The organism is Citrobacter sp. CK198 (assembly GCF_030333295.1).
GTDB classification, from domain to species: domain Bacteria; phylum Pseudomonadota; class Gammaproteobacteria; order Enterobacterales; family Enterobacteriaceae; genus Citrobacter_B; species Citrobacter_B koseri.
Genome location: NZ_JAOWGE010000026.1, coordinates 1 through 51,163, shown reverse-complemented (window position 1 = coordinate 51,163; position 51,163 = coordinate 1). Strand labels below are relative to the sequence as shown.

The window sequence follows — 51,163 nt, the reverse complement described above, 5'->3', positions numbered from 1 at the left end:
CTGTCACCTGCCACTCCCGGTTCAGTGTGGATGAAGGGTGGCCGGTGAGGGTGAAACGTTTTCCGGGCCACAGTTTCGGGGAGTTGCTCACACAGGCTGCGGTTTCAGCATCATGCCGGTGGCCTTCAGCCTGGTAGCGGGCGAAAGCCTGACCGTGCTGCTCGTCCTTGAAGCGTCCCGGCCAGTCGAAGATTTCATACTGCGTGCGCTGGCCGTTCAGGTTCGTGGCCTGGTGGCTGAACCAGCCGGGCCATCCGGGTGTTTTAAAGGTGTAATCCTGGTTTTCCACCGATGAAGGACGCACCTGCGCCCGGTAGTGGAACTCGCTGATGCATTCCGTGGAGATTTCGCGGGTATTCGGGTTAAAGGGCAGGGAGCCGAGGGTGGAGACACCGGCGACGTCATCACAGAGCACCAGTTTTTGTTCCGGCCCCACAGGGTGGAACCAGTCAAAGAAGAAAATGCCCTCTTCAGCCCACAGCCGGGTGAGAAAGCCGAGGTCGGTTTCCCCATACTGAACGCAGAACTCCCGCGCCGGGTGAGGCTCATAAAAGGAAGGCACCCATCCGGTGACGCCGTTTTCAGTGAGCAGGGTGGCGGAAATGGCCTGAATATCCTGCTGCTGAAAGATGCGGAAGTTCTGGCGCAGGCCACAGCGCCAGAGCGGGGGAGAAAGGGTCAGGGTGTAATTCATCTGCCAGTTGTTGTTTTCCCCGGTTTCCATGCCCGTAATGATGCCGTGAAGGTGGCGCTGCGGGATATCACCCAGCCAGATGGTCAGGGTGGCGTTTTTTTCGAGGAAACTGACGGCGGTGAGGTCAGGCAGACTGCTGGCAATATCGACACTGAGTAAAAAGGGCGTGGAGAGACTCTGGTGGAGAGTGAAGCTGACGACAGCGGTTGCCGTCTGCGTTAATCCGTCCACATCCAGCGTAAAACGCAGGCCTTTTAGTGACATAAAATTCCCTTCTTATACGTGACAATACTGCCATTGAATACCAGAACAGGAACGGTAGACTAATAAGCAACATGAAATATTAGAGAGGCTTTTTAATCGATATTTTTTGACGAAGATCTCTATTCAAATAAAATGTCGTAAATTAATGTATATTTTTCAATCAATTAATACGTGTGGATAATCGGTCCGCCATCATAAATATAATTTGATAATGTCAAAACCATTATCTTTCCGATTGTCGTCGCCGGGAAACACCAGTTCCAGATGGCCGGAAATTTCGTGTATCTGCTTGAGAATGGCGATAGCCTGTCGGGAAAGCGGCACTATATGTGGAGTACGCATTTTTGCGCCACGACCAGAGAAGCGGACTTTCTCAATCGTTTCCCGTGTGGCGGGGATGGTCCAGACTTTGTGTCTGAAATCTATCTCGTTCCAGCGGGCAAAGCGCAGTTCGCTGGAACGGATAAACAGATGCAGAGTCAGCGCCACCGCCAGTCTCGTAAGCTGCCGTTCCTGCTGATAGTCGCCAATGCGTTCAAACAATTCGGGCAACCGCTCCAGCGGCAGGGCTGGATAATGATTTTTAACCGGCGGCGCGGTAACGCCTTCCAGATGCAGTGCCGGATTGTTTTCAGTCAGTCCCTGCTGAACGGCGTAACGCATGATGTTGCAGAGTTGCTGCCGGGTACGGGACGCGACTTCTAGAAAGCCTTTATCCTCGATAACTTTCAGTAACGCCGTGAAATGCTGCGTTTTCAGCATGGTAACGGGCTGATGACCGATTGCCGGAAAGATATGATTTTTCATACTGGCAAGGATGCGCTCTGCATAGTCAGCCGACCACTTTTTGTTGGTTTTGTGCCATGCCACCGCAACGGCCTCAAAGCATTTTTCCGGTGACGCGGCGGCTTTTTCAGTGTGCGGATTGATATTCTGCGCCAGCAGCTTACGGATACCGTCGCGCTGCTGGCGGGCGTCGGAAAGTGAAACCTGCGGACAGGCACCTAATGCGATACGGGATTCTTTTCGGTTGAAGCAATATTTGAGATACCAGAGGCGTGAACCGCCCGGATTGACAAGCAGATACAGACCGTGTGAATCAGTCAGTTTAAAGGGTTTACCAGAAGGCTTGATACTGCGGATTTTCGCGTCGGACAGGGACATATGGTGGTCACTCCATTATCGAACTGAAATGACCCCAAATCAGACCACCAAATTTTCCCGATGCGGAGAGATAAATAGATATGCATCGAGAAGGATTTCTATACTAACTCTCTGAATCAAAACACTATTGAGACATGCTGAGACGCATAGAAACAAGAATCTGGCTCCTCTGACTGGACTCGAACCAGTGACATACGGATTAACAGTCCGCCGTTCTACCGACTGAACTACAGAGGAATCGTTGTGGAGGCTTATCTTAGCGGCGAAAAATCTTTTGTCAAACCTCATTTCCCTGGTGGCGGTTCAATTGCTGCTTCTCTCAACAGTTTGTTGCAATTGCAGACATTTTACAGGGAAAAAACTTTGCAGCTTTTTGGATTCTCCCTCATTATTTGAAATGAGGTTTCAACTTTCTTCATTAAGGTCCACTTTGAACGTCTCCGCAGCCTTACGCCAGGCCGTCTCCCGTACGCCCTGGTATGCCAAACGTAAGAGTTACAAGGTTCTTTTCTGGCGTGAAATCACCCCGCTTGCCATGCCTATCTTTCTGGAAAATACCTGCGTACTGCTAATGGGGGTGCTGAGCACCTTTCTGGTCAGTTGGTTGGGTAAAGAGGCGATGGCCGGGGTAGGGCTTGCCGATAGCTTCAACATGGTCATTATGGCGTTTTTTGCTGCTATCGATCTGGGGACGACCGTGGTTGTGGCGTTTAGCCTGGGAAAACGCGATCGTCGTCGCGCCAGGGCCGCCGCGAGACAGTCACTGGTGATCATGACGCTTTTTGCCATCGTGCTGGCGGCGGTTATTCACTATTTTGGCGAACAGATTATTGATGTCGTGGCCGGGGAGGCGTCTTCCGAGGTGAAGGCTCTGGCGCTGACATACCTGGAACTGACGGTGATCAGCTATCCCGCTGCGGCCATCGCCCTGATTGGCAGTGGTGCATTGCGTGGAGCCGGAAATACCAAAATTCCGCTGTTGATCAATGGCGGCATGAATATTCTTAACATCATGATCAGCAGCGTCCTGATTTATGGCGTTTTTTCCTGGCAGGGGTTGGGTTTTGTCGGGGCGGGACTCGGGCTGACCATCTCTCGCTATATCGGAGCCGTCGCCATCATCTGGGTGTTGATGATTGGTTTTAACCCGGCATTGCGCATTACGTTGAAGAGCTATTTTAAGCCGCTGAACTTCACCATTATCTGGGAAGTGATGGGGATTGGTATCCCTGCGAGCATCGAATCTGTTTTGTTCAACGGTGGGAAATTGTTAACGCAGATGTTTGTGGCGGGGATGGGGACCAGCGTTATTGCCGGTAACTTCATCGCTTTTTCAATTGCCGCGCTGATCAACCTGCCCGGAAACGCGCTGGGTTCTGCATCGACAATCATCACTGGCCGACGGCTGGGGAATGGTCAGATTTCCCAGGCAGAGATTCAGCTTCGTCATGTGTTCTGGCTATCTACCATTGGACTGACCGCGATTGCATGGTTAAGCGCGCCGTTTGCGGGACTGATGGCCTCGTTTTATACCCACGATCAGGATGTAAAAGATGTTGTCGTGGTTCTGATTTGGCTGAACGCGGCGTTTATGCCGATTTGGTCTGCGTCCTGGGTGTTGCCCTCAGGGTTTAAAGGGGCGCGGGACGCACGTTTTGCAATGTGGGTTTCGATGCTGGGGATGTGGGGCTGCCGTGTGGTTGCGGGTTACACGTTGGGGATCGTGCTTGGCTGGGGCGTTGTCGGGGTCTGGCTGGGGATGTTCTTTGACTGGGCGGTGCGCGCCGCACTGTTTTACTGGCGTATGGTCAGCGGTCGTTGGCTATGGAAATACCCGCGTCCTGAGCGCATAAAATCGCCCGTTCAGCCTGAATCTCCAACGAAATGAAGAATATTTCGGCAAACGAACGTGTTTGTGCATTCAGGCTTTGACAATGCTCGTGGGCGTCGTTAATATGCGCCCCGTTCACACGATTCCTCTGTAGTTCAGTCGGTAGAACGGCGGACTGTTAATCCGTATGTCACTGGTTCGAGTCCAGTCAGAGGAGCCAATTTCCTGCTTTCATACATCCTTGCGAATCCTTATCTAATTTTGATTCAACAGGTTAGCGTGAAAACTCTTCCCGGTGCATTTTGATTTTACCCTCCGCATCGGGAAAAATTGGTGGTCAAATCTGGGGTCAGGTTAGTTCGATAATGGAGTGACCCCCATATGTCCCTTACCGACGCGAAGATTCGCACTCTCAAAGCCATCGATAAACCCTATAAAGTCTCCGATTCCCACGGTCTGTATCTGCTGGTCAAACCTGGCGGTTCCCGGCACTGGTATCTCAAGTACCGTATTAACGGTAAAGAATCCCGCATTGCACTGGGTGCCTATCCTGCCGTCTCACTGTCTGATGCCCGCCAGCAGCGCGAAGGTATCCGTAAGATGCTGGCGCTGAACATCAACCCGGTAAAGCAGCGGGCCGCAGAACGCGGTGCCTGCCCAACTGAGAAGGTGTTTAAAACCGTGGCGCTGGCCTGGCATAAAAGCAATAAAAAATGGTCGCAGAATACCGCTGACCGCCTGCTCGCAAGCCTGAACAATCATGTCTTTCCGGTTATCGGACATCTGTCAGTTACCAAACTTAAACCCCGTCATTTCATTAATTTGCTGAAAGGAATTGAAGAAAAAGGCCTGCTGGAAGTCGCGTCCCGCACGCGGCAGCACGTCAGTAACATCATGCGCCATGCGCTCCACCAGGGATTGATCGATAACAATCCGGCCGCAAACCTTGACGGCGTGACAACACCTCCTTCCAGACGGCATTACCCCGCCCTACCGCTGGAGCGGCTGCCTGAACTGCTCGAACGCATTGAGGCATATCATCAGGGCCGTGAACTGACGCGGCTGGCCGTCCTGCTGACGCTGCATGTGTTCATCCGCTCCAGTGAACTGCGCTTTGCCCGCTGGTCAGAGATTGATTTCAGAAACCGGGTCTGGACAATACCCGCGACGCGAGAACCCATTCCAGATGTGCGTTATTCCGGGCGTGGTGCCAAAATGCGCACTGCTCATATCGTGCCCCTCTCAGAACAGGCCATCGCCATTTTGAAACGGATTAAAGAAATATCCGGGGTTTATGAACTGGTATTCCCCGGCGACCACAACCCGTACAAGCCGATGTGTGAAAACACGGTCAATAAAGCACTGCGCCTGATGGGATTCGACACGAAAAAAGACATCTGCGGTCATGGCTTTCGGGCGATGGCATGCAGTGCCCTGATGGAGTCTGGTCTATGGTCGCAGGATGCAGTGGAACGCCAGATGAGTCACCAGGAGCGCAACACCGTGCGCCTGGCTTACATTCATAAGGCTGAGCATCTGGAAGCTCGCAAGGCGATGATGCAGTGGTGGTCGGATTATCTTGATATATGCCGGGTCGCATACGTACCACCTTTTAACACAGGACGGGATAAAAACAACGAAGCGGCATGACCCATAACAAAAAGCTGTATCAGCATACCCTGGTACGGCTTTGTTCATTTCTAATAGCTTGTCAGCCCCATCATCCCGCCCCGTCGCTGCCTGTATAAAGCTGTTAAGCGATTACTACACGCTATTTCCAATTGCGTTAATAGAACCAATAAAAGTGATTGAGCTCCTAGATTCCGCATTATTCTTACTTTCATATTCAAAACCAATAATCTCTTGGGGAGGTATTTAATCAATAGAATAAATACCCATCTCTTAATTACCTTACCCACCTCACTTTTATATATAAAACAGGGAACTCCGGCGACGAAATTTCCCCATGCGTTGCTCAAAGAATTAGGTACCAGTGATCTTTTTCGAGGTAATTGACCGTCCTGAAGTGGATCACAAAATCAAGATATCGAAATATACTGTCGGCGAAACTCCCAGCATTATGGCTGTGTGCTGATTTCCATTATCCCCTCCTAATTGAAACGCAGATACCATCTGCTGCTTCCCTAAATATTCAACCAGAAGCATTACCCCGGTCTATAGACGAGTTAAAAGCGATGCTAAAATCCAGTGAGCTGCTCAGAAGGAATGACGATAGATGGGTTCCCCCAAATACTCTGCGTAATATGTAGGGGAAAGAATTCAGCCAGTCAGGGAAATGTCACTTCCACGTTAGTTTGGTATTCGACGAACAGGCTTATAACAAGCTGGGTGACTATAATATTTGTATCAGCTTACGACTGTATTGCTGTTCGGATGACGTGCATGATCGTGGCGCATCCGTGATGAACTCATCTTATAGCGCGTCCTCCCGTTCCAGCGAATTCATGGCATCATCAATTTGTGCGATAAAACACCTAGCCCAACCATTTACGCTACTACAAGTAGCGTAAATGGGTTAGTATCGCTACGAAATGACTCTAATAGGAGATCGAGATGGTCGCAGCGACGAAAATGGGCGATGGCCTTGTGCTCAGTTCCATGGGCCTAGGCTGCATGGGCATGAGCGGAACCTATGGGACAGCAAGTTGGGAGCGGTCGATAGCAACGATCCACCGCGCGATAGACTTGGGGATTACGTTGCTTGATACAGCTGATGTCTATGGCATGGGGCACAACGAAGTTCTTGTAGGACGTGCAGTGCATGACCGTAGGGACCGCGTAACGATCGCCACGAAGTTCGGCATCGACCGACACCTTGGCCACGATAATCAAGTTATCCGTGGCGATGCAGCATATGTCAAAGCATGCTGCGATGCGTCGCTGTTACGCCTCGGCATCGACGAGATTGATATCTACTACATCCATCGTCCACCGGAGAATGTGCCGATTGAAGAAACCATCGGCGCCATGTCCGAACTGGTCGCGGCTGGCAAAATTCGTCACCTGGGTGTCTCCGAATTCAGCAGCGAGCAACTGCGTCGTGCGTGTGCGGTACACCCGATCGCTGTGATGGAGAGCGAATATTCTCTGTGGACCCGTGATCCTGAGGCGATCGCGCCGGTCATGGCAGAACTTGGCGTAGGGCTGGTCGCCTTCGCACCTCTTGGTCGCGGCTTTTTGACCGGTACCGTAGATCGCTCGGCTCTGAAACCGGGCGATTTCCGCTTCCGCAATTCACGTTTTGCGGGCGCTGCGGGTGATGCCAATGAGGCTATCGTCCGCACCATCCAGGTGGTTGCGGGTGAATTGGGGCTTAGCCCTGCCACCGTCGCGCTGGCATGGGTGTACGAACAGAGTGAGCGATTGGGCATCCCGATCGTTGTTATCCCGGGAACGACCCGTCCAGAACGTGTGGTAGAGAACGAGGCTGCTACCCACGTGACATTGCCACCTGAGGCCCTGGCGGCGCTGAAGCCGCTCGCAGAACTAGCGCAGGGCGAGCGCTACGGAATCCGATGAGCAGTAAGCGTTTACCAACGATTGCTAACCGATCATCGGGTCGGCCTCGTGACGAGACGCTCGATGTGGCGATCATGAGTGCGGCGATCCATCTCGTTGACGAGCGGGGCTACGCGGCTGTGACGATCGACGCTATCGCCGGACGCGCCAGCACGAGCAAGACCGCGATCTACCGACGATGGCCCGGGAAGGCCGCCATCGTTATGGAAGCCTTTCTCGCTGCAGCAGAACCGCTTATCACGCCTCCTGAAAACCTGCCGTTGCGCGAAACCGTTATCGCTCAGATGACGGCTCTCGCGAAATTCTTCCAGACCACACCCAGCGGCAGGACCATCACCGACCTTATCGCCGAAGCGCAAACTGATGCAATGCTTGCCGACGCCATCCGTGAGAAGTGGCTCCTTCCCCGGCGGAAGGTCGCCAGCGCATATTTCCAGGCTGCGCGAGAGGCGGGAGAACTTCGTGATGACATCAACACCAGTGCTTTGATCGACGCGCTCTACGGCCCGCTCTACTTCCGGCTCTTGCTTGGACACGATGTCATCGACAAGTCGTTCATCGAACGCATCGTCGATATGGCCATGATGGGTATCGCACCAGACCAGGAAAAATCGTCCTAGCCGGTGCGCCTTTCCGTCGTAATAGACATTCGTAATTCAGATTCGCATTCCGCCTGAAACCTCGATCCTTTGTGCGTTCACCCAGCGATGATCTTCTGACAGCAGAGAGGCAATCATCGGCCCGATGTCGTCGGGTTGGCCTGGCCGGCCAAGAGCGGTCATCCCGGCAATAGCCCTGGCGACATCAGGATTATCGCGCACGACACCGCCGCTGAAATCGGTTGCAATAGCGCCGGGGGCGACGCAGTTGACTGCGATGCGTCGCTCGCCCAGCTCGAACGCCATATATTTGGTCATCGTTTCGACAGCAGCCTTCATCGTGGCGTAGGCGGCGCGGTTCGCCATGATGATCCGCGTCAGGCCCGATGAGATATTCACGATGCGACCACCATCCTTGATCAGTGGCGCAAGCTTTTGAGTGAGGAAAAACACGCCCTTCACATGGATTCTGTAGAGAGCATCGAACTCATCCTCCTGCGCATTCAGGAAGCTCATGCCGCTTGAATTACCCGCATTGTTGACGAGTGCATCGATGCTTTCGGCACCTAGTTTGGTCAACGCCGTCCGAAGTGTTTTGATGAAGCTATCGAACGACGCACTGTTGCCTGTATCGAGTTGCAGGGCAATAGCGCGATGACCTGCCGCTTCGATAAGTGAGACCACGTGCCCGGCCTCATCCCTGTTGTTCCGATAGGTTAAGATAACGTCGAACCCGCGCTTAGCCAGGTTTTCGGCAGTGTTGCGGCCAAGGCCGCGGTTGCCGCCCGTGACGAGGGCGATTTTGGTCAGGTCAGTCATGTTGTGCTCCATATGGTCAATTTCGTAGTATTTGTACTATGCTACCTCTAAGATTGATGATGAAGGCATAAAAATGCCAAATTCATGCCTATTCCTACCTGTGTTCCTAGAGCGGAAGATATGACCCTGGACGAAAAGATACGCGATCTGGCTCAGGCTATCGCGGCTTACACTGAAGCCCATACTGGTAGCTCTTTTTGGAAAACGGGGATAGACGGGCTGCTGCTCCTGCGTTCGGATCACGAGAAGCCGCCAAACCCTATCATTTCCCGGCCTGCGCTCTGCGTCGTCGCGCAGGGCGCGAAATGGACCAGCTTTGGTGACGAGCGCCATACCTACCACGCCGGGGAAGCCCTCGTGGTCACCATCGAGATGCCCTCGGTGGGGCGAGTTTTCGAGGCTAGCCCGGATACCCCGTTTCTTGCCGCGGTCGTCGAATTTTCTCCTGTGATGCTACGGGACGTGCTGAAACAATTGACGTTGCCACCCGCGACCAGGAATGAGCCCAGTCATGGAGGTGCGACCGTCATCAAGATGGATCCGCCAATAACGGATTGCGTGTTGCGCATGGTGCAGCTGCTCGATCGGCCCGAAGCCATTCCGATTCTCGCCCCACTGCTGATTCGGGAACTGAGCTATTGGCTGCTTGTCGGCCCTATGGGAGGCCTGATTGTCGGTATGACCCTGGGTCATGATCGCTGGGATCAGATCACACGCACGATAGGCCGGCTGCGCGAGCAATTCACCGAGCCTCTTCGCATCGCCGATCTCGCTGCCGAGGCCGGCCTCAGCCCTTCGGCCTTCCATCGCCAGTTCAGGGCGGTCACATCAATGACCCCCATCCAATATCAGAAGCAACTTCGCTTGCTGGAAGCGCGGCGCATGATCCTGACCCAGCGAACCAGGGTCGAATCTGCCGCATATGCAACGGGCTACGAGAGCCCTTCGCAGTTCAGCCGGGAGTATGCGCGCATGTTTGGGCGGTCGCCGAAGCAGGATGCGAATACCAGGGCTGTGGAGTTGAAATAATGGTGTGGCAAAAGCATGAAGCCAAATAGCTTTCCTACACGCCCCTGGAAAACGAGATTTTCCACTATTCTGGGTAGCGAGCGGAAGCGGACTGGCAGCACTGGCGTGTCATGTCATTTTAGGGAGAGGATCATTCCTGCCGCCCCGGCGATGAGAACCGCATCGATGAGAAACTCGAATGTGTGCACCTGGAGCCGCTGGACAAGATGTTTCGCAACCATCGAACCGGCGAGCAATGCGATGCCGATGGCGAGCCCACGTGTGATGACGGGTGGCGCAAGTATCCCTGATACACCAAACGTACCGAGCTTGCCAGCGTAGAGCAGGATAGCGCTTGCCGCCTCTGATCCCAGAAATACGCCGCCACTCATTCCGTACCCGGTAAATACCGGCACGCTGAGCGGCCCGGTGGACAGCACGAATCCGGTCAGAAACCCGACAATCGCCCCGGCAAAACTCATGTGCCAGAGATTCAAGTGGAGGTTCGATCGTCTGATGAGACGGCGCAGCGGGATCATCGCAAGGAAGAAAGCTGCCAGAAACACATCCACAGTGACAGGAGAGATCGTCAGCAGCGTGTGCGCCCCGAGCATGGCCGCAGGAACACCCGCCAGGGAGTAGGCAAACACCGGCCGCCAATGGATCTCGTGCCACCAGGCAATCACCCGTCCGATGTTGCCGAACAGGGACGCAATCGCCATAACAGGCACTGCAATCCTTGGCCCGTACATGGTTACGAGGACGGGGAGCATGATTAGTGACGAACCAGTGCCGACGACACCGCTGAGCACGCCGGCACCGAGGGCCAGAAAGAAGAGAAGTAATAGCGCGATCATCTGCCTGGGATCAACCTGGGCCATCGCTCGCAGCCGCAAGAAGCGGCACCAGGATGTCGCTGACAGGCGTTGGAATGCTGTGAACCCGGCCGCGACGCGCAATGACACCGTTGCGGATATCCCATTCGAGCGGTCGGCCTGCTTCTCGATCCGTGAGGATGGAAGTGCTCATGTCTGCGGGAGCCGCCCGGAACTTGTCGAGTATCTCCTGCGGCACTTCGTCGCCGAGTTCTGCTCCTTCTGCCCGTGCCACGGACAGACATTCCTGTAAATAAGCCAGCGTAAGCCTGGCGATGTCAGCGCGTGCGAACATGCCCGAGCGGCGGTGCGTGAGCGCCATGAGTCCAGCCACCGCGTTCTGCATCAGTTTGCGCCAGGCCAGGGAGCTGAAGTTTGCGGCCAAATCTACGGAGCACCGCGTGCCTTGTAGCGCTTTTGCCACTAAGAAGGAAGCTGACGTGTCTGGAAGGCTCAAGCGCGCGTCGCCACGCAAGCGTACTGAGCCATCTGACTGCGCCTGTGCGGGAAACCACACGACTGCGGGGACGATCTGTCCGGGCAGAGAGTACGTCGCGAGCCTGTCCAGCTGTTCGACCCCGTTCTGAAGCACGCATACAACCGTCTCCGGGCCGGTCAACGCCCTGAGCCATTCTGCTGCCGCGTCGATTTGTGTGGACTTGACTGCCAGAAAGACAAGATCGGCTGTGCGAGTTATTTGCGCCGGATTCGTCTGTACCGGACCGGGTACGGTGATAAAGCGGTCGCCGTCTTGCAGGATCAGGTGATCGCGGGGAGTACGTCCACACAGCAATGGTGTGCGGCCGACTTCGTGTAACGCCGCCGCGACTGTGGTGCCGATGGCACCCGGACCAACAACAGCGACAACCGTATTGATTTCAGTGTTCATGATGCGGACTCCTTGTAACAGAATCTACTTACGTGATGGTTGTGCCCTTCGCAAAGGGAATGTAATATATTACACATGAAAAAAGAAAATGGTAACAGAGTTTCAGAAAGCGAGCAGCGATTACAGCAATGGCTTGGCAGCATTCACGCCCGAAGCGGCGACCTCGCTGCAAGTGAGGCTAAAGTTGTCGATCTCCTGCTTGTCGATCCTTTGTTTGTCGGTACAAGCACGACAGCACAGGTTGCCACCCGTGCAGGTGTATCACCGCCGACAGTAATACGCGCTGCACGAGCGATCGGGTTCACCGGGTTCACTGAACTTAAGATAGAGATTGCCCGGGCTCGTGGTACTGCCCGGTTCTTTGCACCGCCTGAAGTTCTCACAGCGGATGCGACGTTGGCATCGGTGTTGGAAACATCAGTTCGTGCTGGTGCAGACGCGCTGACTGCGCTCAGCGGTGCTATTGAAATCTCCGCCCTTGATGAGGCGGTCGATTTAATCCAGAGCGCACGCCAGGTATTTGCATTTGGTGCAGGCCCCTCTGCGACGGTTGCCGCTGATGCTGTATTTCGTCTGCGGACAGCTGGTGTGATAACCATTAGTATCCAGGATTATTTATCAGCGATGATTGCTGCTCGCCTACTCGGTCCAGGAGACGTTATCATCGTCGTCAGCTCGACAGGTCGTACATCATCCACACTCGCCGTTGCTGATGCCGCATCCTCGGCCGGAGCATCGCTTATCGCAATAACTAACCAGTACGATACCCCACTGGCGACACTTGCCAACGTTTCGCTCGTTGTTGGCGGAGCGCCACTACCGGCACAGATGGCCGCTGCCGGCAGTCGACTGGCCCAGCTCGTCGTTATTGATACGCTGGTCGCTGCTCTCACTCTGCGGGATAAAGAACAAAGTCGCCGGGCTGAACGGGCGGGTATTGATTTGCCGGATATGTCCTGATGCAGTTCAGCACGGTTGCGATGATTCTTACTGCTTCAGTAGCTCATGCAGTATGGAATATAGCCTCAAAATACAAGAAGGAAGACACACTTGTGTTCGTCTGGGCTTACAGCTGTGCCTCAGCATTGTTGTGGGTTCCGATCAGCCTCATTCTGACAGTTGAGGGACAACAGGAGCTCGACTGGCGACTCGCAGTCGGGGCAGTTATCTCATCTGCGCTTCATATCGCTTATTCTCTAATCTTGCAGGCTGGCTACGAGCGCGCCGAACTTGGTGTTGTTTATCCGATTGCCCGGGGAAGTGGACCGGTTCTGACGATACTGTTTGCAACCCTTCTCATGGGGGAACGGCTTTCAGCAAGTGCTTTACTCGGCGCGCTTCTCGTTATCGCTGGTATTTTCGTTGTCACCGGCAATCCATTCTGGAGCGGAAGCCGGCCACTTAAAGGGATGATATGGGGGGCAGCGACAGGCACCGCCATCGCTGGCTATACCCTCTGGGATGGTTATTCGATAATCTCTCTGCACCTGGATCCAGTGAATTACTACGCCAGCACACTTCTGCTACAGAGTCTTATTCTGACCCCTGGTGCGATGCGACGACGGTATCGAATCCCAACGGCTGTACGTGTGGATATAGTTCCGATCCTTATCATCGCTGTATGTTCTCCACTTGCCTACATCCTTGTGCTGACAGCCATGCAGAGCATGCCACTGGCACTCGTCGCTCCTCTCAGGGAATCTTCCATTATTGTCGGTTCTCTTCTCTCGTACTGGCTGTTTCGTGAAAATCATCTGGCACGCCGCATTGCCGGTGCAGTGGTAGTGCTAGCCGGAATCGCAGTGATTAGCCTTTGATCGCTTTGTTGGATGTCAATACTATAAGTGACAAAGGCTCAGGATTATTATGATCGTTAAAGGCAACAGCGCAGGAGAGTATACCCTCTCAGGAAACACGCTAATCCAATGAAAATACAACGGGGAGCCCATTCAGAGCTGAATAGATGTCAAACTACAATGTCATCTGGTTCTGCAAACATCTCTGGGCAGTTCGAGATCAGCGGCGGCGAAGTTCTTCCGAATATGTGTAAAAGACAAAACTCACCGCTTTAGGACTGGATTGGCCGCTGTCAACGATCCCACCAGATAAAAACACGAGTATCGCATCAATCATTATCATCATTATCGGTCTGGTAGGCGTCGCACCTCCATCGCGGCCAGTTGGAAAAGCCCCCTCAATTAACTTCATCTCCTTCAGAAAGCCCTTATTCCGACATGCCATCGGAAAGATGGAGCGTCGAGCGTTAGTAGCAAACACCTTTTCAAATTGAAATTATTGATTGGCCGGATTAGTTGCATCGGTTGGTTTAATTTGGCTCCGAATCTTAGACTGATGGCTGCTTTCTGTCACAGCAAGGAATTCTGAACATGCATCTCAATAAAACCTATCGTGTCGGCGATGTCACTGTCACCAAGATCGAAGAAGTCCGTCTAAATGGAGCAGCGCCGTCGTTCCTGTATCCGCAATGGGAGCCTGAGGAACTGATTGCCAACCTCCCCTGGCTCACGCCGTCAAACATGGATACCAATACAGGTAGCTTAATTCAGAGTATCCATAGTTGGCTCGTCCTTACGCCGCACCATACCATCCTGATTGACACTGGTACAGGCAACGATAAAGAGCGGCCTCAGTTTCAGGTTTGTCATCAGTTGGATACGCCATATCTGCAACGCCTCGCAGCTGCTGGCGTGCAACCCGAAGATGTCGATTACGTGCTGCACACACATCTGCACGTCGATCATGTTGGCTGGAACACCCGCCTGCTCAATGGTCGCTGGGTACCGACGTTTCCGAATGCGCGCCACGTGTTCTCGAAGGCCGAAGAGAACTATTACGGCAGTCTGGAGAGCCACAACGAAGCCAACGTACCCAGCCTCGGTGTTTTCGAGGATAGTGTGCTGCCGATCATTGAATCCGGGCAAGCTGAACGCCTATCCAACGAGGGTGGCGAATACCTCGATCATTTCAAGTTCCACCTGACGAAGGGCCACAGCATTGGCCACATGTCGATCGAACTGAATTCAAAGGGGTCCTCCGCGATTTTCACGGGTGATGTAATGCATCACCCATTGCAGGTACGTCGTCCAGACTGGAACTCAATATTTTGCGAATGGCAGGACGAGGCCCGGGCATCGCGCCGCTGGGTGCTTGAGGAGGCAGCCGAGCGTAACCATTTGTTATTCACCTCGCATTTTGCAGAGACGTCCGCTGGATACGTCACCCGTCAGGGTGACCGTTTCTCATGGCATTACGAATGACTGACACAGGAGAGACCTTCATGAGCCAAACCTCAGTAGTTAATGGAACCACTATCGTTTTAGATAAACTGCTCGTTAAAACCAATACACCCGGCATAGAACTTTATGTACGTAACAAACGTCCGGCGGGACCTGACAGCTTTGGTCCTGAACGCACGATCGTGATGGTGCATGGGGCAACTTTCTCATCGGGTAGCCTCTACGATGTACCGTTTAACGGAATGTCATTTATCGACTTCCTTGCTGCGGCGGGGTTCGACGTCTATGCGCTCGATGTACGCGGCTACGGCCATTCAACACGACCTCCGGAAATGGAGCAACCGGCAACCGAAAATCAACCACTGATCAACACTGATACCGGAGTACACGATCTCGGCACGGTGGTCGACCATGTGCTCGAGCGGAAGGGACTGGAAAAGGTCTGTGTTTTTGGCATGTCCTGGGGAGGAACAGTTGCCGGAGCGTATACAAGCCGCAACAACGATAAGGTTCATAAACTAGTACTGCTTGCTCCACAATGGTTAAGTGACCGGCCGATCCCGATCGATACCGGTGGTCAGCTTGATGCTTACAGACTCGTTCCGGTACTGGATAGCAAGGCCCGTTGGCTAAGCACAGCACCCGAACATGCGCGCGCGAGTCTCGTACCAAAAGGCTGGTTCGAGCAATGGGCAGATTTCACGCTGGCTGAAGATCCATGGAGTCGCAAACAAGCACCGGATCGGTTGCGGGCAACTAACGGGCCAATTCAGGACATCCGAGACTACTGGAGCGTTGGTCGCCCATACTATTCTCCAGCGGAAATCCGTGTGCCAGTATTGCTTGTCCACGGAGAGTGGGATATCGACGTACCTATCGACCTTGCGCAGGCTCTATTTATCGAACTGAAGAATGCACGCTACCGACAGTGGGTAGAAATTGGCGAGGCGACGCATCTGGTATTACTGGAGAAGAACCGCCTGCTCGCATTCCAGGCTATCCGGGACTTCTACGATCGCGTTTTCGATTCAGAAACGACGACCCCCCAGTAGAAAGTCAAGTTGGCTCGATTCATGTGATCTATACTACTGATTATTGCCTAAAAGCTAGCTCATACAATGTCGTCCATTGATCACTTTAACCTCAGGTCTTTCGATCTGAATCTGCTGGTTGCCTTCGATGCGTTGATGCGGGAGCGCAGCGTCACGAAGGCGGCCACTCGACTGAAAATTCAGCAGTCTGCGATGAGCCACAATCTCGGCACACTACGCATGCTACTGGACGATGAGCTGTTCGTGCGCGTCGGTCATGTAATGAAACCCACTCCGCGCTCTATTGCGCTGTCGGTAACCGTTAGCGAAATTTTAGAACAGGCTCAGCAGGCCATCATGTCACGAGAGACATTTCGCCCGGAAACCGCCCGGAGGGCTTTCTCACTCGGTTTTTCAAGCGAGATGGAGGTGTTATTAATGCCTGGCCTGACGGCGCATATGCAGAAACATGCCCCTGGCATCCAACTGCTCGCACAGCCAGCACAACCGGATCAGGTTCATGGAATGCTTGATGATGGAGTGATTGAGCTCGGTATCGGCTGTTTTACTGTGGGAGTACAACGGCACCGAAGAGAATTACTATTTGAGCAGTCGTTGATGTGCTGCTTTAACCCCAACCTACTTGATCTACCGTTGCCAATCGACCGCAAAGTTTATCTTGAGCAGCGCCATGCACTGATATCACAAAACGCAAGCATTCGCGGTTGCCTGGACAATGCATTGCACGCGGCTGGTGTGGAACTAGATGTCGCAATGGCGGCACCGGAATTCCTCACAGTACTTGCAACTGTAATGCATGCGCCAGTCGTCGCCACATTGCCAGCGCGGATCATTCGTCGATATGCCCCGGCTATGGGTCTGGTATCAAGTCCAATTCCGCTTCAGCTTTCTGTGGCTCCAGTTTCAATGGTATGGGGAGCGCATTCGGATCGGGATCCCGCCTCGGCTTGGCTGCGTGAACAAATACAGCAACTTCTTTTGCTTTTTGAAGAAGAACACCCTTGCAAAAACAATGGAGTAATGGCTCCGTCAGCTTGAAGAAATCCTTATCTCTGGCTTGATAACTGCCTGTGTCAAGGGACCGATACACTGCGCATACAATACTAATAATCACCCAACCAAAAGTTAAGATCTATGGTTTGAATCCAACAGCCACAAACGCATGTCGTGTGATTGCTTCCAGCGTGCTTCTGTTGGGGCGGGTCTTTGCCAGGACATTCAGCCCTTGTGTCGTGCAGACCAGGAATGCGGCAGCTTCGGAAGCATTGACATCCCCCACAAGTTCTCCAGCTCGTTTTGCCCGCTCGACCGCACCGGATAAAGCTGTCTCCAGCCTGGCGAGGTGGAGTTGAAAGACTTCACTGATTTGTGGGTCACTCATTGCAAATTCCACAATGGAATTCGTCACAAGACATCCCCATCGTCGCTTGCCATCAAGCATCGAATCAACGAGCGCTGCGTAGTAATTGGTAATCCCTGCCCGGCCAGAGGGAGTGCTGTTCAGACGCTCGATTGTCTCTCGTGATGCAGCAGTCATATAGCGCTTGAGCGCTTCGATGAACAGCCCGTGTTTGTCGCCAAACGCTGCATAGAGACTGCCGGGGTTGAGTCCAGTCACACGACAGATTTCTTGCATGCCAGCTCCTTCATAGCCCCATTCCCAGAAAGTATCCATCGCATGCTCAAGTACGTTTTCGAGATCAAAACTTCGTATACGCCCCATAAAAATGATGACTCACTAATCAAGAATTTTTCAGTTAGCTCAATCATACATTGCCATGATAGCAACTTGAAGCTATAGTTTTCTTGAATTTGAATTCAAGAAAAAATCCAGTGCCCCAAAGTGAAGCCCATAAAGGCTGAAGCTACTTCGGGGCTTGACTGCCTTTCTTGCAATTCTGTTATCTGCAAAGCTTTCGAGGCTCTTGCCGATATTTTTTCAGAACTCTCAACCTTAAGAAGGTGATGCTATGAATAAGATTATCGAAGATGGCTTTCTAAACATCGCAGGTAGTCGTGTTGCATATTCCCGTTACGGTCATGGAAGTCCTGTTGCTCTGATTCATGGCATCCCAACAAGTCGTCATCTCTGGAGAAATGTCACACCCTTTCTTACTGAATCGGGGCATGAAGTTATTGCTATTGACCTGCTCGGTTATGGCGATTCCGGGAAACCTACAGATGCTGACCTTGGAATCAAGGCTCAATCAGAAATCGTTTTCGAGATGCTTTCAGCTTTGGGATGGGAGTGCGGGACGATCGTTGGTCACGATATTGGCGGGGGCATTGCTCAACTTTTGGCTATCAACCATCCAGGCATGGTGGATCACCTCGTCCTGATTGATTCAATCCTCTACGACTCCTTTCCTGAGCCTGGGATCTCCAGACTCAAAGATCCAATCTGGGATGGAATTCTGGGTGCACCGGATTTCGATCTCAGGACAGGATTCGCTAAAGCTTTTCATCGTGGAATGTTCCACACGGAGCGGATTACTCCCGAATTTATCGACGCCTATGAACGACCTTTCCATGGAATCGAGGGAAGGCACGCATATCTTCGTGCTGCCCGGGCTCTGCGAACAGAAGAACTTTCTTCATGTATGGAGCGTATCGAAAAGCTGGCACTACCAACGCTCATCATCTGGGGCAGAAAGGACACGTACCAGCCGCTACAACTCGGAGAGCGTCTGGCCAGAAAAATGGTTAACGCTCAGATAACCATTATTGAGGAGGCAGGACATTTTCTGCCGGAAGATGCACCAGAAGCGCTTGCCGCGTGCATAACTGAATTTTCAACACATAGAGAGGAGCTGCATTGATGTCTCTTCATTCTAATGCCTCAACACGTTCCCAGGTGGGATTTTTTATTACTCTTGTCGCGTCAACCTTCCTGATGGGGTCCAGTTTTGTTGCAGGGAAAATCCTGCTCCAGCAGGGTTTCACGCCCATGATCCTGATCGGTTGGCGTTTCTTTATTGCGGCTTTAGCGACGATTCCTCTGATTCTGGTTGGTGAGCGAAAATTCGTCGCGGCACTTCTACCAGCCAAAGCAGGCTTTCGCGATTTTATACTAGTAATATTGATAGGTTTGCTCCAGACAGCGGCTGTTATGGGGCTTCTGTTCTGGGCTATGCAGTTTATATCTGCATCAACCGCCGCCATTTTGCTTTTCACTAACCCAATCTGGGTGGCAGTACTGGGGCGTATTTTTCTCGGGGAAAGCCTGCACCGTGCAAGGATCCTGGGTCTTCTTTTAGGTGTTGCTGGTGTTGCTCTTGCTATTGGCATCAAGCCGTCCATGTTTTCTGGTGGTACAACACTAACTGGTGAAATCATCGGTATTGTTTCTGCACTTTGCTGGGCGGCTGCGACACTAATTAACAAACGTGCGGCTCTGCCATTTGGTACGTGGGCATTAAGCTTTTGGCAAATGTTGATAGGAGCTGTCGCTGTCCTGATTATTGCCTATATCAATGGCGAGCACTGGCCTGTTGTCGTAACGCATGAGCAATGGGGCTGGTTTCTCTGGCTTGCTATTCCAGCATCTACGGGGTCTTTTGGCCTTTGGTTTGTTGCTTTGAGAAAAGGAGGTGCAACAAGGACCAGTGGATTCCTATTCCTGGCCCCTTTATTCACCGTCATTCTTGCTTATTTCATTTTGAATGCATCCATTTCCTGGATGCAGGCTATTGGTGGCATTCTTATTGGATTGGCATTGTGGCTCGTTAACCGGGAAATACCTGCAAAGAATCAGCGTGAAAGAATTAACGAGGTACTCGCTGAGGGGGAACAATAATGTACAACTAATTCATTATGAGGTTGGTGAATGCAAGAAACGTTTTAATATGTAATTACGTCATTTGTGTTGCTTTCAGGTTGTTCCTGAAAGGAGCTATTTCACCGGTGTAACGGAACGGCTGCATTTGAGCAGCCGCCATTTTTGCACATATGAAATGAAGATTAAACCTGGCCCCGGCTGTTACTGTAATTACACTTACCGTTTCTGTAGCATTGATATCCAGTTTGGCATGATAGGCTGCGAGGTAAACCAGGCGTCGACACTGTGTAATCAGGACACACGCTTAACCGAGAGCGTAATAGTACAGCAGGTGCCCGTGCATCTACCGGCAAGGCGCAGCAATGACCATTGTTTAATCATCCACGTAAATGAATCAATACATTTATAATTCCCCAGTCTACGCCAAGTATAACAGTTTAGATGTAACAACACCCGGTAATGCTTTTGTTCTGCCAGGGTCACGAACAAAACCAATGTGCAGCTTAATGGCTCAAGCACGCTTAACCTAATTTATTGGTGTTATGTCTGTCACTGTGACTGGACATATGGTTTGGTTTAGAGCGCATTGGTTGGAGGCGAGAAATATTGTTTTAAATACTGGCTCAATACTTATAGCACGGGTTAAAAGTAATGCTATATAGAACTTTTATTATTTTACTCATTTCTGAAAATAACTCTAATCAATCAACGCGTATTTTAACAAATAAACTTTGTGTTTTTTCAATGTCATCATTTTTTGGCCTTTACATTTTAGACTAATGCCTTATCTAACAAATATATAAATTAACGAATAATTAAACTCATTTAATCCCATACAGGGGATGTCACTAAGAACATATCTGATAACTCCATCTGTTTTCATCAATAGTTTCCGAGAAAGGAGATGCGTCATGTCAAAGAACAATAATAATCTTGCTGTCAGAAAAATTATGTCTGAGTGGTTTACTATAAAGGAAGCCATTCAAGTGGCGAAGAGAATGGCAAAAACAGAATTAACAGAAGGTGATATATATAGATATGCATTAAGTAAACATATTTATCTTTCCATTTATTTTCAATCACCAGTACTATTAAGAAAAATAAAAGAGGTTAATCATAAATTAAAAATGAGGCCGTCAGGAGATTCTTTGATACAACAACTTTGCATGCTTGAGTCTAATAGTTTCAGCAAAAGGAGAAATTTGATGATTAGTACCAAAGGAAAATATTTCTTTTCTCCCCAAAGAGTAATTGATACTGATTTGTCGGGACATGAATATGTTCTTGTGCAAAGATTACTTGCTTTATCATTGCGTCTTCCATTACCAGTGACAGGAGCTAATGAAAATAATTTTGGCATTACTGTATATATAGATGGTGAATCATTTCAGATTTTTGAAAAGACGACATGGCACAAAAGGATAGGCCATCAACTTAGCCTTTTGTCTGAACCATTAGCTCAGGATATTATTGAAAAAATATCAGGATATAAAAATCAGCAATACCACCGTGCAGGTTATTTCCCGCTGTATACTTTACCAACTGATGCCTGCTTTGTAATCCGGCACTCTGAACTGGATAAACTTATCGGCTTATATAGAAGGAGCTCGTCAGCATCTTCAACTGTCACACGTATGTCAACGCCATTATCCCGTCTGTTCTGGCTGGCCTGCAAACATAATGAGGCCATTAGTCCGTTAATCCGACACCCCTACAAACTACTGTCTATTTTTGAACAGTGGGCCTCAGATGATGGCATTACTGATCATCTAAGTGGCGATACGTTGAAAAATGCGCTGGAGCGGGGTTCTCCTTCTTCGGCATCCTTGCCCCACTAACTGGATATTTATCCGTCCCAATACATAACCCGTATTAAGGGATTACCCTCCCTTAATACGGGTTCATCAGCTTCCCCTACACCTTCCACTGTGTTTTCTTGTTATCTCCGGGCATCCTCGGATTATTTCCACTACAGGAGGAAACGATGAAAGCACATCAGTTATTGCGTCTGAAACAGGTTGAAGAAAAAACGGGACTTAAACGCTCTCAGATTTACCTGTATATGAAAAATGGCGATTTTCCTCGTTCCATTAAAATTGGTCCTGCTAGTGTAGCGTGGCTGGAATCTGAAATTGATGAATGGATCAACCTTAAATTAACCAACCGCTGAAAATGTTTAAGGGAGGTACAGCATTATGATCCCGACATTGAATTATGAGGTATTAACCGACGTCCTTCATGCTCTGAAAGAAGGCAATATTCGTTACTGTGAGTCCCTCGGATTCACGTTCGACGAAATGAATGCTCTTAATCAGTTATCACTCGATGAACTGTTTGCTGTCAGCCGGGCGGCGGCTCCCTTTGTTTCGGTCAGTGTCCGCCATGATGTTCTGCATCATTTACTGGCGCAGGCCCGACAGGAATACCGACAGCAGCAGCAGATTAACCGGGCTATCCGGCTGGGCGGTTCTATCGCGTTGCTCAACCACTACTTTGGCCTGACGTCTAATGATGTCTGCCTTCACCGACGGTTGCTGGGTGTCAGCGTGCCATATGGACGTACACCTGAGCCGGATGAAGAGACAGATGCCGAGATCTGGCGGCAATGGCAGAAGTGCCGGGTGGAAAACCTTGAATCGCCTGCCGCACTGATCGCCATGATGCAGGTGACGGAAGTCCTGCTACCAAGGTTCCAGGGACTGTCACTCACCATGGTTTGGAGGAGTATCACGATTTGTGAAAAGGAAGTTGCCGCTAACAGGAGGGCACCCCATGCCGGATGAGATCGATCGCGATCAGGAATTTAATGAGCAGCGCCTGGAGGAAATGATTGAACAGAGTCGTTTTAAGCCGGGTTTAACACCATCATTATTTCACTGTCGTGTATGTGGTAAACCCATTCCGGAAAAGCGACGGCAAGCACTGCCGGGTGTAACCACCTGTACGGAATGTCAGGAAAAACTTGAACGTAGCAGCCGCTGACAGGATAAAAAGGACATGCAGAGATATTATATCTCTGCACGTCTTTATTATTCACGGTGAATATTAATACCATTCTGTCTTGCTTTTTAAATTCTCATTATTCTCACTGCATCTTGCATACCCCACTATTTTTCTCTCTTATTTTTGTTTTGAGTTTCTCATTTATATCCCTCGTCAGATATTCGATTCTGAAAACGCCATTACAGCATGGTTGCCCTGATGGACGTTAATTCGTCCGGGCAGGATATTGCTCTTTAACAAAATGGTTCGGGCTGTCACGTAACCAAAATTCAGGGTGCCGCTGAATGTTCTCGCTGTCCCGTTAAAACCGGAATGCAGAACCGGAATGTGATTCGTTTATTTCATCCATTGCTGTTTTATTAAAGGAAATTCCATGAGAAAACCCGTTTATCACGTCTTTGTCACCCAGGAAAGTCAGCCCGACGCTCAGGGCGAAAAAAACACGTACTGGACAAAGGTTGGCGTGGCCTTCGCGCACAACGGCAAGCCCGGTCTGAATATCGTACTGATACCCGGTATTGCCGTCTCCGGCAGGCTGGTGCTACTTGAACCCAAAGAAGATAGTGACATTTCACAGAATACGGCCGCTTAATCCATTTTCTCTTCTTCTCCCCCGGCGGCGTATTTTTCTGTAAGCCGCCGGTCTCCCTGCTACGAGGCCAGCATGCTTTCCACCACTGCCTTTCTGGCACTGGCGGTGCAGTGCGCCGCCAGTATTCACCCGTCCACGTCACTTGATGTCGCACGGGTCGAATCCGGTTTCCACCCTTACGCCATTGCTGAAATTCTGCCAGACAGCCGGGGCGTGATTTCACATTTTCCCACAAGCCTGCCGGAGGCGACCCGCCTCACCAGACAGCTGGCGACACAGGAGCGACGCTATTCGGTCGGCCTGATGCAAATCACCAGCACCAATTTCCGCCATTACGGCGTCACGGCCAGCGACCTGCTTAACCCTTGCATCAATCTGTCGGTATTTGAGCGCATTCTCGCCGACTGTTATCGGAGAGGCGGCACCCTGAAACGAGCACTCAGTTGTTACTACTCCGGCAACTTTGAAACCGGACAGCGACCGGAATCCGCCTTTAACCAGACCAGCTACGTGCAGCGCATTGGCTATGTCGTCCCGTCCACGCGGGAAGACCGGCAGCTTGACCCTGTCCATAGCACGCCGCCGTCTGTCCATTATCCCGCCGTTGTGCTACGCGGCGAGCCTGCCGGTGCCACTGCGCCGGTCCTGACTTCTCTGCATTATCCCGGTGCCGTCATTCGCGGCGTTATCCCTGTTATCCCTGATGAGGAGAAATGATCATGCGTATACGCCGTTACTCCGTTGTTGCTTCCGTGCTGCTGCCTGCCCCGCTGCTGGCGGCGGACAGCGGATTTAACAAGGCCAATGAAACACTGAGCAACACCTCGACCGGCCTGCTGGGACTGGCCGCTGTCACTATCACACTGGCGACCATGTGGGTGGGCTACAAGGTGCTGTTCGACGGCAAGAGCCTGCACGACATGCGTAACGTCATCATCGGCGCGATCCTGATTGTTGGCGCGTCAGGCTTCGGTGCCTACTGGGCATCATAAGGGAGGCAACGAATGGCTACGCTAAATAAAGCACTTACGCGGCCTGCCGCCATTATGGGCATACCTCTTGTACCGTTCGTTCTCGTCAGCGGGGCCATCGTCCTGCTGGCGGTCTATGTCAGCTATTACCTGACACTGTTGCTGATCCCTGCCTGGGCGGAAATGAAAAATAAAACCCGAAAGGACATTCATTATTTCAGTCTGCTCTGGCTGGCGTTTAAAACCCGTGGACGACTTTTCACCAATACCCATTTTGGCGCGAATGCCCTTCTGGCGAACCAGTACGATAACGTTGATGTGTCGGAGTTTATTCAGAAGATGAAATTAAACGAACGTATTACGCTGGATAAATATATTCCGTATTCCTCTCATATTCACCCTCACGTCATCAGAAACCGTCACCGTGATTTTGTTGCCACCTGGGAGCTGGGCGGTACGGTCTTTGAATGTGAAGACGAACATCACCTGACCTTAATGGCGACGCACCTGAATAATATTATTCGTTCGTATGAAGGTCTGCCGGTGACATTCTATATTCACCGGATCCGTGAAAAATACCATGATGCTTTTGAAGCCTGTTCGGGTATTCCCTTTTCCGATGACGTGACCCGGCGGTATTACCAGCCGGTAAAAGAAAAACCGTTCTGGCGGCACCGGCTGTTTTTCACCGTCTGCTACGCACCGTTCTCTCAGATTGAGAAGAAAACCATGAAAGCGCAGTCGCACGGTAAACGCCAGGCAGCACTGGATAACGCGCTCAAAATCATGCTGGAATACCGCGAAGCACTGGGATCTTCATTATCCCGCTATATGGCAACGCCGCTGGGCATATATGAAGAAAACGGGCGGGTATATTCCTCGCAACTGGCGTTCTTCCACCGCCTGATCACCGGACAGTGGCAGAAGGTGGCCGTAACGCGCTCGCCGTTTTATGAAACATTAAGCACGCCGGACGTGTTTTTCACCACCGACACCGGTGAATGCCAGACGGTCAGCGGTTCCCGCTTCTTCCGCAGCCTGGAGATTAAGGATTATTCCCCGGAAACCCATACCGGTATGCTGGACGCACTGTTGTACGCCGAAAGCGAGTATGTTCTGACGCAGTCCTTTACCTGTATGGCACGGGATGAGGCGCAGGATCATATCCGGCTGGCGGAAAAACGGCTTAACTCCACGGACGACGACGCGACTTCCCAGCGCGAAGAGCTGATTGTCCTGCGCGACCTGCTCCAGTCCGGACATGTTTCGTGTGGTAAATTCCACTTTTCCCTGCTGATCTCCTCAGACAGTGCCGGACAGGTTGTGAAGGACACTAACGTTCTGGCACAGCCCTTTGCCGATCTGGGTATTATGACGACGCTCTCCACCCTGTCACTGCCCGCCGCATATCTGGCGCAACTGCCGGGCGTCTATACGCTGCGCCCCCGACTGGTGGCCGTCAGCAGCCAGAATTTCGCTGATATGGCCTGCCTGCATAACTTCCATCCCCACAAGCGCAGCGGTAATCCGTGGAGGGAAGCCATCGCCATCCTCACATCTCCCGGCGGTGGCGGGTATTACCTGAACCTGCACGACAGCCAGGCCGGACGGGATGACACCGGTGAGAAAACGCCGGGGAATACGGCGATTATCGGCAAAACCGGCTCCGGCAAAACCCTGCTGATGACCATCATGCAACAACTGATGCAGAAGTACCGTAACCCGGCGTCGTTTGCGCCTTCTGCCACCATCAAACGGCTGACCACGGTGTATTTCGATAAGGACCGGGCGGCGGAGATGGCGATCCGCCAGGTGGGTGGACGATACTTCCGCATCCGTACCGGCGAGCCCACCGGCTTCAACCCGTTTGCGCTGGAGCCAACCCGCCGGAACATCAGTTTCATCAAACGGCTGGTGCGCATGCTTTGCCGCCGCAACGGTAAACCGCTCGATCCGCGCGATGAGGAGCGGATCAGTGCCGCCGTGGACACCATCATGCTGGACTATCCGCCGGAGTTCCGCCGGTTCGGGATCACCCGGCTGCTGGAAGTGCTGCCGGAGCCGCCGACCACAGACGCCCGCACCAACGGGCTGCGTATTCGCCTGAAGCAGTGGGCGCAGGGGGGTGAGTTCGGCTGGGTGTTTGATAACGAGGCTGATACTTTCACCATCAGCGATATCGATAACTTTGGTATCGACGGCACCGAATTTCTGGATGATGACGATATTCGCGGCCCCGTGACCTTTTACCTGCTGTACCGTGTGACCAGCCTGCTGGACGGTCGCCGCCTGGTGATGTTTATGGATGAGTTCTGGCGCTGGCTGGCCGATGTCGAATTTTCCCGCTTCTCGCTCAATATGCTGAAAGTCATCCGCAAGCTGAACGGTATCTTCATCCCGGCAACACAGTCACCGGATGAAATCGTCAGACACCCCATCGCCCCGGCGATTATTGAGCAGTGCGGCACCCAGATTTTCCTCGCCAATCCGAAAGCCAGCTATGCGGATTACGTGGAGAAAATGAAAGTGCCGGACAGTGTTTATGACACGGTCAGAAACCTGGATCCGGGCGAGCATTATATGGTCATCCTGAAAACACCGCTGCGGGCCGGAGAAACCCGCCCGTTTGTGGCAATGGCGAAAATGGATCTGTCCGGGCTGGGTAAACTCACCCGGCTTCTCAGCGGCAGTGAGGACAACCTGAAAATATTCGATGCCATTTATCAGGACGGTATGCGACCTGATGAATGGAAAGATACGTTTCTTGACCGGGCAATCTGAAAGCCAACCGGAGGTAATATCAATGCGTTACCGGGATCATCTTCTGGCATTAACGTTATTTTTCTCGACGCAGGCGTTCAGCGCCGGAATACCGGTTTTCGACGCCGTGCAGAATACCGAATCCATTAACCAGTGGATGCAGAAATTGCAGCAATGGGAGGATACGGTTACCCATTATAAAAGTGAACTTGATGCATATAAAAAACAGTTAGCCACTGCAACCGGCGTGCGGGATATTCAGGGTTTTCTCAGTGATGCCCGAAGCCTGAAAACCGATATTGATAATCTCCGTAAGAACGGTATTTCACTGGATGATCTGCTGACCACGCAAAACAGTTCATATTCTGCTGAACTGCAAAACCTATACAATAAATACAAATCATTCAGCGTATGCAGCGAGGAACAGGAAGGAATAAAATCTCAGGCCCTGGCCGACAGTTGTAAACAGATGATCCTCAATCAGGCAATGGCGATTGAGAATACCACTGACGTTGGAAACAGGATCAACAGCACACTCAGTGATATATCAGACTTATCTGACCGTATATCGAATGCGCAGGACTCGAAAGAGTCTCAGGATCTGGCTAACGCCATCACGGCGAAAAGCGTACAGTTAAATGCGCTGACGAATCAGTGGGAGATGTCTGTCAGACAGGCTGAACAGCGAACGACATTGCTGGAACAGCAAAGACAGAAAGCCTTTGAACAGCAGCAGCTAACGGCACCTGTTGCTGACCTTAATAATTTATAAGGAGGTTATCCGTGCTCAGATCCTTTTTCACATTATGCACACTCTCAGGCGTGATATTACTGTCCGGCTGCAAGGAAACCAAATCCGAAGCCTGGTATAAACAGCATCCTGACGAAACTTATGCGGTTTATACGCAATGCCTGAAGGATGGCGAGGCAAGCGATAACTGTGAATTTGCTCATCGGGCTGCCATTATGTTCGCACAAATTGGCAAGCCAGGAATAAAAGAAAAGTTCGAGACACTCTTTCAGCAGGAAGCCGAAAAAAGAAAATCCGTCACGCAGTAATATCCTCCGATAAAACAGGGATTCTCCCTGTTTTATTTCCTCCCCCTGAATATCTCAAGTGAGGCACCATGTCCGGTGGTATTTTTGTTGGTATGGACAAAAACATCATGGATGGACTGAATGTCGTGCTGGAAGGTCAGTCTTCCACTTACGGCACCATGATCAGTGTCATCATTGTCAGCTCTTTCACTTTGTTTATTCTCTATCGCGGTTATCAGACGCTGGGCGGCAAACTGAGGACGCCGGTTGAAGATGTCGTCTGGGATGTGGGGCGAATGCTGCTGATCACCACCTTTGTGTTAAACCTTGATGGCTGGCTGGATATGGCAATAGCGGCCATCGAAGGGCTTAAAGACGGTATCAGCGGCGATGATAATATCTGGGCGCTGCTGGACACCGTCTGGGAAAAGGCACAGACACTGGGGCAAACGCTGTTCAGTATGGACACCTCAACTTACGTCAAACTGAATGGCGGCTTTGCCGAGGTGCTGGTATGGGGCGGCGCTATTGTCCTGCTGATGGCCGCCACTTTTGCCAACTTGCTCGCCGAAATCACCATCCTGTTAATGACGACCACCGCGCCGCTCTTTATTTTCTGCCTGCTGTACGGTTTTCTTAAACCGATGTTTGATAACTGGCTGAAAACGATTTTCGCGGCAATACTGACGATCATGTTTTCCGCCTTATCCATCCGTATCGCCATTAATTACCTGAATAAAATACTGGATACCGCAGCAAAAACATCCGCAGAAACCAATATGGTGACGCTGGCGGCGCAGTGCCTGCTGGCCGGGACAGCGGCGGGTGTGGTGGTCTGGTTTTCCGCGAAGCTCGCCAGCGCACTCAGCGGGGCCGCCGTACAGGCGGTACTACAGGGGGCAGCCATGAGTGGCCTGAGCGGACTGGCGAACAAATCTGCAAGCCTTGCCGGCCCAGGCGCCAGGGGCGGTTCCCGCCTGGCTGCGAAAGGCGGCATGGCCGTCGCCGCGGCGACCGGCAGGCTCACTGGCGCAGGCACGGATAAAACCGTGAGCGCCTGGCAGAAACGCGCCGCCGCCATCGAAAGCATGAAACGCCTGAACCGGCAGCGTCACCGTTAATCCTCCCGACCCTTAATTTTCTTTCCCCGTCACGCCGTGGCCTGCGCCACCGGTGCGGCATTCCTGCATCCATATAATAAGGGGCTTCCATGAAATTCAGCATCTTCCTTCTGATGCTGTGCGCGCTCACGGGCTGCGCACGGCATCAGGGCGACCTTCCGCCGGTATCCGGCGAACCCGAGCCGGTGAATTCCCCCGCCATCATTCAGGAGCTGACTCACCATGTCTGATATTCAGAACATTATTAATGTTTCCCGCTCTTTTGAATCCATACTGCTGGAAAAGGAAGAACGTTTCCGAAAAACCGCCTGGCGGGTGGCCGCTGCCGGACTGATTCTGGCCGCAATGGCGATTACGGCCATTATTATTCTGCTGCCGCTGAAAACCACCGACACTGAATTATGGTCAGTGGATAAACAGACCGGTCGCTATGAATATATGACCCGCGTGAAGGAGCGGGATATTTCATCTGAAAAAGCGCTGGCACATTCACTGGCAGCACACTATGTCAGACTCCGCGAGGGATATAATTATTTCTCCCTCCAGCGTGATTATGACGACGTGCAGTTATTTAACAGCGACAGCGTGAACCGGGACTATCTGGACGGGTTTAACGGCGACCAGGCCCCGGACGTGATTTTTAACAAGGCGGAATATGTTGTTGATATCGACATTATTTCCAATGTGCATGCGCCCGCCACCGGGCCGGATAATCTGGCAACCCTGCGTATCAAGCGCACTATCCGCCGTATTGCTGATAACTCCGTGAAAACGGATGTCTGGAATATCCGCCTGACTTATCGCTATATACCGCACCGGCAACTGACCGACAGCCAGCGCGAAGTGAACCCGCTGGGCTTTATCGTCACCAGCTACCAGCGCGATAAAGAGCTGAGGGGGGAATGATGCTGAAACATACCCTGCTCCTCTCGGGTTTACTGGCGTCATGCGTGGCATGGAGCGCGGCGACACCGCGCGGCAGCGTGTATGACAGCCGGATGCAGAACGTCACGTACAACAGCCAGAACGCCACGGTCGTCAGTACCCGCCCCGGCTACGTCACCATGCTGGTGTTTGACGATGATGAAACCGTTATCGATGCGCAGGCGGGATTTCCCAAAGGCTGGACCGTGACGAAAAGCGACAACCGGGTGGGCGTCAGCCCGAACCCGATTACCCAGCCGGTCACGGACGCCAGCGGCAACAACATCAGTCAGGTGTTTCTGCCGACAGAGAAAGACTGGAAAACCAACCTGTTCGTGGTGACCTCGAAGCGCGATTACAGCCTGGAGCTGAACGTGCTGGTCCGCGACTCGCCCGCTCAGGCCTTTGTTATCCGCTACCACTATCCTGATGAGCAGCGGAAAAAATCAGCTGCCGCCAGCGCCACCCACCAGCAACGACAGCAGGAAGCACTGGACCGGCAGCGGATAGCGGCAGCATTCCGGCAACCGGCCTTGCCGCAGAACTGGCGTTACAGCAAACGAGTGGCCGCCGGTTCCGCCGCCATCGCCCCGGACTTTACCTGGGATGACGGTCGTTTTGCGTATATCGGTTTTTCTCCCACGAAAACCCTGCCTTCCGTTTTCCGGGTGGTTAATGGTCAGGAGCAGGCGGTCACGCCGCAGACAGTTCAACAGGGCAACTACACCGTGATGGTGGTTCCGGCATCGCCGCAACTGGTACTGCGTTACGGCACCTCGGTGGTGGGCGTGGAAAACGTCGGATCCGGGCGTATCCCGGTAACCCGCAGTGACACCGTTTCACCGTCCGTTACTCTGGAGGCAAAATGACTGACAGAGCTTTCCCGGACGAACCGGAAAAAACCACCGCAGAGCGGGAAGCGGAAGCCCGTGAACGCGCCCGTGCGGCAATGGCGACGCAGACGCCGGAGCAAAAAACACCGCCCGGCCAGCCAGAAGTGACCCGTTTCCGTAAGGCGTCCGGTCACCGCACGCTGATCGTCAGCCTGCTGAGTCTGGCGCTGGTGATCGCCCTCGCATCCGGCGGCGATCGTCTTCTCAGCGCCCTGAAAAGGGGCGATGAGAAGGAAGCCGACACCGCGCCGCCGCCCTCCTCCGGGGCGGTGCAGCAGGAGCGTAAGAATCTGGGCATGGACAGTAACCCGTTTGGCCTGTTCGGGCCAGGGAGGCAGGAAAGCGCAGGCCCTGCCAGTCAGAGCGCCCCGGCCACTCCAGCTCTGCCGCCCGGGCCGCCCGCCATGAACAAGGCGGCAGCGCTGGCAGACGGGCTGAACAGCGGCAGTACAGGGTCAGGTGACAATACACGCACGTCCCGAAGCGGAGTGCACAGCAACACGGAAACGTCGGGCAGACCGTCAGCCTTCACGGCGTACACATCCTGTCAGTCGGTACTGGTCAGTGGCGAAGATGGACGCCTGCGCTGCCCGGATACGACAGCACCGGCAGGCAGCAATAACAACGACAATCCGGGCGTTGCCCGCGTAACCGGTGTCAGACGGCTGGGTCTTGATCCCGATCTCTATATCCCGGTGGACCGCTATATTCCGTGTTCGATGATGCGGCGCTTCGTATCCGATGTTGGCGGTCATATCTCCTGCCTGATCGGTGAGAATGTCTGGAGCGCCAGTAACCATGTGAGGCTGATCCCGGCAGGAACGGTCGCCCGTGGTGTCTACCGCACCGGCGCACTGCAACACGGGCGCAGCCGGATGTTTGTGCTGTGGACGGAGCTGCGCACGCCGGAGCCCGGCAGCCTGCAAATCCCGCTCACCGATACGCAGGCCACCGGCCCGCTCGGTGAGGCAGGGATCTCAGGCTGGATCGATAGCCATTTCTGGGAGCGTTTCCGCAACGCCCTGATGCTGAGTACCGTGCAGGACGTGGCGGCAGCGGCATCAGATGCCGCGCCGGGTAAAGGCCGCAATACCGACTATACCGAAAACACCCGCGCCGCCACGGCGGAAATGGCGAAAACGACGCTGGAAAACAGCATCAGTATCCCGCCCACGATGTACCTGAACCAGGGCGATGTGATCGGCATCATGACCGGCACGGATATTGATTTTTCCTCTGTTTATCAACTACGGCTGAAAAAGAAATGGTATGAACACTGAAAACCTGTCACTGGAGTTTATGAAAAACCGGTTGTTTGGTGATTTCCTCGCGCAGGAGGGCCTGACGGAAATTGCCATTAACCGGCCGGGTGAACTGCATACGAAAATCCGGGGGAAATGGCAAAAACATGACTCCCCGGTCACGCTGCGTCAGTGCCATGCCTTTGCCAGAGCACTGGCTTCCTGGCATGAGGATAATATTGACGACACGTCGCCGATCCTTTCTGCAACATCAGGAGCCGGCGAGCGTATTCAGGTGATTATTCCCCCGGCCAGCGAACGTCATACGGTGTCCGTTACGCTGCGCAAACCATCGTTTGAGCAGAAAACGCATCAGTCATGGATTGATGCGGGATTTTACCAGCGGGTGAGCGGTCAGGAGAAAACGGAAAGTCAGGATGAGGCACTGATACGGTTATACCACAGCGGGGACATTCCCCGCTTTATGGAAAAGGCGGTGGAATACGGAAAAACGATTTTTATTGTGGGGGAAACCGGCTCCGGCAAAACCACCTATATGAAAACGCTGCTGCATTATATTCCGCTGCATCTCCGGTTAATAACGATTGAGGATAACCCCGAAATCCGCTTTTATCACCACGGCAATTATGTTCATCTTTTTTACCCTGCGGATGCCGGGGATAACGCCATTGTCACACCTGGCAGACTGATACGCGCCAGCTACCGGATGAACCCTGACCGGATATTACTGGCGGAAATTCGTGGGCGGGAAGCGTGGGACGCGCTGAAAATTATTGGTTCCGGGCATGAAGGGTTAATCACCTCCCTGCATGCGGGCAACCCGGAAGAATGTATTGAAGGCATCATTGACCGCTGCTATGAAAACTCTGACTGCCGGAATATTCCTTTTGATGTGCTGTTGCGCAAGGTACTTAAAAGCATTGATATCATCGTAAGTATTGATATACGCGGCGATGTGCGCCGGATGCATGACATTTACTTTAAGCCAGTCCATTTAGATAGTATGAAAGAGGCTCTCAGAAAATAACTCCGGCAAACAATCTCACCCCAAAATACGTAACCTTTCATTAATCATAACGGTGGCTGAAATGGAAAAAACAATATTCTCCGTATTATTACTCTGCGTTATGGCGTCATGTCCAACATCTGTACTGGCTGCTGATGCCTGCGAAGTGGTGTTATGTATGTACGGTAAAGCAACCGGAAATGGCGGCGGCGGTGAATGTCATTCCGCTGAACGGGCATTCTTTAATATCGTAAAAAAGAACAGGCATGGTTTTCTGCCTGACCATACGACTGATGCCAGACAATCTTTTTTACTTGAATGTGATTCGGCAGACCCGGCGGCTATCGGTCAGATCATCAGTAAATATGGCCGCGTTCGTGGTTAATACTGGCGAGACGGGCACAGAGCGTGACGGTTTTCAGGTTTTTACGGCGTCTGTTTTTCGCGGATTAAGGAGCGAAGAAACAGGGGCTGTAAAAATGAGGCAGCGGACAGAAATATTTTCGCGGGTTAAGGAGCGAAAATAATTCAGGCACCGCGCCTCACCTGCAAACAGCCGCGCCCACGCGGATTTTGCAGGCCGGGGGGAGCCGGATAAATTTCGCCGCCCCAGCGAGCGAAAAGCTGTCGCCCACGACAGCGATTTATTTGGGGGGCACAGCCCCGCACACCGTCGCGGCTAAGTCTCCGGCCAAAAGCCGGTAGCGTGGCGCGACCACCCTCTTTAAAGGTCAGCTTCCCTTTTATTCCCGCTGCGAGGAACGAGCAAAGGGAAGAAAAAGGCGAAAGCGACCGTCTTAAAGGGGGTGGTCGCGCGTAGCGTGCGACGGTGTGCCGCCTTTGACTCTGGGGGTTTTGGTGCGGCGTACAGCCACGACATTACCCCCATGCGGCAGGCAATAAGGGCGTCCAGCCCGCATGTACTGGCGCACGCCGTTTCGTACCGGGAAGCATGCTTTCCGGCACATGGCCGCACAGCGGTCACCTTCTTCGTCCCTTACGTTCGCACCGCCTTTTCGCCCGACACCGTGGGGCGAATTGACGGGGCGATGTCATGGGGCGAATAGCTGACGAAGGAGGCATCATGATTTTAAATAAGCTTGCCGCTTCACTATCACCGATAGTGAACGGGATGCAGGCGCTGCTCGCTTTTGTGCAACAGCAGCAACTGATACTGGCGTTATTAGCGGGGCTGACGATGCCGTTTTTCGCGTCGATGAAAAGCGATGAACGGCAGAAAGCTCCACTCTGGAAAAAGCTGATTATGGCTTTTTCCATGGTGTGTTTCCTCTCAGGCACACTGGCCCCGGTCGTTATCGGCTTTTTTCAGTGGCTGTATAAGACCAGACTCACCAGTGATAATACAGTACTGGCCTGGTCAGTACGGATTGCTTTCACTGTAACCGGGATTATTTTTCATATTATGCTTCGCCGGATATTCACACCGGAACTGGACAAAATAAAGAAACGCCTTGTTAAAAAGACCACCCTTGAACGGGAATTGCGCACCGATGTCCGCACCGTAAAGTCCTTGTTGCCGGAAACACTGCATTACGATCCGCTGGATTATATCGACCTGAATAAAGGCATCTTTACTGGCATGGACAGGGAGAACGAACCAATGTATCTCCCGTTAAAAGACTGGCAGAAACAGCACGCGGATATTATCGGTACCACCGGAGCCGGTAAAGGCGTTGCCGCCGGCATATTGCTATATCAAAGCATTCTGGCCGGTGAAGGTGTCTTTGTTATGGACCCCAAGGATGATGAATGGGCACCGCATCTTTACCGCAAAGCTTGCGAGGATGCAGGCAAACCCTTTGCCTTAATTGACCTGCGAAAACAGCAATATCAGTTAAACCTGATTGAAGATATCACTCCCGATGAACTGGAAGAACTGTTTGTTGCAGGGTTCAGCCTGGCGGAAAAAGGACAGGAGTCGGACTTCTATCGTATTGATGACCGAAAAGCCGCACGTATGGCCGCGCAATTTGTCAATGATAACCCATCGGCAACTCTCCGTGATGTTTATAACGGTGACTACGTTCAGAGCATTGCCGAAAAAATCAAAGCGTTTTTCGGTAAGATTGAAGAGCTGGCATTATTAAATGCCATTAATTCACCGGAAGGCTTTTCACTTAAACAAATGTTTGATGAAGGCGGCTGTTGTTATGTTATCGGCTCCATGCGAAACAGCAAAATTATTACAGCCCAGCGCATGTTACTGGTTCGCCTGTACCAGTTAGCAGAAAGGCGCGACCGTGTAACAGACGTACCGCGCCCCATCGCTATTTATCTTTCGGAACTGAAATACCATTTATCCAGGTCAGCACTGGAGGGATTAGGTGCGGCGCGGGATAAAGGCGTACATATTATTATGGATCACCAGTCCATTGCCGATTTAAAAGACTGCCCGGCAGATTTGAAAGGCGATGCCGTTGTCGGTGCGGTCGTTGAAAATGCCAAATTCAAACTGGTTTACCGGGTTATGGACCCGGATACGGCGGAATGGGTGGCAAGAATGTCAGGCACTATTCTGGTGGATGATGAACTCCGTAAGGCTAAGACGGATAATATGCTGACGGAGACCATCGACAGTGAGCGTACAATCCGCCAGGCCGAACGTTTCTTTATTGACAGCAATATGATCCTGAACCTGCCCGATTTTGTCAGCTTTATCTTTACGACAAAGTCACTTCCTGCTGCGTCACTGATTTCACCGATAAAGGTCAGAAAGCGTCAGCTAAAAATCTTCTCGGTTTCCCCTGATATTGCCGCGGCGGCGGCTCCGGTGAAAATCGCACTGGATTTTAGCGAAGATGATAAACCATCCATACCGAATGTATTGACAGCGCACCCGGATCTTTTCTTCGACAAAAACGAAGTAAAACCGGCAAAGCCCCAATCTGATGATGAAGAACACTTCTCCCCACTGGATTTTTAAGGAGCGGTTATGCTGATTTCGTCATATCACGAGCGCCAGACGCGTAACAACGAAAAAATTAAAAAACTGCTGAACTTCCTGAAAGAAGAAACCTACAGTGATTTTAAAACGCTGATGCAGTTATTTGGTTTCCGGGATCATAAGTCGCTTTATTCGCTGCTGGCAAAAACGGAGCGAATGGGGTTAATCCAGAAGCATATGCTTGAATCACGGACAATCAAGATTTCATTATGGGGGATCACCAGCGACGGGCTGGCGGTGGTCTTAACCCCGAATGATAAAATCTTTCCTGCGCGGTTTGAACCATCAAAAATCACCGGCTGGACACTGGAGCACCATCTTGATAATCAGGCCGCCAGGCTTATTCTGGAGAAGAAAGGTGCTTCGGGATGGATTAACGGCGACCGGGCCAGCTTTCTCAGCCAGTATCAGGTAAAACATCGCCCGGACGGGTTACTGACCCTGCCTGACGGTAACGTTATTGCCATTGAAACCGAGCGCCGCCTGAAAACCCGAGCCCGCTACCAGTCGATTATCGCCAGCCACCTGCTGGCCCGTACACACAAGCACTGGATTTACATTTTTTATGTTGTGCCCGATCCACAGAAGAAGCGTGCGCTTGAACTGCTGTTTGACAGCATCAGGCATGTCATCATCAACCATCAGCACATCCCGCTGGAAGAACGCCACCGTCGGGTGTTTCGCATTTATACCTTTGATGAACTGAAACACCTGTCATTAGGCAGCTATACGTAAGCTTTTACTCAGGCCATCGTGATGGCCTCACCGGCCTGGCGGCGATACCGCCAGGCCGGAAATTTTTTATTCCACTGCGAGGCGCAGACTGTTCGGTACTCGCTGTGCTGCGTTCCGCCTCAGTCTGCGCCTTGCAGCGTTGCCGGTTAAAAACCATGTAACCGCATTCCCTTGCGGTTGTCTGATTCCGGTCTCAGAGTTTATCCATCAGGTAACGATGTGCTTTAGAGGCTGCGCTGGTCGCTTTGAAAATATAACGCTTGTCGTTTTTCAGCGCTTTCAGCCAGGAAGCAATATAGCTTTCATGTTGCACCTCTCCCTCAATCCCCAGATCCGCCATCAGAAAGGCACTTCCCAGCTCCGCCACCAGTTCTTCTTCTGCATAATCAGCACTGCCAAACTTCCCTTTCATTTCACGGTCCAGGCGTTTTTTGCCACCACTCCAGTGAACCAGCTCATGCAGGCCGGTAGCGTAGAAATTCGCCGCATCAGAAAACAGATGGCGCTCCGGTAGCCAGACTTGATCTGTTGATGGGCTGAAAAAAGCATTTTGTCCTTTCTCGATAATGTTTGCGCCACTCTTCCGCAACAGGTTCTCAGCCTGCGGCACCGGGTCAAAGGTTGCTTCCGGGCTGACAGTTTCTGTGGTCAGAGTTAAGCCGTCGATTTGCTGGACGTTAAACACGGTGAAAGTTTTCAGCATAGGGATTTGTTCAACTTCTCCGGCGTCGTTTTCCTTCTCCAGCGTGGTGTAGAAAATAGCTGTTGTGCCATGCTCACCCTTGCTAACCTGTCCACCTGCTGCCTGTGCCTGTTTGTAGGTCATCCAGCGTGAATCGCTGAACCCCTGTTTTGATGCGCTGCACCACAACAGCATGATATTAATGCCGCTGTAAGCCGTGCCAGTGGCGTAATTAGATGGCAGTCCAGACATGCCGGAAACACGCTTCCACGGGCAGGACCACGGTTTTACACCTGCCTCCAGCGCTGCAATGATGTTGTCAGTAACAGTCTGGTAAATGTCGGTTCTGGTTTTAGAAAATTTCGTTTTTGGGGAGCCTGACGGGTCCAGCGGGGATACGCTGGTCGCCGCTGCGGTGTTAGGGGCGCTTGTCCGGGTAGTATGCAGGGAAATAGCCATGATTTTTCTCCATCAGTCGTGTGATTTTCGTCTTCGTATCGCCTGACGGTTCGCTTTCCCGGCATCGTTCTGTCCAGCAAGGGCGCAGCATGCGTGCCATTTACCCTTGCTGGACGGGTTGTGTCGGGAAACGATTAGCCGGAAGCAGATACGGGAAGAGAAATCACATGGGAGAAAAAACTGGCCCTGGATAGCCGAGCGTAGCGCCGCTTGCTCTGCAGCGGTGAAAACGATTTTGGTTATTAACTTGATCGTCATATGTAGTCTTGCTGGCATTTCAAAGAACTTTGTACTCGTAAACGGCTAGTCCAATGCTCCTTAAGTGATAATGATAAAATTTCGTAGTTATCTGATTGTGAGATTGACTAACACCCTCATTTGAGTGACATTTATACAAATGCAGTGCCTATGCAACTGAGGGCGGTAGCTTGGGTGTAGTTCATTACTTACTATCGTTGACAGCAAATTGACTAGACATTCAAGCGTGTCTTTAGAAGCAAGATATAAGAAACAAGCTATCCGGTTAGTTCTGATTATCGCGGAGTCAAATTCAGTATCAGGACCAGTGTCAAATGCAGTTATCAACTAAGAAGATGTTTGTCATATCATGAGGTTTTGTTTATGCACGTCGTTCACGGTGAAACTATTAACGATGTAACAATGAAGATCTTAGAAAAAGTGCTTAATGAAGGCGTGAGCATATCGACAAGGAATGGGCATGCTGTAACTATCTACGATGTTAGTATAATTTTGCACAATCCGAGATCAAGGCATTTAAGTTTAGAAGGTCGAAAGAACAATATATTCGCCACTTTTGCTGAGGCTATGTGGGTGCTCGCTGGCGATAACCGAATAAATCCATATTTAACTTTTTTTTTACCAAGAGCACCTAAATATTCAGATGATGGGGTTATTTGGCGAGCAGCTTATGGAGAGAGACTATACGCTCATGGGCAACTAGAAAATGTAGTGCAACAATTCAAAAAAGAAGGAATATTTACCAGAAGAGCTGTTATTAGCTTATACATGCCCGATAGAGACACTAATGACAGCCTCATAAATGTATACAACTTAGAAAATAGTCTTGATATACCCTGCAATAATTTAATCCATTTCTTTATCACTCCCGACAAAAAATTAAACATTAAAATAACTCAAAGAAGTGGTGACCTAATATTTGGTGTAAGCAGTATAAATATATTTGAATTTAGCTTACTTCAAGAGCTAGTCCTTTTTATACTACAGAGAGAAGTTGATAATCAAATTGAATTGGGGTATTTACATCAATCAGTAACAAACCTCCATATATATGCAGACAAAATAGATCAAGCCAATGAAATTTATAAAAGAAAAGAAAAACAAAAAACAGGATTGATAAATAATGATAAAATATCATTCCCAACATCACTAGCCAGTATTAAATTATTATTCTGTGATATCGTTTCATTTCTTGAACGAATCATAATAGACATTCCACAAAAAATAGACACATTAGATAAAGAGACAGAAAAACTAAAAAATATATTTAGAAAGCATCTTGTAGAAACTGAAAGAAATTTGCTCTGGGGATATGCAGAGGCAGCGCTGTCATATATCTTTCAAGAAAGATTCAATAAAACAATAGAATTAACAAGCAAGTTAAGCAATGATTTCAATTTAAGCGTAACTTCAAATCACTTTAATAACTCCAATAAGGAATGTCTATGAAAATTGCATTCATGGGTAGATCAGGTAGTGGAAAAGATTTTCTTGCCAATTATCTAATATCCAATCACGACTTTATTAGATTATCATTTAGTGATCAGCTTAAGAAATTAGCCAATTACATTTACCCTTGGATGAAAAAAGATTATACTCCTGATGAAAAAATGTCACCTCTAAATTTAGCCTTGCCTACCGGTGACTTAATTTCTCACTCACCAAGAGAAATCTGGCTAAGTCTAGACAAGTTAAGGGGAATTGAAGAGAAGATATTCATTAGAATGTTATCAGAAGAGTTAAAATTATTAGAAGATGGCGAAGAATCGAATAAAAAAATAATAATTACTGACATAAGATCGAATGAAGAATTCGCATGGTGTAAGAATAATAAGTTCACTATAGTCCATATCGAACGAAAAAATAACAATTATAAAAAATATGACATCGATAAGTATGTCGATGAGAATAAATTAAAATCAGATTATCATTTCGACAATAATACGAATGGATTAGGTAATTTTGAAACTTTCTGCAAAAAGGTGTTCTTCCGTGAATAACAAAAACGATCAGCTTTTTTGTAATGTCAGAGAGATGAAAATTAAAACTGCTAAACCCATCTTAAATGAAACTGTAGTCAGGGAATGGTTTTATCATCAGCGTGAGAGAACTTCGATATATTACAAGAAAGAAATACTAAACCTCCCACCCTTTTGGACAAATGACGAAATATTGAGAAATTATAAATTTGTGAATACTAAAAGAACGTGGGACAAAGAAACCAAGTGGTTATTAAAAAATGTAATTAACAATGATTTATTGAGCTATGAAAATAAAATACTCAATTCATTTCTATTCAGAGTAATAAATAAAAGCGAAACATTAAATGAACTTAATGCTCCCTTCGATTTTTCAAAAATGACCCTTAATGACATTAATGAAAAAATAAGAGAAAGAACTTATAATATTTCTCTAAAAAACCCAGACTATGTTTTTTTTAGTGCAGCTTATATTTTGGGTGGACCGAAGGTTAACTTTGGAAAATTCTTAGAAAAGAAAGAAAGCTCAGTTGAAAAAGACATGGTTATTAGGATGATAAAATTTGTTTTCTATAACCAAGAAATAATTGTAAATGGTGTCAAGTCTTCGGTAAATCAGTTTGAAGTATTTAATCATCTCAAGTCTTTTTCAGGTATTGGAGATTTTCTTGCTTATCAAATTTTTGTAGATTTAACATATATAATAAATTTTCCTTTTACAGAGATGAACTTTGTGATTTCAGGCCCAGGCTGTGAAAGAGGAATAAATTGGATTTTTTCTAACCGAGACGGAATGAATAGTGAAGAGTGTTTATTTTGGTTCACTATTAACCAAGATCATATTGCGGAAAAATATCATGAAGAATGGGAACTGGATAAAATATTCCATTTCTTACCCAAAGAAGAAAGAGTTTATACTTTAATGGATATGGAAAATAGTGGCGCATGCGAGATAGATAAAAGATGCCGTACTAAATTTGGTAATAAAAGGCCAAAACAAAAATATCATTACCAAAGTAATAATTTGAGTTTACTTTGATAACTCCAAAGCTCCAGAAAGGATTTAAAATGGCTAGAGAAATTAAGAAAAATGTTTTTGTTAGTCATCATCACAAAGATGACGCTAGTGTTGATGGAGTTTCGCGTTTAGCTGCAGCAAAGGGTTATCAGCTACGTAATAGTTCTGTCAGAATGAAACCTGAAAACCAGAGACGTGCTGATGAAAATAAAATTAGTGATAAAACTATAGCACGTTTACTTAGGATGAAAATGAGATGGGCTGGCCAAGTTATCGTAGTTATCGGGAAAGAGACACATACAAGACCTTGGGTCAATTGGGAAATTCAAGCAGCTCATCAGCTTGGAAAACCGATCATAGGTGTATATGAAAATGGTCTAAAGGGGGATGTAAAACTACCAGAAAATCTCGAAAAATATGCAACTTCTATCGTTGCTTGGAGGGGTGACGCCATAATCAACGCATTAGAAGGTAAAACTAGCTTTCAAAAGCCTGATGGTGCGGATCGGGAGAAAAATCAAGGAGGTAATGTCGTATGCTAATTGAACCTAACTCTCACCTTTATGTCTATATAATAACGCGAGACTTTGGTTTTGCTCCTAATCCATTTCATGGGCGTTGTACTTTAGCAACATGCAAACCTGGAATTAGAAAGTCTGCTAAAGTAGGTGATTGGGTCCTGGGAGTTGGCGGGGCTAATTTAAAATCAGTGAAGCACAAATGCATCCTATTAATGAAGGTTACTGAAAAAATTAGCTTTAATGATTATTGGCATGATGCTAGGTTCTCTATCAAAAAGCCAGCTAGAAATGGTAGCCATGTACACATGTTGGGAGATAATATTTACCATCAAGATGAAAATAATCAATGGATTCAAGAAGACTCTCATCATAGCAATGCTAATGGCTCATTTAACATGACCAATCTAGAACGTGATACTAGTACTGACCAAGTGTTGATTTCAGATCATTTCTATTATTTCGGCGATAAAGCAGTTGAAGTAGACTTAGACTCAATTGCATATCACAGGGGCATCGGCTATAAAAAAATCCCCTTAGAACACTCTATACCCGCAAATGTTCTTATAAAAAAAATGGAACTTGAGTTTAGCAGTTATAAAAATTTAGTTATATCTGATCCATATCAATTTTCTGATTTCTATAAACGTGTCGATCAAGGCACTGGAGAGATCTATTAGTATGTACATCCCTTATCTTTATGAGTAAAATATTCTTTGTTGGTGGAGTTGCAAGGCTTTCCCTCTTTATCAAAGCATAAGGATTGTGTTGGTTTTATCAATACATGTTGCTACACAGTCACAATCAATCACGTCTATGACTATTTCAACTTTTAAACTCGTCGAAATAACGCTTAAAGCTCACTATTACCTAACGTTTAAACCATTTTAATGACTCGGAGGTGTTTGTTAAAGTTTCAACTATTCAAACACACCAAGTCAAATTACTATTAATTAAAAAAAAGGTATTCAATGCAATTTTAAAAATCCATCATATAATAACCTTCCCAATATCCAGGTTAAGGTGAAATTAAATTCTGAAAGAAGGTCCGCTCGGTTTTCCCACTTTATCGTCTTGAATAATAACGGTTTTAACAACATCCTGTACGTCAGAAAGAGTAGTAGGCGGTAAATTGATAGAATTATAAGTCCAATAACGTTGGCACAATTGCTCAAATATTACGTTGACGCATGATGATACATCATGGGTACCAAATAACTTTATGTTGTCCTCACGGGATAAATTGTTGTTCAGAGACGCTGGCGTAAGCTCCGCCGCAAGCTTCTGCGAAAATCCCCCGAGTCCTCCAATAAGATAACACGGTAACCTATGTTGTTGAGCAAGTTCCATTTCCTCAGCGACTCCGGGATTGATACCATCTTTTGTATGCATTTTTCCACCTACCGCCACCATCATATTCTGAGATGCAACCAGAACCTTACGCATATCTGTCAGGCTTCCATTTCTTGTTTGCGCATTGGCAACCGTTCCGTGACCGCGTTTACGGGTCACGATCAACTCTGCAACATCCGTCATTGCAATAATTTCATCCTCAAGGTATCCAGAGAACCACAAGTCTGACATAACAAGCGTGACAGGTGGCCTTGAATTCCATGTTGCGTGCAATCTTGCTTGGCGAAGAATTATAGGCGTAAAACTTGGGTGGCATCCATGGACAATCCTTCCTCCGTACTTAAAAATTAATCCACTGAATAGAGCCACGAATTCAAGGATCCCTCTATCCATAGCTCTTTCGGTCCAGCTTTCACGTTCTGGAATTGCGCCTGTTAGCCCTACATCAAGCCCTTCAAAAGAGACATTGATTTTCGTATTACGCTCCTGTCCTCTTGTCATTTATTCCCCACATCAACAAAATTTGAGGCTAATAAAGCAGATACTTCCTGGTAATGTAATACCGTTACGTACCCATCGAGAAAACACTCTAGCTGATTAAAAGATAATAGATCACCATCGTAAATAAAAAAGGCATAATTTGAATTTGGTTGAGTTTTTAGGAACTGCCTGAATTTATCAAGAGCTGGCAGGTAGACTTCAGAATACGCCGAACAGTGGCTATTGACTGTAGTCTGAAATCTTCGATTATTGACTTTGCTCGATCTGTACATAGAAAGTGCTTTGTTCAATGAAGCCCAGTCATAACCGGCATCCTTAAAGCTGTTTTCTACGATGAAAGGAACGCGGCATCTTCTGATAAAAATGTCGCAAAGATACGTTTCAATCTGCTGAGTAACGGTATCCAGTTCATCTTCTGAAAGAGGTGTCTGTACATGTGCATCTTCAAAAGGCATATCGACCCATCGCTGAAGATTCAATAAGGTGCGCAACCGGGGACCTTTTTTTTGGTCGGATTTTGTCCTGAAGACGACTGGAAGGATGGGGATCAACATGCCATCTGCAATATTGATTTCCTCTGAGATCCACCTTGAATTGATAGACTCCGGAGTATCAATAAGTAAAAGTAAACTGGCCTTAGTCAATGCTGACTCTATGTTTTTTTGAACGAGGTCCCCGGGCAAAATTCTGGTATCACCATCAAGCTCAAGTGCCTCATCCCTCCAAGGTTTATAGCCTAGCTCGTGGAGATGAGCTTCAATCTGTTTTGCGATCTGCGTTCCATCAACGGCACGGTAGGATATAAACACCTTAGTATTGCGCCCCTGAAGGCGTAAACCCAGCATTGCCCCCACACGGCGTGTAAGTCCGCCATCTGGAATGAGTATCGAATTGTCAAAGGGAAGCGCTTTATATTCTGAAGCAACACCAGGAGGAATTAGTGTAAAATTATTAATTGCAACAGGTAGCAAAAGTGCCGTTTCCTGTCTATTAGAAAGAAAATTTCTGATAAAATCATCAGATTGTTCAGGAGTCGAGCTTTCGTCAAACAAAAATATCAATAAATCATTCCACTCTGGCTCCCCCGGCCATGAGGTAACCTGGCCACTCAGAACCAGTTCAATTGATACGTTGTTGTGGAATAACTCATACAGCAATTCCTTCACCGTTTTAGCAAAAACCGCGCAGGATTCATTATGCAAAATGGTTATCATATATAACTTCTCAATATTCTAATGTTTTTTTAGGAATGATGTTCAATTATTCCCCCAACGCCAAGAGTCAAACACACCGATTTTATACTTATTTAAGTAATCAGAAAAACCTCTAATAAACTCATCCTTTTGCTCATAATACTTATAATTTCGTTGGAAACTTAGGGCGACAGTAACATGTATAAAGTTTATCCTAACAAGGCATTAACGAGATTGAGGGTGAGTAAATATTACTCAGCACTTCAGTTGTTATTCCCGTTACCGCACTCCGATTTAGCTGAGAATCACCTATGCAATCAATATAAGGTTTAAAACCTAATTTATCGAAGTGTTCTTTGACACCATAAACAAGGTGTATACCTCGAATATAATGATAAAAGAAGATATCATAAAGCTCTTTGTTATATTTTCACGTAATTCAATTACTACTCTATAATCTGTCAGTGCAGCCATCCGAAATTTTCATCATCTGTGATTTGATAAAATATCCAGGTAAAACTAAAAACCTCGATGTGATATTATTTCAACCACGATGAAAAATTTTTATAACCTTCATCGAGCGTCCAGTCATAACTTAGGTAAAGGGAACTTAACTTTATGGCTTTGCTTTCATATCCTGAGGACATTGAAGACGAGCAAGTATGTGTAGATTTTCCATCTATCTTTTTATACTCAACCCAGTTCCCATCTGTGTATTCTTTCAATGTTACAGTTTTCCCATCAGCTGAAAAACATGCAGCAACGTACTCCAGTGGATTTCTGCCTTTAGGTTTGGTTTTGCCATCCTTCCCATTTATGTTATTAATATGCACAACAAGTAAATGATTTCCACGAAGGAAGCTTTTCATTATTTCATAACGAACCCAAGGTCTTTCGAAAGTCTCAGTGCCAGTTAGGACTACCGTATTACTGGTATATTCAAGTGCTTTGTTAATCATCTTCTTGAGCGCTATATCGCCATCTTTCTTGTTTTCTTCCCAGATGCTTTTATCAAAGAAACCAGCCTCCTCTCTGTCCGACTTTAGCACCCAGTGCTTACGAACAACATTGGCTCGGAATTCGACAACATCTTGATAGTGAAAACTGAAAAACACCTTCTTGGCCATGAGTCAACTCCTTTTGAAAACTGCAAAAATTTAGTTAGTAAAACATACCCAGTTTACTCTGCCAAGTAAGGCTGATGATCATCAGGTTCAACAATTGTGATATATTGTGAACTAATTCACAAATGGCTGTGACAATTCATTTAGCGCATCCTTGATGACGGCGTCAATTTCCTATCGCCACTTACCTAAGCAGCAAGCTCTTGCCTGAATGATGATATGTATAATTATCATAAATATAGATTGTTGGCAAAAGCTTTAGATATGGTAGCTATGAAAAGAATTTGCAATCATAATATTAGTTTTAATTGATTGAAAATATCGACTTATTGCAAAAAATTAGTTGTGAAGCCCATCCCTTGGAATAAATCTATTACAGGAAATTTTCGCTCTGAAAAAAGCAATTATAACAAAATTAAAAACCAATAAAATGCACTTGTAAAGATAAATAAACTATCTTTCTTGCTTGTTAGTAACAGCAATTGAGTTTTCTCATAACGCTTGATTATTATATGATTTCCGATGTGGTTGCAGCCATAAGGCACCTCATTTCTCACACCCGTGGGGTTATTTTCATTTTAAGGTTGTGCTGTCTATTTTCCAATCAAAGCATACCACCTGTACTGGTGGTTTTCCGCACGCACATCATGCGGTTGATTTCAATAAGGATACTTCATGCTGCCTCGTAGTCCTTTAAGTGGATGTCGCGTTCATCTCTCTGGCTCAATTTCAGAAACTGCTGATGAAGAGAGCATTTGTCAATTCGTTCACCAGCTTGTAATGCTGGTATTGCGGGAGGGTGGTTCTATTGTACATGGCAGTCACCCTTCTCTTGTTCCTGTTATTGAGGCTGCAGCCAGACAGTACGTTGGTGCAGGTGGACAACGTGGTGACATTCTCTTAGTGCGCTCTCAAGCGTTCTCCAAAACAACTGAACAAACTGCTGAGATCGAACGCCTTCGCCAGTGCACTACCGTACATATTGTTCCGGTAAAGGGGGACGGCGCAACAACTGATGCAAATGAAATGTTGCTTTCAATGCGTGAGTGGATTGCCGAAACAAGCGATGTAATTGTCTGCGTTGGCGGAAAATGGTGGGACATTAATAAAAGCAGAGCAGGCGTGCCTGCTGAACTTGGCTGCATGTTGAGTCTCGGCAAACCAGCATTTTTGGCTGCGGGTCTTGGTGGCGCAACGCAGGGATACGTCAAAGACCACCCTGAAATCCTGTCACAATTACAAAACGGACTCAGCGAATACGCAAATAGAATGCTTGCATCCGAGGTGGACACCTCAAATATTGCCAATGCTGTAGTAAACCAGCTAAAACTTTTACCCCGTGTTCGCCACAACATCAGCAGTGGCCGAAATTTTCGAATTCTGGCGCTCGATGGTGGGGGACTCAGAGGGACATTTACCGCATCAGTACTCGCTAAATGGGATGATATGTTGGGACGAGGGGGAGACAATAACCTTGCCTCGCATTTTGATCTTATAGCCGGTACTTCAACAGGCGCTATTCTTGCGATTGGCCTCGCTATGGGGATACCGCCGGCTGAAATCCTACAGTTCTATCGGGAACGAGGACCGTCCATTTTCCCGCAGCAGGGAATGGCCAAACAATTTCTGCGTTCCAAGCATGAATCATCAACCCTAAGAGAGATGCTCACTGAAGTATTCGGTGATCGCAATCTCTCCGAAAATGCACGCTCTAGGCTAGTACTACCAACTGTCAGGGCAGTAAGAGGCGAATCAGATACTATCGTAACCGCTCATAGCCCTGATCGGACACAGTACGAGCATATAAGTGCTGTCGATGCCGCACTTGCTTCTTCGGCAGCTCCTACCTATTTTCAGGAAGCCAGCATACAGGATGATACCAAAACCGCACTCGATTATCTTGACGGGGGTTTATGGGCCAATAACCCCATTTTGCCAGCTATATCAGAGGCTGTTCGTTATCTGGGTATCCCTATTGACCGTATCGATATACTGAATATCGGTACCATTTCCCATGAGTACGATTTTTCTTCCTCGTTGGGTAAAGGCTTTGCCGGCTGGGCATTACAATTTACTGATCTTTTCTTCTCTACACAGGAGCATGCCGCTCATCAGATCGCCCGGAATCTGATTGGGCCTACACGTATGTTAAGAGTGAACCAACAATCATCGGAGGAAATAAAACTCGATGACGTTTCATCAATTGAAGAGATGGCACAGCGAGGAAATAGTTTAGCTGTGGATACATTCGCTGAAGTGAGGTCGCGTTTCTTGGATGGAAACCTTGCAGATGACTGGCGCGAGAAAAAGAATATCTTATAATTCCACGAATATTTGAAAAGATACTAACTATAATTTTTGAGGAACCATAATTCATGTTTGTTGATATTGGAATTCAAAATTTTGATGCCCGTGCGTTAAATCATTCATCGTCCGAAATCTCGCTATTCAGGAAGAAAAGCAATGCAGCATTCAACAGAGAGAAACTTCAAAGTTTTCTCCTCGGCAGCGAAAATGTACTTAACGCTGAAGCTATAGTTGACGCCTGTTTTCCTGAAGTTCATGCTGACGTTTTCCTCTCGCATGCTCACCGTGACGAAGAAGATGTCATTAAACTGGCACTGAGTCTTGAAAAATTAGGACTGAATGTGTTTGTTGACTCATGCGTCTGGGGGTGGGCGGACGAAATTCTGAGGGTCATTGATGAGGAATTCTGCTATAAAAAAACCAGTCAAACCTTTGACTATGATCTCCGAAATCGAACCACTTCAAATGTTTACATGATCCTTAACTCTGCACTTCAAAATATGATTGCGAGCACTGAGCTTCTGCTATTTCTTCAGACCAATAACTCCGTCAAAATCGGTGAGTATGTAAAAAACAAGACTCATCTATCCTCACCATGGATCTTTTCCGAACTGATATTTGCTAAACTGGGCCAGCGTACAAAACGCCGGAGGGTCAAAAATTATGCTTTTGAAAGCTATGCATCTGATAGTAAACAAACAGAACTGAACAAAAGCTTTGAAGTGGCTTTTCCAAACCCTGGGAGCCGCTATGAACTCGCGAATAACGAACTGCAACAATGGATTCACCAAGGCTACGAGAAAAACATCTCTGACGAATTTTCTGCGTTGACTCACCTTGATGTGCTTTACCGCCGAGCGGGGATTTCATCTGATGAGCTTTCAGAGTCAAGGTTTCTATTTCCTCCAAAGCATTAAAACTACAGTCCTACTTGGCACGTAAGGGATTGATGTCATGTTAAAAGGATTAGCATCAAAGTCTGGATGCTGAGAATCGTGATGCCTCTTCCCGCCCCCGACTTGCACACCGACGTCTGGCTAACAACTCGGGGCAATAAGGCCTTTTGGCTTGAAGCATACCAATCAATATATTATATCCTGATATAATTATGGATGACGTTCATTATGTTCCTACAGATGACGGCGGGCCCTAGGATTGTTGTATTACCAGCTAAACTCAAAGATAAATGATCTGCTAAAGACCGAAGCGTATAGTGGCTAAACCATTTCTATCCTCCACTTTCGCCTTACACTCAGAAGGAGTTGCGATCTGGCTGCTCCATCCGCATTAGTATTTAACTGATCTCAATTTCTCGAAACACCATAATGCTAGCAATGTACGCCGCTTACATTTATCAGACAGTCAGACATGGTTAAAGGACGTAAGGGCTCCAGCCCTTCCTAGACTGGCCCCATGAATCTCCAGACAGTTGGTATCACTTAAATTAGTGATAGTCTTAATACTAGTTTTAGACTAGTCGTTGGAGTCCGAATGATTGATGTTCTAGGTCCAGAGAAGCGCAGACGGCGCAGCGTTCAGGAAAAAATCGCCATTGTTCAGCAGAGCTTTGAGCCCGGAATGACCGTGTCGCTGGTCGCCCGTCAGCATGGCGTTGCTGCCAGTCAGCTGTTCCTGTGGCGTAAGCAATATCAGGAAGGCAGTCTCACTGCGGTTGCCGCGGGTGAACAGGTTGTACCCGCGTCGGAGCTGGCATCTGCAATGAAGCAAATTAAAGAGTTACAGCGCCTGCTGGGCAAAAAAACCATGGAAAACGAGCTGCTGAAAGAAGCCGTTGAATATGGCCGACAAAAAAAGTGGATAGCGCACGTGCCCTTGTTGCCGGAGGATGGCGAATAAGCCTTGTCAGTCGTTGCCTCCGGGTCTCACGTGCGCAACTGCATGCCATGGCCCGTCGGTCGAAGGGCTGGCAGGATCGTCGGTGCAAGCGCAAGCCTGATGATACTGAAGCGCTGGCTCGTATCCATACCGTTATCGACGATCTGCCCACCTATGGTTATCGTCGTGTATGGGCACTGCTGCGCAGACAATCAGAAACTGACGACATGGCGGTGATCAATGCCAAACGCGTATACCGCATCATGCGTCAGAATGCGCTGCTGCTTGAGCGTAAACCGGCAATACCGCCCTCGAAGCGGGCGCATAGAGGGAAAGTGGCCGTTGGAGAAAGTAACCAGCGGTGGTGCTCCGACGGCTTCGAGTTCAGCTGTGATAACGGTGAAAAACTGCGGGTCACGTTCGCACTGGACTGTTGCGATCGCGAGGCACTTCACTGGGCGGCAAGTACCGGTGGATATGACAGTGAAACCGTGCAGGACGTCATGCTGGGTGCAGTAGAGCGTCGCTTCGGTAACAGGCTGCCGACATCCCCCGTTGAGTGGCTGACAGACAACGGTTCAGCCTACCGTTCTCATCAGACGCGTCAGTTCGCCAGAATGGTAGGACTGGAGCCAAAACATACGGCGGTACGTAGTCCAGAAAGCAACGGAATGGCGGAGAGCTTCGTGAAAACGATGAAGCGCGACTACATCAGCATCATGCCAAAACCTGACGGGTTAACAGCGGCAAAGAACCTTGCGGAGGCCTTCGAACATTACAACGAATGGCATCCGCACAGTGCACTGGGATATCGTTCGCCACGGGAATATCTGCGGCGGCGAACCAGTAATGGGTAAAGCGATAAAAAGTGTCTGGAAATATAGGGGCCAATCCA

General features: G+C 49.1%; 50 protein-coding genes, 2 tRNA genes and 1 pseudogene. 41 read left to right on the top strand and 12 right to left on the bottom strand.

The window, feature by feature from the left end; translation table 11 throughout:
• The 3 genes and pseudogenes from tssI to OGY62_RS05035 form a co-directional block, all read right to left on the bottom strand.
• A partial coding sequence (gene tssI, locus OGY62_RS05045) for a type VI secretion system tip protein TssI/VgrG (RefSeq protein ID WP_286459260.1) occupies nt 1-958 on the bottom strand: 958 nt, incomplete at its 3' end.
• A 234-nt stretch (nt 959-1,192) separates the two neighbouring features.
• Nucleotides 1,193-2,122: pseudogene (locus OGY62_RS05040) on the bottom strand (tyrosine-type recombinase/integrase); the annotation flags it as partial.
• Between the two features lie 161 nt (nt 2,123-2,283).
• A tRNA-Asn gene (locus tag OGY62_RS05035) sits at nt 2,284-2,359 on the bottom strand.
• A 6-nt stretch (nt 2,360-2,365) separates the two neighbouring features.
• Here OGY62_RS05035 and OGY62_RS05030 point away from each other — a divergent pair.
• From OGY62_RS05030 to OGY62_RS05005, 6 genes are all read left to right on the top strand, one after another.
• The gene (locus OGY62_RS05030; protein WP_153257545.1) at nt 2,366-2,518 is read left to right on the top strand and encodes a DUF5951 family protein; all 153 of its coding nucleotides are present in this window, start codon (nt 2,366-2,368) and stop codon (nt 2,516-2,518) included.
• A gap of 1 nt (nt 2,519) precedes the next feature.
• Nucleotides 2,520-4,010 (top strand): EmmdR/YeeO family multidrug/toxin efflux MATE transporter, encoded by a 1,491-nt coding sequence (locus OGY62_RS05025; RefSeq protein ID WP_286459257.1) that lies wholly within the window; start codon nt 2,520-2,522, stop codon nt 4,008-4,010.
• Between the two features lie 87 nt (nt 4,011-4,097).
• Nucleotides 4,098-4,173 (top strand) — tRNA-Asn (locus OGY62_RS05020).
• Nucleotides 4,174-4,334: 161 nt separating this feature from the next.
• Nucleotides 4,335-5,603 (top strand): tyrosine-type recombinase/integrase, encoded by a 1,269-nt coding sequence (locus OGY62_RS05015; protein WP_255874544.1) that lies wholly within the window; start codon nt 4,335-4,337, stop codon nt 5,601-5,603.
• A 924-nt stretch (nt 5,604-6,527) separates the two neighbouring features.
• Nucleotides 6,528-7,493, top strand: a complete 966-nt coding sequence (locus OGY62_RS05010) for an aldo/keto reductase (protein WP_100774779.1) — start codon at nt 6,528-6,530, stop codon at nt 7,491-7,493.
• Entirely contained in the window at nt 7,490-8,113 is a 624-nt protein-coding gene (locus OGY62_RS05005) for a TetR/AcrR family transcriptional regulator (protein WP_100774778.1), read from the top strand. The genes OGY62_RS05010 and OGY62_RS05005 overlap by 4 nt, the downstream gene beginning before the upstream one ends.
• 36 nt (nt 8,114-8,149) lie before the next feature.
• Here the strand turns inward: OGY62_RS05005 and OGY62_RS05000 are convergent, their stop codons facing one another.
• The gene (locus OGY62_RS05000) at nt 8,150-8,911 is read right to left on the bottom strand and encodes an SDR family NAD(P)-dependent oxidoreductase (RefSeq protein ID WP_100774777.1); all 762 of its coding nucleotides are present in this window, start codon (nt 8,909-8,911) and stop codon (nt 8,150-8,152) included.
• A 120-nt stretch (nt 8,912-9,031) separates the two neighbouring features.
• Between OGY62_RS05000 and OGY62_RS04995 the strand changes: the two genes are divergently transcribed.
• On the top strand, nt 9,032-9,940 hold the full coding sequence (locus tag OGY62_RS04995) for an AraC family transcriptional regulator (protein ID WP_255874543.1): 909 nt from the start codon (nt 9,032-9,034) through the stop codon (nt 9,938-9,940).
• 113 nt (nt 9,941-10,053) lie between these two features.
• Here the strand turns inward: OGY62_RS04995 and OGY62_RS04990 are convergent, their stop codons facing one another.
• On the bottom strand, nt 10,054-10,800 hold the full coding sequence (locus OGY62_RS04990) for a sulfite exporter TauE/SafE family protein (RefSeq protein ID WP_198520062.1): 747 nt from the start codon (nt 10,798-10,800) through the stop codon (nt 10,054-10,056).
• Entirely contained in the window at nt 10,787-11,683 is an 897-nt protein-coding gene (locus OGY62_RS04985) for an oxidoreductase (RefSeq protein WP_100774775.1), read from the bottom strand. The genes OGY62_RS04990 and OGY62_RS04985 overlap by 14 nt, the downstream gene beginning before the upstream one ends.
• A gap of 75 nt (nt 11,684-11,758) precedes the next feature.
• On the opposite strand from OGY62_RS04985, the gene OGY62_RS04980 reads away from it, so the two are divergent.
• Both OGY62_RS04980 and OGY62_RS04975 read left to right on the top strand, forming a co-directional pair.
• Entirely contained in the window at nt 11,759-12,643 is an 885-nt protein-coding gene (locus tag OGY62_RS04980) for a MurR/RpiR family transcriptional regulator (protein ID WP_255874542.1), read from the top strand.
• A complete protein-coding gene (locus OGY62_RS04975; RefSeq protein ID WP_255874541.1) occupies nt 12,643-13,500 on the top strand; it encodes a DMT family transporter in 858 nt (285 codons plus the stop codon). Before OGY62_RS04980 ends, OGY62_RS04975 begins: the two co-directional genes overlap by 1 nt.
• Before the next feature lie 199 nt (nt 13,501-13,699).
• Here OGY62_RS04975 and OGY62_RS04970 read toward each other — a convergent pair whose 3' ends face one another.
• Nucleotides 13,700-13,891: a hypothetical protein gene (locus tag OGY62_RS04970; protein ID WP_255874540.1), complete on the bottom strand. Its 192-nt coding sequence runs from the start codon at nt 13,889-13,891 to the stop codon at nt 13,700-13,702.
• 179 nt (nt 13,892-14,070) lie between these two features.
• Between OGY62_RS04970 and OGY62_RS04965 the strand changes: the two genes are divergently transcribed.
• The 3 genes from OGY62_RS04965 (at nt 14,071) to OGY62_RS04955 (ending at nt 17,030) form a co-directional block, all read left to right on the top strand.
• Complete coding sequence (locus OGY62_RS04965; RefSeq protein ID WP_255874539.1) at nt 14,071-14,961, top strand: MBL fold metallo-hydrolase; 891 nt, start codon at nt 14,071-14,073, stop codon at nt 14,959-14,961.
• A 20-nt stretch (nt 14,962-14,981) separates the two neighbouring features.
• Nucleotides 14,982-15,992, top strand: a complete 1,011-nt coding sequence (locus OGY62_RS04960) for an alpha/beta hydrolase (protein WP_098065080.1) — start codon at nt 14,982-14,984, stop codon at nt 15,990-15,992.
• A gap of 66 nt (nt 15,993-16,058) precedes the next feature.
• Nucleotides 16,059-17,030, top strand: a complete 972-nt coding sequence (locus tag OGY62_RS04955; protein WP_255874538.1) for a LysR family transcriptional regulator — start codon at nt 16,059-16,061, stop codon at nt 17,028-17,030.
• A 94-nt stretch (nt 17,031-17,124) separates the two neighbouring features.
• Here the strand turns inward: OGY62_RS04955 and OGY62_RS04950 are convergent, their stop codons facing one another.
• Nucleotides 17,125-17,667 carry a TetR/AcrR family transcriptional regulator gene (locus OGY62_RS04950; RefSeq protein WP_255874537.1) on the bottom strand — a complete coding sequence of 181 codons (543 nt, stop codon included), beginning with the start codon at nt 17,665-17,667 and terminating at the stop codon, nt 17,125-17,127.
• 295 nt (nt 17,668-17,962) lie between these two features.
• Here OGY62_RS04950 and OGY62_RS04945 point away from each other — a divergent pair, with 295 nt between their 5' ends.
• The 21 genes from OGY62_RS04945 (at nt 17,963) to mobC (ending at nt 37,040) form a co-directional block, all read left to right on the top strand.
• Complete coding sequence (locus tag OGY62_RS04945; protein WP_255874536.1) at nt 17,963-18,811, top strand: alpha/beta fold hydrolase; 849 nt, start codon at nt 17,963-17,965, stop codon at nt 18,809-18,811.
• Entirely contained in the window at nt 18,811-19,788 is a 978-nt protein-coding gene (locus OGY62_RS04940) for a DMT family transporter (RefSeq protein WP_286459240.1), read from the top strand. The genes OGY62_RS04945 and OGY62_RS04940 overlap by 1 nt, the downstream gene beginning before the upstream one ends.
• Nucleotides 19,789-20,681: 893 nt before the next feature.
• Nucleotides 20,682-21,608, top strand: coding sequence for a hypothetical protein (locus tag OGY62_RS04935; protein ID WP_255874534.1), 927 nt, complete (start codon nt 20,682-20,684; stop codon nt 21,606-21,608).
• A gap of 146 nt (nt 21,609-21,754) precedes the next feature.
• Entirely contained in the window at nt 21,755-21,940 is a 186-nt protein-coding gene (locus OGY62_RS04930; RefSeq protein WP_044173390.1) for an AlpA family transcriptional regulator, read from the top strand.
• Nucleotides 21,941-21,965: 25 nt separating this feature from the next.
• Nucleotides 21,966-22,553, top strand: a complete 588-nt coding sequence (locus OGY62_RS04925; protein WP_188208475.1) for a DUF2857 domain-containing protein — start codon at nt 21,966-21,968, stop codon at nt 22,551-22,553.
• On the top strand, nt 22,543-22,752 hold the full coding sequence (locus OGY62_RS04920; protein WP_117122303.1) for a TraR/DksA family transcriptional regulator: 210 nt from the start codon (nt 22,543-22,545) through the stop codon (nt 22,750-22,752). Before OGY62_RS04925 ends, OGY62_RS04920 begins: the two co-directional genes overlap by 11 nt.
• 394 nt (nt 22,753-23,146) lie before the next feature.
• Nucleotides 23,147-23,365, top strand: coding sequence for a hypothetical protein (locus tag OGY62_RS04915; protein ID WP_060617301.1), 219 nt, complete (start codon nt 23,147-23,149; stop codon nt 23,363-23,365).
• 72 nt (nt 23,366-23,437) lie between these two features.
• On the top strand, nt 23,438-24,082 hold the full coding sequence (locus OGY62_RS04910; protein ID WP_255874533.1) for a lytic transglycosylase domain-containing protein: 645 nt from the start codon (nt 23,438-23,440) through the stop codon (nt 24,080-24,082).
• Nucleotides 24,079-24,357 (top strand): TrbC/VirB2 family protein, encoded by a 279-nt coding sequence (locus tag OGY62_RS04905; RefSeq protein ID WP_098064980.1) that lies wholly within the window; start codon nt 24,079-24,081, stop codon nt 24,355-24,357. Before OGY62_RS04910 ends, OGY62_RS04905 begins: the two co-directional genes overlap by 4 nt.
• A 12-nt stretch (nt 24,358-24,369) precedes the next feature.
• Complete coding sequence (locus tag OGY62_RS04900) at nt 24,370-27,117, top strand: VirB4 family type IV secretion/conjugal transfer ATPase (RefSeq protein ID WP_255874532.1); 2,748 nt, start codon at nt 24,370-24,372, stop codon at nt 27,115-27,117.
• Between the two features lie 22 nt (nt 27,118-27,139).
• Nucleotides 27,140-27,868, top strand: a complete 729-nt coding sequence (locus tag OGY62_RS04895; RefSeq protein WP_255874531.1) for a TrbJ/VirB5 family protein — start codon at nt 27,140-27,142, stop codon at nt 27,866-27,868.
• Between the two features lie 11 nt (nt 27,869-27,879).
• Nucleotides 27,880-28,155 (top strand): EexN family lipoprotein, encoded by a 276-nt coding sequence (locus tag OGY62_RS04890; protein ID WP_255874530.1) that lies wholly within the window; start codon nt 27,880-27,882, stop codon nt 28,153-28,155.
• A gap of 68 nt (nt 28,156-28,223) precedes the next feature.
• A complete protein-coding gene (locus OGY62_RS04885) occupies nt 28,224-29,255 on the top strand; it encodes a TrbL/VirB6 family protein (RefSeq protein ID WP_255874529.1) in 1,032 nt (343 codons plus the stop codon).
• A gap of 89 nt (nt 29,256-29,344) precedes the next feature.
• Complete coding sequence (locus OGY62_RS04880; RefSeq protein ID WP_032936799.1) at nt 29,345-29,485, top strand: hypothetical protein; 141 nt, start codon at nt 29,345-29,347, stop codon at nt 29,483-29,485.
• Entirely contained in the window at nt 29,478-30,161 is a 684-nt protein-coding gene (locus tag OGY62_RS04875) for a VirB8 family type IV secretion system protein (protein WP_255874528.1), read from the top strand. Before OGY62_RS04880 ends, OGY62_RS04875 begins: the two co-directional genes overlap by 8 nt.
• The gene (virB9, locus tag OGY62_RS04870; RefSeq protein ID WP_255874546.1) at nt 30,161-31,048 is read left to right on the top strand and encodes a P-type conjugative transfer protein VirB9; all 888 of its coding nucleotides are present in this window, start codon (nt 30,161-30,163) and stop codon (nt 31,046-31,048) included. The genes OGY62_RS04875 and virB9 overlap by 1 nt, the downstream gene beginning before the upstream one ends.
• Complete coding sequence (gene virB10, locus OGY62_RS04865) at nt 31,045-32,352, top strand: VirB10/TraB/TrbI family type IV secretion system protein (protein WP_255874527.1); 1,308 nt, start codon at nt 31,045-31,047, stop codon at nt 32,350-32,352. Before virB9 ends, virB10 begins: the two co-directional genes overlap by 4 nt.
• Entirely contained in the window at nt 32,342-33,361 is a 1,020-nt protein-coding gene (virB11, locus tag OGY62_RS04860) for a P-type DNA transfer ATPase VirB11 (RefSeq protein ID WP_098064973.1), read from the top strand. Before virB10 ends, virB11 begins: the two co-directional genes overlap by 11 nt.
• Nucleotides 33,362-33,422: 61 nt before the next feature.
• On the top strand, nt 33,423-33,725 hold the full coding sequence (locus OGY62_RS04855; RefSeq protein WP_255874526.1) for a TrbM/KikA/MpfK family conjugal transfer protein: 303 nt from the start codon (nt 33,423-33,425) through the stop codon (nt 33,723-33,725).
• A gap of 699 nt (nt 33,726-34,424) precedes the next feature.
• Entirely contained in the window at nt 34,425-36,284 is a 1,860-nt protein-coding gene (locus OGY62_RS04850) for a type IV secretory system conjugative DNA transfer family protein (RefSeq protein ID WP_106912922.1), read from the top strand.
• Nucleotides 36,285-36,293: 9 nt separating this feature from the next.
• Complete coding sequence (mobC, locus tag OGY62_RS04845; RefSeq protein ID WP_106912923.1) at nt 36,294-37,040, top strand: MobC family replication-relaxation protein; 747 nt, start codon at nt 36,294-36,296, stop codon at nt 37,038-37,040.
• A 193-nt stretch (nt 37,041-37,233) separates the two neighbouring features.
• On the opposite strand, the gene OGY62_RS04840 is transcribed toward mobC, so the two are convergent.
• Nucleotides 37,234-38,181 carry an ArdC family protein gene (locus OGY62_RS04840; protein WP_106912924.1) on the bottom strand — a complete coding sequence of 316 codons (948 nt, stop codon included), beginning with the start codon at nt 38,179-38,181 and terminating at the stop codon, nt 37,234-37,236.
• Nucleotides 38,182-38,802: 621 nt separating this feature from the next.
• On the opposite strand from OGY62_RS04840, the gene OGY62_RS04835 reads away from it, so the two are divergent.
• From OGY62_RS04835 to OGY62_RS04815, 5 genes are read left to right on the top strand one after another with little or no spacing between them, the layout of a single operon-like run.
• Complete coding sequence (locus OGY62_RS04835; RefSeq protein WP_106912925.1) at nt 38,803-39,888, top strand: thymidylate synthase; 1,086 nt, start codon at nt 38,803-38,805, stop codon at nt 39,886-39,888.
• The gene (locus OGY62_RS04830) at nt 39,885-40,439 is read left to right on the top strand and encodes an adenylate kinase (protein WP_106912926.1); all 555 of its coding nucleotides are present in this window, start codon (nt 39,885-39,887) and stop codon (nt 40,437-40,439) included. The genes OGY62_RS04835 and OGY62_RS04830 overlap by 4 nt, the downstream gene beginning before the upstream one ends.
• A complete protein-coding gene (locus tag OGY62_RS04825) occupies nt 40,432-41,457 on the top strand; it encodes a nucleotide kinase domain-containing protein (RefSeq protein WP_106912927.1) in 1,026 nt (341 codons plus the stop codon). Before OGY62_RS04830 ends, OGY62_RS04825 begins: the two co-directional genes overlap by 8 nt.
• Before the next feature lie 29 nt (nt 41,458-41,486).
• Nucleotides 41,487-41,978, top strand: a complete 492-nt coding sequence (locus OGY62_RS04820; RefSeq protein ID WP_058654123.1) for a TIR domain-containing protein — start codon at nt 41,487-41,489, stop codon at nt 41,976-41,978.
• Nucleotides 41,972-42,634: an Nmad2 family putative nucleotide modification protein gene (locus OGY62_RS04815; protein ID WP_058654124.1), complete on the top strand. Its 663-nt coding sequence runs from the start codon at nt 41,972-41,974 to the stop codon at nt 42,632-42,634. The genes OGY62_RS04820 and OGY62_RS04815 overlap by 7 nt, the downstream gene beginning before the upstream one ends.
• A gap of 349 nt (nt 42,635-42,983) precedes the next feature.
• Here the strand turns inward: OGY62_RS04815 and OGY62_RS04810 are convergent, their stop codons facing one another.
• The 3 genes from OGY62_RS04810 to OGY62_RS04800 all read right to left on the bottom strand — a co-directional run bounded on the left by OGY62_RS04810 (nt 42,984) and on the right by OGY62_RS04800 (nt 46,128).
• On the bottom strand, nt 42,984-43,808 hold the full coding sequence (locus OGY62_RS04810) for a hypothetical protein (RefSeq protein WP_107183826.1): 825 nt from the start codon (nt 43,806-43,808) through the stop codon (nt 42,984-42,986).
• On the bottom strand, nt 43,805-45,022 hold the full coding sequence (locus OGY62_RS04805) for a toll/interleukin-1 receptor domain-containing protein (RefSeq protein ID WP_106912929.1): 1,218 nt from the start codon (nt 45,020-45,022) through the stop codon (nt 43,805-43,807). Before OGY62_RS04805 ends, OGY62_RS04810 begins: the two co-directional genes overlap by 4 nt.
• A gap of 518 nt (nt 45,023-45,540) precedes the next feature.
• Entirely contained in the window at nt 45,541-46,128 is a 588-nt protein-coding gene (locus tag OGY62_RS04800; protein WP_107183825.1) for a TIR domain-containing protein, read from the bottom strand.
• 672 nt (nt 46,129-46,800) lie between these two features.
• Here OGY62_RS04800 and OGY62_RS04795 point away from each other — a divergent pair.
• From OGY62_RS04795 to OGY62_RS04785, 3 genes are all read left to right on the top strand, one after another.
• Nucleotides 46,801-48,447: a CBASS cGAMP-activated phospholipase gene (locus OGY62_RS04795; RefSeq protein WP_107183824.1), complete on the top strand. Its 1,647-nt coding sequence runs from the start codon at nt 46,801-46,803 to the stop codon at nt 48,445-48,447.
• A gap of 53 nt (nt 48,448-48,500) precedes the next feature.
• A complete protein-coding gene (locus OGY62_RS04790; protein WP_255874525.1) occupies nt 48,501-49,349 on the top strand; it encodes a toll/interleukin-1 receptor domain-containing protein in 849 nt (282 codons plus the stop codon).
• Between the two features lie 574 nt (nt 49,350-49,923).
• Nucleotides 49,924-51,125 (top strand): IS3 family transposase gene (locus tag OGY62_RS04785; protein ID WP_096913407.1). Its coding sequence is split into 2 segments (ribosomal slippage): nt 49,924-50,239 and nt 50,239-51,125, totalling 1,203 coding nucleotides; the frame shifts between segments, so codons are not numbered across the junction.
• Nucleotides 51,126-51,163 lie beyond the last annotated feature (38 nt).

What these genes read in the sequence shown, in the direction of transcription:
- OGY62_RS05025 (WP_286459257.1), top strand. Translation starts at nt 2,520, where the DNA reads ATGAGGTTTCAACTTTCTTCATTAAGGTCCACTTTGAACGTCTCCGCA.
- OGY62_RS05015 (WP_255874544.1), top strand. Translation starts at nt 4,335, where the DNA reads ATGTCCCTTACCGACGCGAAGATTCGCACTCTCAAAGCCATCGATAAA.
- OGY62_RS05010 (WP_100774779.1), top strand. Translation starts at nt 6,528, where the DNA reads ATGGTCGCAGCGACGAAAATGGGCGATGGCCTTGTGCTCAGTTCCATG.
- OGY62_RS05005 (WP_100774778.1), top strand. Translation starts at nt 7,490, where the DNA reads ATGAGCAGTAAGCGTTTACCAACGATTGCTAACCGATCATCGGGTCGG.
- OGY62_RS05000 (WP_100774777.1), bottom strand. Translation starts at nt 8,911, where the DNA reads ATGACTGACCTGACCAAAATCGCCCTCGTCACGGGCGGCAACCGCGGC.
- OGY62_RS04995 (WP_255874543.1), top strand. Translation starts at nt 9,032, where the DNA reads ATGACCCTGGACGAAAAGATACGCGATCTGGCTCAGGCTATCGCGGCT.
- OGY62_RS04990 (WP_198520062.1), bottom strand. Translation starts at nt 10,800, where the DNA reads ATGGCCCAGGTTGATCCCAGGCAGATGATCGCGCTATTACTTCTCTTC.
- OGY62_RS04985 (WP_100774775.1), bottom strand. Translation starts at nt 11,683, where the DNA reads ATGAACACTGAAATCAATACGGTTGTCGCTGTTGTTGGTCCGGGTGCC.
- OGY62_RS04980 (WP_255874542.1), top strand. Translation starts at nt 11,759, where the DNA reads ATGAAAAAAGAAAATGGTAACAGAGTTTCAGAAAGCGAGCAGCGATTA.
- OGY62_RS04975 (WP_255874541.1), top strand. Translation starts at nt 12,643, where the DNA reads ATGCAGTTCAGCACGGTTGCGATGATTCTTACTGCTTCAGTAGCTCAT.
- OGY62_RS04970 (WP_255874540.1), bottom strand. Translation starts at nt 13,891, where the DNA reads ATGAAGTTAATTGAGGGGGCTTTTCCAACTGGCCGCGATGGAGGTGCG.
- OGY62_RS04965 (WP_255874539.1), top strand. Translation starts at nt 14,071, where the DNA reads ATGCATCTCAATAAAACCTATCGTGTCGGCGATGTCACTGTCACCAAG.
- OGY62_RS04960 (WP_098065080.1), top strand. Translation starts at nt 14,982, where the DNA reads ATGAGCCAAACCTCAGTAGTTAATGGAACCACTATCGTTTTAGATAAA.
- OGY62_RS04955 (WP_255874538.1), top strand. Translation starts at nt 16,059, where the DNA reads ATGTCGTCCATTGATCACTTTAACCTCAGGTCTTTCGATCTGAATCTG.
- OGY62_RS04950 (WP_255874537.1), bottom strand. Translation starts at nt 17,667, where the DNA reads ATGGATACTTTCTGGGAATGGGGCTATGAAGGAGCTGGCATGCAAGAA.
- OGY62_RS04945 (WP_255874536.1), top strand. Translation starts at nt 17,963, where the DNA reads ATGAATAAGATTATCGAAGATGGCTTTCTAAACATCGCAGGTAGTCGT.
- OGY62_RS04940 (WP_286459240.1), top strand. Translation starts at nt 18,811, where the DNA reads ATGTCTCTTCATTCTAATGCCTCAACACGTTCCCAGGTGGGATTTTTT.
- OGY62_RS04935 (WP_255874534.1), top strand. Translation starts at nt 20,682, where the DNA reads ATGTCAAAGAACAATAATAATCTTGCTGTCAGAAAAATTATGTCTGAG.
- OGY62_RS04930 (WP_044173390.1), top strand. Translation starts at nt 21,755, where the DNA reads ATGAAAGCACATCAGTTATTGCGTCTGAAACAGGTTGAAGAAAAAACG.
- OGY62_RS04925 (WP_188208475.1), top strand. Translation starts at nt 21,966, where the DNA reads ATGATCCCGACATTGAATTATGAGGTATTAACCGACGTCCTTCATGCT.
- OGY62_RS04920 (WP_117122303.1), top strand. Translation starts at nt 22,543, where the DNA reads ATGCCGGATGAGATCGATCGCGATCAGGAATTTAATGAGCAGCGCCTG.
- OGY62_RS04915 (WP_060617301.1), top strand. Translation starts at nt 23,147, where the DNA reads ATGAGAAAACCCGTTTATCACGTCTTTGTCACCCAGGAAAGTCAGCCC.
- OGY62_RS04910 (WP_255874533.1), top strand. Translation starts at nt 23,438, where the DNA reads ATGCTTTCCACCACTGCCTTTCTGGCACTGGCGGTGCAGTGCGCCGCC.
- OGY62_RS04905 (WP_098064980.1), top strand. Translation starts at nt 24,079, where the DNA reads ATGATCATGCGTATACGCCGTTACTCCGTTGTTGCTTCCGTGCTGCTG.
- OGY62_RS04900 (WP_255874532.1), top strand. Translation starts at nt 24,370, where the DNA reads ATGGCTACGCTAAATAAAGCACTTACGCGGCCTGCCGCCATTATGGGC.
- OGY62_RS04895 (WP_255874531.1), top strand. Translation starts at nt 27,140, where the DNA reads ATGCGTTACCGGGATCATCTTCTGGCATTAACGTTATTTTTCTCGACG.
- OGY62_RS04885 (WP_255874529.1), top strand. Translation starts at nt 28,224, where the DNA reads ATGTCCGGTGGTATTTTTGTTGGTATGGACAAAAACATCATGGATGGA.
- OGY62_RS04880 (WP_032936799.1), top strand. Translation starts at nt 29,345, where the DNA reads ATGAAATTCAGCATCTTCCTTCTGATGCTGTGCGCGCTCACGGGCTGC.
- OGY62_RS04875 (WP_255874528.1), top strand. Translation starts at nt 29,478, where the DNA reads ATGTCTGATATTCAGAACATTATTAATGTTTCCCGCTCTTTTGAATCC.
- virB9 (WP_255874546.1), top strand. Translation starts at nt 30,161, where the DNA reads ATGCTGAAACATACCCTGCTCCTCTCGGGTTTACTGGCGTCATGCGTG.
- virB10 (WP_255874527.1), top strand. Translation starts at nt 31,045, where the DNA reads ATGACTGACAGAGCTTTCCCGGACGAACCGGAAAAAACCACCGCAGAG.
- virB11 (WP_098064973.1), top strand. Translation starts at nt 32,342, where the DNA reads ATGAACACTGAAAACCTGTCACTGGAGTTTATGAAAAACCGGTTGTTT.
- OGY62_RS04855 (WP_255874526.1), top strand. Translation starts at nt 33,423, where the DNA reads ATGGAAAAAACAATATTCTCCGTATTATTACTCTGCGTTATGGCGTCA.
- OGY62_RS04850 (WP_106912922.1), top strand. Translation starts at nt 34,425, where the DNA reads ATGATTTTAAATAAGCTTGCCGCTTCACTATCACCGATAGTGAACGGG.
- mobC (WP_106912923.1), top strand. Translation starts at nt 36,294, where the DNA reads ATGCTGATTTCGTCATATCACGAGCGCCAGACGCGTAACAACGAAAAA.
- OGY62_RS04840 (WP_106912924.1), bottom strand. Translation starts at nt 38,181, where the DNA reads ATGGCTATTTCCCTGCATACTACCCGGACAAGCGCCCCTAACACCGCA.
- OGY62_RS04835 (WP_106912925.1), top strand. Translation starts at nt 38,803, where the DNA reads ATGCACGTCGTTCACGGTGAAACTATTAACGATGTAACAATGAAGATC.
- OGY62_RS04830 (WP_106912926.1), top strand. Translation starts at nt 39,885, where the DNA reads ATGAAAATTGCATTCATGGGTAGATCAGGTAGTGGAAAAGATTTTCTT.
- OGY62_RS04820 (WP_058654123.1), top strand. Translation starts at nt 41,487, where the DNA reads ATGGCTAGAGAAATTAAGAAAAATGTTTTTGTTAGTCATCATCACAAA.
- OGY62_RS04815 (WP_058654124.1), top strand. Translation starts at nt 41,972, where the DNA reads ATGCTAATTGAACCTAACTCTCACCTTTATGTCTATATAATAACGCGA.
- OGY62_RS04810 (WP_107183826.1), bottom strand. Translation starts at nt 43,808, where the DNA reads ATGACAAGAGGACAGGAGCGTAATACGAAAATCAATGTCTCTTTTGAA.
- OGY62_RS04805 (WP_106912929.1), bottom strand. Translation starts at nt 45,022, where the DNA reads ATGATAACCATTTTGCATAATGAATCCTGCGCGGTTTTTGCTAAAACG.
- OGY62_RS04800 (WP_107183825.1), bottom strand. Translation starts at nt 46,128, where the DNA reads ATGGCCAAGAAGGTGTTTTTCAGTTTTCACTATCAAGATGTTGTCGAA.
- OGY62_RS04795 (WP_107183824.1), top strand. Translation starts at nt 46,801, where the DNA reads ATGCTGCCTCGTAGTCCTTTAAGTGGATGTCGCGTTCATCTCTCTGGC.
- OGY62_RS04790 (WP_255874525.1), top strand. Translation starts at nt 48,501, where the DNA reads ATGTTTGTTGATATTGGAATTCAAAATTTTGATGCCCGTGCGTTAAAT.